Here is a 57,671-nt window from a genome sequence, read left to right as displayed (position 1 = left end):
GGACGTCCGGAAGTTATCGAGACAAGATCTCGCCGGTGTTTCTTATTCGTATCGGTGGCCGTACACCGCGAAACGGCGGCAGACCGCACACCGAGACCACCGGCCCGCGGACCCGCGCACGCTACATTCGGTGATATGCCGACCTCGAACAACCCGCTGCGCCGGATCGCGTGGTTCGTGCTCGGCCTCGTGTGCGTCACCGCGGTGGCGGCGCCGGGCGCGGCGGCGGAGCAGCCCACCCGGATGGACACCTACGTCACCGATTCGGCCGGTGCGCTCGCCGCCGGTGACGCCCAGCGCGTGCGCGCGGCGGTCGATACCCTCTATGCCGATCACAAGGTGCGGCTCTGGGTCGCCTATGTGAACGATTTCGCCGGGGACAGCCCACAGGACTGGGCCACGCAGACCGCGCGGGAATCCGGCTTCGGCAACCGGGACCTGCTGCTGGCGGTGGCCACCCGGGATCGCGCCTACGCCTTCGACGGGGAGCGTCCGGCCGGGGTCAGCGAATCCGAGGTCGACCGGCTGCTCACCGACCGGGTCGAACCCGCGCTGCGCGACAGCCGGTGGGCCGACGCGGGCGTCGCCGCGGCCCAGGGGATCGGCTCGGCAATGAGCGGGGGCGGGGTGAGTACGGGTCCGGTGCTGTTCATCGGCGCGCTCATCGTGCTCGCCCTGGCAGGTCTGCTGCTGTATCAGCGCTACCGGCGCCGGGCCCGGGACCGGGCCGGACTCGAACAGGCCCGGCAGGCCGATCCCACCGACCCCGCCGCCCTCGCGGCGCTACCGCTCGCGGCGCTGCACGCGCGGTCGCGGGAGATCCTCGTCGAACTCGACAACGCCGTACGAACCAGTGCCGAGGAATTGGACTTGGCCGTCGGGGAATTCGGCGAGCCGGCGGTGCTGCCCTTCCGCACCGCGCTGGAGAACGCGCGAGCTGCCACGGCGAAGGCCTTCACAATCCGACAGCGGCTCGACGACGCCGTCCCGGAGACACCGGACGAACAGCGCACACTGCTGATCGATCTGGTCACCACCGCCGGTCACGCCGACCGCGAACTCGACGCTCGCGTCGCCGAGTTCGACGCGATGCGCGATCTGCTCATCGATGCCGGGCCCCGGCTGGACGCGCTGACCCGCGATATCGTCGACCTCACCGGCCGTATCCCGGCAGCGGAAGCCGAACTGGCCCGGCTCGCGGGCGCCCATCCGGCCAGTGTGCTCGCGCCGATCGCCGACAACGTCACCATGGCCCGGGAACGGATCGCCTTCGCCGACGACTGCGTCGACGACGGTCGCCGGGAAATCGCCCGGCCCGTAGGTGAACAGGGCGGGGCGGTCGCCGATATCCGGGCGGCCGAGGGAGCGATCGGTCAGGCCCGCACCCTGCTCGATGCCGTGGACGGCGCGGCGGCCCATATCCAGCAGGCGCGGGCGGGCCTGCCCGCCGTCCTCGACGAGTTGCGCGGCGATCTCGATGCCGCCGCCGACCTCACCGAACACGGCGGCCCGGACCTGGCGGCGGCCGTCGCCGCCGCCCGGACCGTGCTGGCGCGTGCGGACACCGCCGCCGCGGCCGACCCGCTCGGTGTCTACCACGACGCGATCGTCACCGACGGGGACCTGGATCGCGCGCTGGCCGCGGCCGGGAACCGGAAGACGGCCGCCGCGGACCTGGCGCGCCGGCTGGATCAGGCGCTCGGCGACGCGGCCACCCGGGTCCGGATGGCCACCGATTTCATCGCCACCCGCCGGGGCGCGATGGACGCGATGCCGCGCACCCGGCTGTCGGAGGCCCAGCGACACCTCGACGAGGCGCAGCGGTTGCGCACCGCGGACCCGGCCGCCGCGCTCGATCATGCGCGCAGGTCCGCCGATCTCGGCGGTCGCGCACTGCAGGAAGCGCAGGCCGGGGTGCAGACCTGGGAGGTCCGGCGGCCGCCGTCGGGCGGGGCGCAGGCCGGCGCGATCCTGGGCGGCATTCTCATCGACAGCATGCTGCGCGGCGGGATGGGCGGCGGGCACGGTCACCGCGGCGGGTACCGGGCGGGGTCGTTCGGCGGGTCGGGCGGATCGCGGCGGATCAGCCGCGGCGGACGTTTCTGACGCGAGTTCCCGCCCGCGGCCAGGGCGCGGGTGAAGGCGCGCTCGCCGCAGCCCGGGCGGCACTGTCGCGGGTCGGTGTAATCGGTTCGCGCCGATCCGCCGGACTCAGCGCGACACGATGAGCGGTACCAGTTGTTCGTCCGGTGTCCGGGCGCCGTGGTGGCCGGCCATCGCCGACTCCAGCGGTTCGTGCTCCGGTCGCACCAGCACGGTGCGACCCTCCGCGACGGCGAGGAGATCCCCGATCCGGTCGGCGATCACTCGAGTGGGGGGCGTGGGGCCGAACCAGTGCTCGTCCAGCGCCTGCTCACGGGTCACCACCTGGGCGTGTCCGGACAGCTGCGCACGCCAGGTCGCCAGCGCGTCGGCTCGCGCGGCGGCGCGTTCGAGGTAGACGTGGCGGACCCGGGCCTCGCCCGCGATCAGGGCTACGTCGCGGTGCAGCACCTCGGAGGCGTCGAGGTCGACCGCGTGGTCCGCGTGAATCATCCCGTGATCGCCCGTGACCAGCAGGGTGCAGGTGCCGGGCAGTTCGCCGAGCAGTTCGGCCGCGAACGCGTCGATATTCCGCAGGACCGCCAGGGCCTCGGGTGATTCGGGGCCGTGCAGGTGACCGGTCGAGTCGAGGTCGGGGAAGTAGGCGTAGGCGAATCGTGACCCCGTACCCGGATGACGGGCGACCGCCAGGATTCCGGCGCGGACTTCGTCGAGCGTGGTGGCGGGGTGCAGGATTCCCGACGCGCGGAACGAGGCCCGGGTCAGTCCGGAGCGCACCTGATACTCCGGGACCACATAGTGCACCTCCACACCGCGCGCGGCGAGGTCCTGCAGGCGACTCGGGCGCGGTTGCGCCGATTCGGGCGGGTAGGTCTCGCGCGCGTCGTCGCCGGTCGCGGAGTCGAATCGCCAGCGCAGGGGGTTGAACAGCCGTATACCGTCGGCGGCGGGCACCGCGAAGCTGTAGCCGATGATGCCGTGCGTCGCGCAGGGCGCGCCGAGCGCCAGGCTGGTGAGGCTGGTCGCGGTGGTCGCCGGGAAACCGGCGGTGAGCGTGGTGGTCAGGTGCGTCGCCAGCGTGGGGGCGAGGTCACGGTGGCGCGCGAGTAGTTCGGCGCCCAGACCGTCGATCAGCAGCAACACGACGTCCCGGTTGGGGACGAGGCCGAGTGGGCCGGGCGAATCCGGCTCGAACGACGCGGCGATGGAGGGGAGGATATCGGCGAGCGTGTACTGCACAGGTTCCCATGGTGCAGTACCAGGGCGCGCCAGGAGCGAATCCACGGGAAGATCGGCTGTGGCACCGGCGTCCTGCCCCTGCCCCCTGCCGCCGCGCTCGTCGCGATGCGGGTCGATCAGGGTCGACGCGATCGACCGGCGGCGATTCTCATGGTCTGTCGAGCGTGCGGGAAGCCGTGTCTCGGCAGGCCGCCGGGCGGCGTGACTCGGTAGCGGCTTCTGCTCCCCTGCGACCCGGACAGTGCGGAATGTTCACACGGGCGAATTGGTTGGATTGCATCATGCATGTTATGTGTACTATGCACATCGGCTGGACTTTCGCATATCGAGGAGCATGCTCGTGACCAAACCCGAACCCGTCGTCCGCCCCGCGGCGGTACTGGCGGTGCTCGCATACGCCGGGATCGTGGCGTCGTTGACGCAGACCCTGGTGATGCCGTTGCTCGGGCAGCTACCGGAGATCTTGGACACCGAACCCTCGAACGCGACCTGGGTGGTGACCGCGAGCCTGCTGGCCGGCGCGGTGACGACCCCGGTCGCGGGCCGGCTCGGTGATCTGCTCGGTAAGCGGCCCGTGCTGGTGGGATCGGTGGTCCCGCTCGTCATCGGCTCGGTGATCTGTGCCGTGTCCTCTTCGCTGTGGCCGATGCTTATCGGCCGCGGTCTGCAGGGGATGGGCGTGGGCCTGATCCCGGTCGGGATCGCCGCCCTACGTGATCTCCTGCCGCCCGCCAAACTCGGCTCGGGTATCGCGCTGATCAGTTCCTCGCTCGGCGTCGGTGGCGCGCTCGGGCTCCCGCTGGCCGCCGCGGTCGTCGAATACAGCAGCTGGCGGTACCTGTTCTGGGGCGTCGCCGCGCTGGCGGCGGTGGCCGGTGCGCTGATCTTCGCGGTGGTGCCGGCGACGCCGCCGCGGGCCGAACGCGGCCGGTTCGACGGTCTGGGCGCGCTAGGTCTGGGCGCTGCCCTGGTCTGCCTGCTGCTGGCCGTATCGAAGGGCGCGAGCTGGGGCTGGACCAGCATCACGACGATCTCCCTGTTCGCCGCCGCCGTGGTGGTGCTGCTGCTGTGGGGCATGTGGGAGCTGCGCTCGCGTGATCCGCTGGTCGACCTGCGCGTCACCGCCCGCCCCCGGGTACTGCTGACCAACGCCGCCTCGATCGTCATCGGTATGTCGATGTTCGCGCAGGCTCTGATCTTCCCGCAGCTGCTGCAGCTGCCGGAGGCCACCGGCTACGGCCTGGGCCAGTCGATGGTCGCCATGGGCCTGTGGATGGCGCCCGGTGGTCTGATGATGATGCTGTCCTCGCCGCTCAGCGCGAAACTGTCCGCGCTGGCCGGGCCCAAGGTGACGCTGATCCTCGGCGCGATCATCATCGCGGCCGGATACGGCGCCTCGGTGCCCCTCATGGGCGAGCCCTGGGGCCTGATGGTCGGCGCGATCATCATCAGCCTCGGCGTGGGCTTCGCCTACGGCGCCATGCCCGCCCTGATCATGAGCGCGGTGCCGATCACCGAGACCTCGGCCGCCAACAGCTTCAACACCCTCATGCGCTCGATCGGTACCTCGGTGGCGTCGGCGGCCATCGGCGCGGTGCTGGCCGAGATGAGCACCACCTTCGCCGGGGGGATCTCGGTGCCCACCGAGAACGGTTTCAAGGTCGGCATCCTGATCGGGTGCGGTGTCGCCGCGGCGGCCGCGGTCATCGCACTGACCATCCCCACCGCCAAACGCGCCGCGGCGGCTGCGGTCGCGGGTGCACAGCCCGGGACCGAGAAGCCCGAAACCGTGCACGCGATGGCCCAGGCAGTGCCCGCGGCTCCGGCCGGTCTCTCGGTGGAAGCCGAGCGGGTTGTCGACGATGCCGAGGCGGCCCGGCCCGAGGCCAGCGGTTCGGCACCCACCGCGGCCCCGCGGCCTGCGGCTCCCGAACCGGCGCCGGCGGCCTTCGCCACGGCGGAAACCGACGCGAACACCTCGGCCGGAACTGCGCCGCAGCCGAGCGGAAGCGGTTCCATCCTGTTCGGCCGGGTGTACGACGCGCGGGGTGTCGCCGTGATCGGCGCTACTCTGACGCTGATCTCGCCGTCGGGCCGGCAGCTGGGCCGGGCCCTGGCCGGGCAGGACGGTTTCTACGAGATCGCGGCCCCGGCTCCCGGTACGTATGTGCTGATCGCCTCGGCCGAGGGGCGTCGCCCCGACGCGTCCACCGCGATCCTGGGCAGCAACCCGGTCTCCTACGACGTCACCCTCACCACGCTCGCCGGCCTCACCGGCACGGTCGCGCGTACCGGCGACGGCGCCCCGGTGTCCGGCGCCACCGTCACCGCTCTGGACATGCGCGGTGAGGTGCTGGCCGCCGCGGAATCCGACGTCACCGGCGGATTCGACCTCGCGGGCCTGCCCGAAGGCGAGTTCACCGTCGCGGTCAGCGCGTTCGGTTACCACCCGACCGCGGTGTCGGCGCGGGTGAGCAGCCGGGACACCGCACTGCTCGAGGTGCTGCTGCGCCCGGGTGTGCGGGTGGGGGGCGTGGTGCGCGGCGGCGGCCGGCCGCTGGCGCAGGCCCGGGTCACCCTGACCGATTCCCTCGGCAATGTGATCGGGACAGTGGCCACGGACGCGGACGGATCCTATGCGTTCGGGAACCTGGACGAGGGCACCTACACGGTCGTGGCGACCGGGTACGCGCCGTCCACGGCCCAGGTGCACGTCGGCGAGCACGACGTGGACGGCCTCGATATGGACCTGCGGGCGGAGCCGCTCCCCGAGCTGGCCGGATCCGGCGATATGGAATCCGAGCAATTCGGCGAGCTGCCGGAGGTGCACAAGAGTTCCTGGTGAGCTCCGGTACGGAGGCAGAGTGAACCAGGGCCCCGGAGCAGCTGCTCCGGGGCCCTGGTTGCTTCGTCACCACCGGATGAGCTCGGCGAGCTTCCGTAGTTGATCACCGATTGCGGGTGGTTGTACCCGGGACGCGCACCGCCGAACTGCGGCGCGCGTATGCCGAGTCTTTCCCTACCGGTCGCCGCCCTTCCCGTCGAGGGCGACCGTGATCAGGTTCACGATCTGCTGCTGGCCGGCAGTCAGCATGTCGAACTTGCTCCGCATCTCCAGGGTCAACGTGTCGACCCGGCCGTTCAGCTGTCCGAGTTCGCCCCGAATCTCCGTGATATCGCCCCGGATCTCCGTGATGTCGCCCCGGATATCGGCGATATCGGACCTGGTCGCGTTGTGTAGACGCATGTTCTGCTCGCGGAACTCGCGTAACTCGATCCGGAGCTCCGAAGTGTCGCGATCCGCCCCGCCCGCAAGCACCCGAGCCGCAGCCGCATCCTTCTCACTGCGCTGCAATCGGTGCTTGAGATCTCCCACTTCACTCTCGAGGGCCGAGAGCCGGTCCTCGAAGGTCCCCTTCTCCGTCATAACGGCCAGATTACCTGGTCGGGGCATTGTTCCGGGGCCCTGATTTTGTCGTACTCGAGCCAGCTCCTACACTAGAGCGGTTGCCAGGGCACTTCTGTGTCCATGGGCGGCCCCCGCGTGGGCCCCCGGGCGATACGAACTCATCCGGCGGTGACTGCCGTCCGGACCAGCCGAATTGCTGTAGGCCCACGGCCCGCGCCCACTGGCGTGGGTGTTGTATGGGAACCGCAGCGAGAAAGGTGTCGAGGTCGAACCATGACCATGACCGATCCGATCGCAGACTTTCTGACTCGTCTGCGCAACGCCAATTCGGCGTACCACGATCAGGTGAAGGCTCCGCATTCGAAGCTCAAGGCGAATATCGCCGAGATCCTGAAGCGCGAGGGCTATATCGCCGATTACCGCACCGAGGACGCGACCGTGGGCAAGAGCCTCGTCGTCGACCTCAAGTACGGCCCCAGCCGTGAGCGCAGCCTGCAGGGCCTGCGCCGGGTGTCGAAGCCGGGTCTGCGCGTGTACGCGAAATCCACCAACCTGCCCAAGGTCCTGGGCGGCCTCGGCGTGGCGATCATCTCCACGTCGACCGGCCTGCTCACCGACCGCCAGGCGGCCAAGCAGGGAGTGGGCGGGGAAGTCCTCGCCTACGTCTGGTAAGGGGAGGTACGGACAATGTCGCGTATCGGTAAAGATCCCGTCGCGGTTCCCGCGGGCGTGGAAGTGACCATCAACGGCCAGGACGTCGCGGTGAAGGGCCCCAAGGGCCGGCTGTCGCTGACCATCGCCGAGCCGATCAGTGTCGCGCAGGAAGACGGCCGCCTGGTGGTCTCCCGCCCGGACGACGAACGTCGCAGCCGCTCGCTGCACGGCCTGACCCGGACCCTGATCGCCAATATGGTCCTCGGTGTCACCCAGGGCTACGAGAAGAAGATGGAAATCTTCGGCGTCGGCTACCGCGTGCAGCAGAAGGGCAGCAACCTCGAGTTCGCCCTCGGCTACAGCCACCCGGTGCCGATCGAGGCGCCCGAGGGCATCACCTTCGCGGTGGAATCGCCCACCAAGTTCTCCGTATCCGGGATCGACAAGCAGAAGGTCGGCCAGATTTCGGCGGTCATCCACGGACTGCGCAAGCCCGACCCGTACAAGGGCAAGGGCATCCGCTACGCCGGCGAGGTCGTTCGCCGCAAGGTCGGAAAGACGGGTAAGTGATCATGGCGCAAACCGAGAATCAGAAGGCCAAGCGCATTCCGCTGGGCAAGGATGCTTCCACTCGCCGGCGGCTGTCCAAGACGCGTCGCCACTTCCGCCTGCGCAAGAAGATCGAGGGCACCACCGCGCGTCCGCGGCTGATCGTGCATCGCTCCGCGCGGCATCTGCACGTGCAGCTCGTCGACGACTCCGCCGGTCGCACCCTCGCTTCGGCGTCGACCATCGAGGCCGACGTGCGCGCGCTGGAAGGCGATAAGACCGCCAAGGGCAAGAAGGTCGGCGAACTGATCGCCGAGCGTGCCAAGGCCGCCGGTGTGGAGGCCGTGGTGTTCGACCGCGGTGGCCACGACTACCACGGCCGGATCGCGGCGCTCGCCGATGCCGCTAGGGAAGGCGGGTTGAAGTTCTGATGACCAACATGACTGCACATACCTGTGTAAACGGAAGGAACGTCTGATGCCGGGACGTCAGCGGCGTGACGGCGGAAACGGACCCGCCGGACAGAGCTCCAATGCCCCCGACGGGGGTCGCGACAACCGCCGGGGCGGCGACCGCCGTGGTGGTGGCGACCGCCGTAACGACCCCGCCGAGAAGAACCAGCTCGAGCGCGTCGTAGCCATCAACCGTGTCTCCAAGGTGGTCAAGGGTGGTCGGCGCTTCAGCTTCACCGCCCTGGTCATCGTGGGTGACGGCAACGGCCTGGTCGGTGTCGGCTACGGCAAGGCCAAGGAAGTTCCCGCGGCCATCCAGAAGGGTGTCGAGGAAGCGCGCAAGGGCTTCTTCCGCGTCCCGATGATCGGCTCCACCATCACCCACCCGGTGCAGGGCGAAGCGGCGGCCGGTGTGGTCATGCTGCGCCCGGCCTCCCCGGGTACCGGTGTGATCGCCGGTGGCGCCGCGCGTGCCGTGCTGGAATGCGCGGGCATCCACGACATCCTGGCCAAGTCGCTCGGTAGCGACAATGCGATCAACGTCGTGCACGCGACCGTTGCCGCCCTCAAGATGCTGCAGCGTCCCGAAGAGGTCGCGGCCCGTCGTGGTCTGCCGCTCGAGGACGTTGCTCCCGCGGGCATGCTGCGTGCCCGTGCCGGACAAGGAGTCTGACGATGGCAGATCTCAAGGTGACCCAGATCAAGAGTTCGATCGGCGCCAAGCAGAATCAGCGGGACAGCCTGCGCACCCTCGGTCTGCGGGGCATCCGCAAGTCGGTGGTCCGTGAGGACACTGCCCAGAACCGTGGGCTGATCAATGTCGTGCGCCACCTCGTAACAGTTGAGGAGGTCTGACATGACCATCAAATTGCATCACCTGCGTCCCGCTCCGGGCGCGAAGACCGATAAGACCCGCGTGGGTCGCGGTGAGGGTTCCAAGGGTAAGACCGCGGGTCGCGGCACCAAGGGCACCAAGGCGCGTAAGAACGTGCCGGCCGCGTTCGAGGGTGGGCAGATGCCCCTCCACATGCGGCTGCCGAAGCTCAAGGGCTTCACCAACCCGTTCCGGGTCGAATATCAGGTCGTGAACGTGGGCGCCATTGCCGAACTGTTCCCCGAAGGGGGCACCGTCGGTAAGGACGAGCTGGTCGCCAAGGGCGCTGTGCGCAAGAACCAGCTGGTCAAGGTGCTGGGCGAGGGCGATATCTCCGTCGCCGTCCAGGTCAGCGCGGATAAGTTCTCCGGCTCCGCCAAGGAGAAGATCACCGCCGCCGGTGGCACCGCCACCGAACTGGGCTGACGTTCGCCGGTTTCGACGACAGGGCGCCGGACGAGTGCAGGCTCGTCCGGCGTCACTGTTAGAGTTCAAGTGTTGTCTGCCAAGACCCGTCATGGGTTCGGCGATTTCCGACCGGGACACGCTGAAAAATTCCATGGCCTGACCATGTCGTTCGCCAGGAGGATCTGTGCTTTCCGCCTTCGTTACGGCCTTCCGGACTACGGACTTGCGGCGGAAGATTCTCTTCACGCTGGGGCTGGTCGCGTTGTACCGCCTCGGTGCCGCGCTACCGTCGCCCGGGGTCGACTACAGGGCGGTCCAGGAATGTATCGACCTGGTCTCCGGTGGTGACTCGGCCGGCATCTACCAGCTCATCAACCTGTTCTCCGGTGGTGCGCTGCTGCAGCTGTCGGTGTTCGCCATCGGCATCATGCCCTACATCACAGCGAGCATCATCGTTCAGCTGCTGACCGTCGTCATCCCGCGGTTCGAGGAACTGCGCAAGGAAGGCCAAGCCGGCCAGACCAAGATGACGCAGTACACCCGCTACCTGTCGATCGCGCTCGCGATCCTGCAGGCCACCGGCCTGGTGGCGCTGGCCGCGCGCGGCCAGCTGCTGCAGGGCTGCCAGCAGGACATCCTGGCCGACACCAGTATCTTCGGGATGATCACCATCGTCCTGGTGATGACCGCCGGTGCCGCCCTGGTGATGTGGTTCGGTGAGCAGATCACCGAACGCGGCGTCGGCAACGGTATGTCGCTGCTGATCTTCGCCGGTATCGCCGCCCGGATCCCGACCGAGGGCAAATCGATCCTGGACAGCCGCGGCGGCCTCGTCTTCGGCCTCGTCTGTGTAGCCGCGCTGCTCATCATCGTGGCCGTCATCTTCGTCGAACAGGGCCAGCGCCGGATTCCGGTGCAGTACGCCAAACGCGTGGTCGGGCGAAAGATGTACGGCGGTTCGTCGACCTACCTGCCGCTGAAGGTGAACCAGGCCGGCGTCATCCCGGTCATCTTCGCGTCCTCGCTGCTGTACCTGCCGAACCTGATCGCCCAGCTCACCGGGTCCACCTCGGCCACCGATCCCAGCTGGTGGCAGGAGGCGATCCAGAAGTACCTGGTGAACCCCGGCAACCCGGTGTACATCGCGATCTACTTCGGCCTTATCGTCTTCTTCACCTACTTCTACGTCGCCATCACCTTCAACCCGGAGGAACGCGCCGACGAGATGAAGAAGTTCGGCGGCTTCATCCCGGGCTACCGCCCCGGTAAGCCGACGGCCGATCACCTGACCTATGTGCTGAGCCGGATCACCCTGCCCGGCTCTATCTACCTCGGTCTGGTCGCTGTACTGCCGAATCTGTTCCTCGATATCGGCTCGTCCGGTGGGGCACAGAATCTGCCGTTCGGTGGCACCGCCGTGCTCATCATGGTGAGCGTCGGCCTGGACACCGTGAAGCAGATCGAAAGCCAACTCATGAATCGCAATTACGAAGGGTTCCTCAAGTGAGAGTTGTACTACTCGGGCCGCCGGGAGCGGGCAAGGGCACTCAGGCCGTGCTGCTATCGGAAAAGCTGGGGGTACCACACATCTCTACAGGTGACCTCTTCCGCGCGAACATCAGCGAGCAGACGCCGCTCGGTCTCGAAGCGAAGCGCTACATGGACGCGGGCGAACTCGTGCCCAGCGATGTGACCAACCGTATGGTCCGGTCCCGGGTGGCCGAGCCGGACGCCGCGCGCGGATTCGTGCTCGACGGCTATCCCCGCACCGTCGATCAGGCCGATGCGCTCGCCAAGATCCTCGACGATCTGGGCAGCGAACTGGACGCGGTGCTGTGCTTCGTGGTCTCCGAGGACACGGTGGTCGATCGGATGCTGGCCCGGGGCCGCTCGGACGACAACGAGGAAACCATCCGCACCCGGCTGCGGATCTACCGGGACGAGACACAGCCGCTGCTGAACTACTACGACGGCCTGGTCGTCTCGGTGGACGGCGTCGGTGAGGTCGACAAGGTGAACGCGCGGGCCCTGGAGGCACTGGGTCGTAATGCCACGACCGGTTAGGCCGGGCCGCGGGTGCGGCGACAATCCTTCGGCGATGGGGAGCTGACCCGATATGGTCTTCGGTCGAAAGAGCAAGAAGGTCGTTCCATTCCGCTCCGCCGGTGAGCTCGACGCGATGGCGGCGGCGGGCGCCGTCGTGGGTCGCGCGCTCGTCGCGGTACGCGCGGCCGCCGCACCCGGGGTCTCCACGCTCGAACTGGACCGGATCGCCGAACAGGTGATCCGGGACGCCGGCGCGGTGCCGTCGTTCAAGGGCTACCACGGCTTTCCCGCCTCCATCTGCGCCTCGGTGAACGACCGCGTGGTACACGGGATCCCGACCGAGGCCGAGGTGCTCGCCCCCGGCGATCTGGTGTCCATCGACTGTGGCGCGGTGCTGGACGGCTGGCACGGTGACTCCGCGTGGACGTTCGGCGTGGGTGACCTGATCGAGGCCGACCGGCTGCTCAGCGAGGCATGCGAGAAGTCCATGGTGGCCGGTATCGCGGCCATGGTCCCGGACAACCGGCTCACCGATGTCTCGCACGCGATCGAAATCGGCACCCGGGCGGCGGAAACCGAACACGGCCGCTCGTACGGCATCGTCGACGGTTACGGCGGGCACGGGATCGGCCGGGAAATGCATCTCGACCCGTTCCTGCCGAACGAAGGCGAGCCGGGGAAGGGCCCGCGGCTGGTGGTCGGTTCGGTCCTGGCCATCGAACCGATGCTGACCCTGGGTACCCACGACACCAAGGTGCTCGACGACGACTGGACCGTGGTGACCACCGACGGGTCACGCGCGGCGCACTGGGAGCACACCGTCGCGGTGACCGAGGACGGACCGCGGATTCTCACGTTGCGCCCGGAATAGCCGGCGAGCACAAGAGGTCGCCACCGCCGATCACCGCGGAGGACTTCGATAGCGCGGCTGCGCACCGGATCTCTCGATCGTTGCCCGACGGTGTTCTCCGCCGAGATCAGACCTCCAGCATGACCGTTACCGGGCCGTCGTTGGTGAGCTCCACCTCCATATGCGCCCCGAAGCGGCCCCCGGCCACCGTGGCACCGGACTCTCGGAGGGTTTCGGCGAGGAGATGGACCAGTGGTTCGGCGAGCGGACCCGGTGCCGCCGCGGACCACGACGGACGCCGGCCTTTACGGGTGTCGGCGTAGAGCGTGAACTGGCTGACCACCAGGATCGGCGCGCCGAGATCGGCGGCGCTGCGTTCGCCTTCGAGAATGCGCAGGCGCCAGATCTTTTCGGCCAGCGCCCGGGCGGTGGCCTCGTCGTCGGTGTGGGTGACGCCGATCAGCGCGAGCAGGCCGTGGCGGATCCCGGTGGCCGACGGGGCGATCCGGCCGACCACTTCGCCGTCGACGGTCACCTGAGCGGAGGTCACACGCTGTAGCAGGGCTCGCATACCGCTCGATCTTGCCGTCGCACCATGTCGGCGCGGTATTCGGGCCAGGTCTCTTTCCCCGGTCGGGGAAGCCGGAGAGTGCGTATAGCGCGATCTGCCGGAATATTCTCCACGCAGTTCACTGTGCGGGCGACTACGCGGCACCGCTCGATTTCTCTCCGCGACAGGACATCCCTGTTCGCAATCGCTGGAAAAGCCCCTGTTCACGTCCGTGTCATACCGGATTCGCTCCCGGCTGCCATGGTCGAGTCGATGGATTCGGCCGGGGTGGGGGAGGTCCGGCCCGCGGGAGGAGTGGACAGATGGGCGACAGGGTCGATTACAACGATGAAGCCTTTCGCGCGGCCGCCGAGCGCACCGGTGGAGTGCGGGACCGGATCAACGGGGTGATCTCGAGTCTCGAATCCAAGATCAATGGTCGCGGGGAGCCCTGGGGCAGCGATTCGCTCGGTCAGTCCTTCGCCGTCGGCCAGGACGGCAACGGCTATGTGCCGTCGAAGAAGAACCTCCTCGACAGCGCCGGCAATGTGTCCGGCACCATGGGGCAATTCCATGACGGCCAGGTCGAGAGTGCCGACTACCTGCAGGACATGGAAGACGGCAACCGCGACGGCCTACGTTGAGCCGGGCGGTGCCGCGACGATGACCAACGATCAGGCCAAGGCCGAACTGGCCGCGATCATGGACGGCGTGCAGGAGCAGATGCGCACCATCGCGCGCATCCAGCAGCAGCGCGCCGAACTCACCGCGAGCGCCACGGCACGGGGTAAGAAAGTCATCGTCACCGTGAACGCGGACAACACGGTGGTCGATGTGAAATTCTCCGCCGATATCGACGAACTGAGCTATCCGGAGATCGCCAAGGCGGTCGTGGAAGCCACCCAGCGGGCGGTCCGGCAGATCTCGGAGAAGACCACCGATCTGATGTCGCCTCTGGATATCCAGCGATCCCGGATGCCGAAACTTTCCGACCTGGTCGAGGGCCTGGCCGATATCGAGATACCGAACCCGGTCGCCGCGTCCACCGAGCGACCCGCCACCGCGGCGCGCCGGCAAGTTTTCGACGGTAGCGGCCCGCCGCCGGGCGGAGACGAGCCGGACGATACGCGCCGGGGCAAATCGGTCACCGACTCCAGCTGGTGAACCCGGGTAATCGGCCATGATCGAGCTCTGGGGTCCGCTGCAGCATCTCGCCTGGCTCGCGGGCGTGGAATGGCCGCAGGGCAACGAGGACGAGATGTGGGCCCTCGGCGGCGATTGGCGCACGGCCGCCGACGAACTCGACGATATCGTCGCCGACATCATCGAGGCCAAGCGTGCGTCGCTGCACGCCTATCCCGAGGGTGACGGCGTCACCGAGATGATCGCCGCCTTCGACAGCCTCATCTCCGGTGACGGTTCCGACTCCGATCAGTCGGTGCCGAAACTGGCCGGCTACTTCCGCCAACTCGGCACTTCCGCCTACGACACCGGTACCGAGATCGAATACACGAAGCTGATGTACATCTCGTCGCTGGGGCTGCTGGCGGCGGAGATCGCGGCCGCGTGGATCTTCCCGCCCACCGCGCCCGCGGTGCAGGCCGCGGCGGTCGCCATCACCAGGGTCGCGGTCCGCATCCTGGGCCAGCGGGTCATGCAGGCGATCTTCCGGCTGGTATCCAACAAATTCGTCGGCTTCCTGCTCCGGCATGTCGCGATCGACACCGTCCTCGGAACCATTCAGGAAGTCGGCATCCAGGCATACCAGGTCGAGGCGGGGCACCGCCCGGATTTCGATCTCGGGCAGATCGCGGTCACGGTGGTCAGCTCGGCGGCCGGTGGCGCGGCGGCCGGTCCGGTGGGCGACATCATCGGGAACAAACTCCAGAACGAGGCCCGCGGGATGGGCCGCCAGTATCTGAACGGGGCGATCACCGGTACCGCCGCCGGTTTCGTCGGCGGGCTCGCCGGAGCCGCGGCCGCCATTCCGACCCAGTTCGCCGTCATCTGGGCCGACACCGGCAGCTGGGACCAGGCCATGGACCAGACGATGTCGACACTGCCCCAGCAGTTCGGTCCGCTCGCGCTGGTGTCCGGCGCCACCAACGGCCTGGCCACCGGTGTGAACAAGGTCGGTGCCAATCACGCCTTCAGCAGCCTGGAAGTCGGTGTACACAGCGACAGTTACCGCAACACCTGGGGCGACCGGACCTTCATGGATCGGCTCAACGACGCGGTGAGCGGGCCCGGCACCCGCAGCGGTGGCCTGCCCACGGGACCCGGCGGGCCCGCCGGCGCGGACGGCACCGGTGGTTCCGGCGGCGACGGATCCCAGACCAGCAGCCCGGCCCGGACACCGAACGGTGTGGGAGGCAACGGCGAAGGCGACCTGTCTCCGGCCGGAAGCAACGGGGACCACGGTGACTCGCCGGGCGGAGCCGGGGCGGCCGGCGGAAACGACCGCGGCGGGCCTGTCGGCAGCGGTTCGAACGACGGCGCCGGAACCCGTGGCGAGGGTGCGTCCTCGTCGGCGGGCGGCGAGAGCGGGCGGCAGGGCGAATCCGGAGCCGTTGCGGGACAACAGGCCCCGTTCGGCGCCGGCGTGAGTGGCGACGGTGGATCCGTGCAGCACGGGGACAGCGGGTCCGCCGACCGCTCCGACTCCACGTCGGCTCCGGCCGATCGTTCGGATTCCGGTGCGGGTGTGGCCGATCGTTCGGATTCCGGTGCGGGTGTGGCCGATCGTTCGGATTCCGGTGCGGGTGTGGCCGATCGTTCGGATTCCGGTGCCGGCGCGACCGATCGTTCCGACCCGGCCACCGGCGCGGCCGACCGTTCTTATTCCGGCACCGGTGTGGCCGACCGTGCCGAGTCGGCAGGGCTGAGTGACCGTTCCGATTCGGACGGCACTGGTTCCTCCGCAGCCGATTCCGACTCGTCCGCACGGCCGGGCCGGGCGGACGACTCCGGTCTCGCGGACCGGCAGCAGGAAGCCGGCGGGGCGGGGACCTGGCGTAACGCAGGTGACGCGGCGGTCGGACCCGGTGATCCCGCCGGAGACCGCACCCGCGGCGAAACACCGGGTCCGGTCGTGGGCGCTCCGGTCTCCGGACCCATGGGCGCCGCCACACCGCCCGCCACCGCGACGGCTCCGGCCACTCCCGGCGCTCCGGCAGCACCCGGTTCGACTCCTGGCGGATCCAGTCCGGCGGCACCCGGATCTACGAATACACCGGGCGGCGCGAACGATTCGCGCGCGCAGGCGGGTCCCACGGGCGAGTCCAGATCCTCGGGCGCATCGGACGGCCCACGGTCACGTGCCGGGGTCGGTGAACGGTCGCCCTATCCCGGCACGGACGGCAGCGGCGTGCGGGCCGGCCGGACCGGCGCGCCGGTGCCCGACGCGCACAATGCCCGCCATGCGGGGGAACGACAGGATCCGGTCGGTGGCCGGATACCGGGCGACGTCGGCGACGGCCGGATCGGACCCGAGGACGTATTGCCGCTACCCGTACCCGATTCCGCCGCCCGAGACGGCGAAGCGCGCCCCGGGTCGCGGGATCAGGGGTTGCCCGGTGCGCGGCGTGACGGTCGAGGCCGGCCCGGCGGCGACGGCGCTATCCGCGACCGGTCCACCGACGACGCCGGGGAACGAGGCACCCCCGAACCCGGCGAACCACAGGGCATACCCGATCCGCGCAATCGCGGGGAATGCGCCCGGCTCACGCTCGCCCAGCTCGCGGCGGAAACCGGAAGCGACCGGATCACGCCCCCGGAGGAACCGGTGGGTCCGCGCGGTATGGACCGGCGTCAGATGGAGGACGCCCTGGGCGGAAAACTCTACGACTACCCCGACCCCGGACCCGAGCACTCCCGCCACCAGGCCGTCGCCGACGAACTGCTGCGTCAGGCCGCGCGGACGGACCCGCGTCTGGTAGCGGCGGGCCGTGGACCGCGCGCCTTCGTGGTGGACGAATACGCCGGGCCGGTGGACGCACACGGGGTCGGATCGCACGCCTACTCGGTGACGGTGCGGATGGATCCGCTCACCGGCGAATACCGGGTCGTGGTCTCCGATCCGGCTGCGGGGCAACGCCGCGGCTTCCCACCGGACGTCCCGGCCGAACTGCGTCATGTCTCGGCGACCCTGCTCGACGGCGCGGGCCGGATACTCCCGCCGAGCGGCCACGACGGGCGGGTGCGGCCGACGGTGGAACGCTATCAACGGCACAGTCGGTCGGACTACGCGGTCAACCGGCAGCGGCGCGAGACCGATGCGCAGTACGCGGCCCGCCGCGACGCCGAGGACGCCGACCTCCGGTCCCTTCTCGACCGCCGGCGCGCGGAGTACCTGCGCGCGATGGCGGAACAGGTCCAGGGGGACGGGCGCGCCGAACTCGCCGACCGGTTCCGCGCCGGCGCGGCGGAAGCCGACCGTGCGGCCGATCAGCATCGCTCCGCCGCGGACGACCGGTGGGACGAGGCGCGCCGTAAACCCGAGAAACGGATTTCGGACCGGCCACCCGGCGAGGACCGGACACCCTCCCGTGATGACGAGGACGCGGCGGATCGGCGTGATGACGAGGACGCGGCGGATCGGCGTGATGACGAGGACGCGGCGGATCGGCGTGATGACGAGGACGCGGCGGATCGGCGTGATGGCGAGGACGTTGCCGACCGGCGTGCCGGGGAGGATCTGGCGGATCGGCGTGCCGGGGAGGATCTTGCGGATCGGCGCGACGAGGACTCCGCCGGGCGGCGTGATGACCAGAACGCGGCGGATCGGCGTGATGGCGAGGACGTTGCCGACCAGCGCGACGATGAGGATCCGACCGACCGGCGTGACGGCGAGGATTCCGCCGGGCGGCGTGATGACCAGGACGTTGCCGACCGGCGTGACGGCGAGGATCCCCCCGGGCCGGTCCGCGATGAGCCGGAGTCGGGAACCGATGCCGGTCGCTACCGTTACGACGCGCAACCGGATGAGCCGCAGCCGTACCGGCCCACCGATCCCGGCTTCGCCGAGGCGCTGGCCGCGACAGCGGCGCTGCGGGAGGCCGAACAGACCCAACGTGACAGCGTCGTCGCGGCGTTGCGGACGCTCGCCGTGGACCTGGGGTTGGTCGAGCCGGGGAGCCGGCCGGATCTGCGGCAGTTGCGGCCGAGCCGGATCGGCCCGCGGATCGACGCCCGGCAGCAGCGGGTACGCGAAGACGGCACGCTCAGCGAGTACGAACGGGCCCGGCAGCTGGCCGATCTGGATACGTTGCGCGCCCATTCGGAGCGCTATCACCGGATTGTGGGCCGGATGTCCGAGACGTCCCAGCTGCTGGGCGAACTGGGTGGTCTCGCTTTCGCACTGGACGCGGAACTGCATCCGGGCGCGATCCAGCTGACCCCGTACGAGGGCGCCAGTACCGCCAAACTCGTGGTGGATATCGCGGTGCTGGTGCCGGGGACCGACACCGGTGCCCCGAAACTCTTGATCGTCGAGGCCAAGGGCGCCGATTCGCCGCTCGGTGGTTCGCGGCGTGCCGACGCCCAGCAGGGTGCACCGGAGTACCTGCGCGACACGCTCGCGATCGACAGGAACCTCGCGACCGTGCTCACCGAGACACCTGGTCAGATGCGGGCGCGCGGGATCGATCCGGACGGAGTGGCCGGTCGAGAGCTCGTGCGCGCGCGGGAGGAACTGCTCGCCGCTCATCGCGACGGCACCCTGGTGGTCGAATACCACCAGGTGCGTACGGCGGCGACCGGCGAGATCACCGTGCGGCGGTTCAATCTCGAACGCGACGGGGATCAGGTCCGCGTCGATGTCATCGGTGGGATCGGCCGAACCGCGCCGGAGGCGTCCGGATCGGCCGACCGCGGGCGGCCCCCGGGTGAGGGTGATGCGCGGCGGAATCCGGAAGTTGGGGATACCCGGGTGATTCCGGAAGTTGGGGATACCCGGGTGATTCCGGAATTTGGGGATACCCGGCCGATTCCGGAAGTCGTGGACACCCGGCCGATTCCGGAAGTCGGTAATACGCGGCCGATTCCGATGGTCGGTGATACGCGGCCGATTCCGGAAGGCGCTGACGCCCGGCCGAATGCGAAGGCCGGTGACACTCGGCCGATTTCGGTGGTCGACGACTCGCGGCCGACTCCGAGAGTCGATGGCACGCAGCCGATCGCGAAGGTCGACGACAGCCGACCTGCTCCGGCGGTGGACGATACGCAGTCCGTCCCGATCGCCGGTACCGAGCGACCCTCCGACGCCCAACTGCTGGGTGCCCCGAAGGACGACTCCTGGTCGGGGCTGGACTCCGCGCAGGTCGGTGCGCGATTGCGGGATGAAGTTCGGGACCTCATCGGCAACCCGCGATTCGAGGTCATCGGTTTCGACCGCCCCGAGGTGCATCCGGAGGTGGCCCGCGAATACGCCCGGGCGCTGGTCGATATGTTCCGGGCCCATCCGTCCGCCCGTCTCGGCGCGGTGGTGTTCCGCGACCTGGGCCCCGATGTGTTCGGGCGGACGCACTGGTCGCTCGACCACGGGGTGCCCCGCGCCGATTCGATCGAGTTCAACACATCCGTGGCCACCGATCCGGCGGCCGTGCGCCGGGAGACCGAGCACAACGTCGATACCGGCTGGTTTCCGGAGGTGGCGCGGGACCGGCCGGCCTACGCGCGGGCCGTCCACGAGTTCGGGCATGTGCTGGACGGCGCGGGTGGGCACCGGGCCCGCCGGGACCTGGCCGGCCACCTGATGCGGCACTTCTTCGACCGCCATCCCGAGGCCACCAGCGTCGACGACTACTTCGCGTGGTTGCGCGAATCGCTGAGCGGGTACAGCTTCCACCCCGGCACCCCGCATCCGAAGCCGGCGGAGACGCTGGCCGAGGCATTCCTCGCGACCGAGATGCGCCGCGCCGGGGGGGCCGAGCCGGGCCCGGCAGCACGCGACCGCGGCGACGATCCCGTGCGGCTCATCCACGACCTGCTGGTGGAGTCGGTCCGGGAGGCACCCCGGCCCGGCTTCGGCTGGTTCACCGAGGAGTCCGCCGCACCGCGGCCCGCGGGTGGTCCGGCCGGACCACGGACCGAGGGTTCGGACGCCGGCGCACCACCCGGTGCCGATCCGGGTGGCGGCGAGGGATCCGACGGCGGGCCCGCCGATCCGGCTGCTGCCGACGCCGTGGCAGCCGACCGGCAGGCCGAGCGCGAACGTCTCGATCTGGTCCGATCCGGCGACGATCACCTCGACGACTGGCGGTACGCACCGGTGGACCAGGCGGTACAGGTGCGGGATGTGCTGGCACAGACCGCGACCGGGCGGGCCGCGCTCGCGCTGCTGCGGGACGCGGGGGTGACCGTCCGGTTCGCCGAACCCGGTGACGGTCCGGTCCCCGCCGACGACTTCAACGGTCGCACGATGGCGGCGATGATCGCGGCGGGCGATCGCGATCAGGTCGCCCGGGCGGCGGCGGTCGTTCGTGTCGCCGCCCTCGCCGAATCGGTGCTGCGCGGCCGGGTGGAGGTGACACCGGCCCGGATCCGCGCGCTGGACCGGGCCGATCACGTCGCGGCCCGGATGCGGGCGGAAGCCGACGCGCTCGGCCGGCAGGCGGAGTTCCGGCGGGAGCTGGGCCGGGCCGGATACGACACCGACAACGCGCTGGCGACCGATCCCGTCGACCTGGCGCAACGGCGGATCCTCGACATGGCCTACCTGGAGGCCTACGACGCCGCGATCCGGCAGGCCGGGGAACCACCGGGTTCCGGTGCGCGGACACGAATGGAAACAGACGCCGCCCGGGCCGCCGAGCTCGCCCGTCTGGTGGCGGTCCGCGACGAGATCGCGGCGAGCCGGGATCGGGCGGTTGCCGCCCGGGATGTGCTGCTGGATCGGCTGGGGGTCCGGCCTGAAGAGGTGGCCACCCGGGCGCTACTGGAGGAAACCGTCGAGCGGTTGTACGGCCGGAGTGTCCGCGTCGACCGGATGAGCGAATACGGCGACCGCGTGGAGGCCATGCGTGAGGCGGCGACGCAGGTCTTGCGCCGGCAGCGCGAACTCGAGCCGGCCGAGGCGGATATCGCGGATGCCGCCGGCCTGCGCGATTCGGCCGAACCGGTCGCGGCGACCGATACCGACCGGCTGCACCGGGTCGGAGCGGCCGCGGGTATCGCGCGACTGCTGGCGCACCGGGCGTTCGACTCCACGGAAGTGGATACCGGCCGGAGCGGTCGTGCCGCGGCGGAAGCGGAGTGGGATGCCGCGCGGGCAGTCCGGCCGCCCGCGGGCATGGCCGAGTACATCCCGTCCGCGCAGGCGGCGGCCCGTGACGTCGAGGCGTTGGTGCGGGCGGACGCCGCCGCGGCCGCGCGGCTGCGCCGGATCGAGGCGGCCTGGGACCGGGCCGCCGACCGGCTGCGGGAGGCGCTCGGTATGCGAAACAATCCGCCTACCGGGTCCCGTCGCGAGATCCTCGATCATCTCGCCCGGCGCGCGCGGGAGCGGTCGGATTCGCTGCCCGGTCTGGAGGCCCGGCTGCTGGGTGCGCTCACCGACGAGCACGCCCGGCTGAGCGCCGAACGCACCCGGGTGCGCGCGGAGCTCACCGAGGTGGTCACCCGCGATCTCGCGGGCACGGCCGCATCGGATCCGATCCGCGTTCATCTGGACGATGCCGGGGCAGTGACGGTACAGCGGGAAACCGGACCGGGGCCCGCCGAACAGCCGGGGTCCCCGGATTCGCCCGTACCGCACGGCGACCGGACGGATCGCGCCGAGTTGGCGCGATCCGCCGCCGATCTCCGGGACAAGGCGTTCCGCGAGCTGAGCGCGCTCGGCACCCGCGCCGGGGCCTGGGGAACCGCGAGCTGGGTGCGGCGCACGCTCGACGAACACGGAGTCGAGATCAGGTTCGGTACCGAGCCGGAGGCGACAGCGACCCGCACCCCGAATACCCGGCGGCGGCTGGGCGTGGACGCCGGCTACGACCCGGTCACGCGGACGCTCACGCTGCATCCGGGCGATACGCCTGCCCAGCATGTGCGTGAGCTGGTGGTCGCCGCGCGGCTGGCGGAGCAGTTCGCGGGTATCGACGTGGCGGCCGAACGGATGACGCTGCCGCGCGACGAATACTGCGCTCTCATGTTGGACCGGGTCGCCGAGGCCTATGCGCTCTCCTTCCGGGACACGGTGGATCTCCAGGTGCGCGTTGTCCGGCCGGCGCTTACCGACCCGCTGGCCCGCAGCTACGCCGAAGCTTTCGTGGAAGGATTCCGGACCGCCGAATCCGCCTACGGTTCCCGTAAGAATCTGGGCGGTGAATCCGGCTGGTTCTACTCCGCCGGGCACAAGGCCGGATTCCGCGCGGTGCGAGCCCAATTGGACAGCCAGGGTCCGCTGGTCGGCGGGGTCGCCTCGAGCGAGCATTTCGCCGGGATATGGGATCGTGCCCACGGGATCTCGCCGGCCGGCGGTACCGAACCGCCGACGCCGCGCCGGATCCCGGCGGACACCCCGGAGGACCGGCTGCGCCAGGCGCGCAGCCTGGCCGACGAGATCGAAGGTCTGCAGATCCTGCGCGACCTCGGACAGTACGTACCGGTGGGGCCGGCCGAGCAGGTCTACCGAGCCGCGCACGACCGGGACCTCGGTCGCGCCCGGCGGCGCGCCGGCGGCGCGGAGACCCCGGCGCAGTCGGCACGGCGGGCCGGAACCGAAGCCCTGAGCCGCTACCTGCGCCGGACCGGGCTCGCCGACGCCGAGGTCGCCATGGACGTGGTGCGGTCCATCGTGGATGGCGGCGGCTCGCCGTGGGGCCATCCGAAAGAACAGTCCGAACGCCGCGGCGGGGCGAGCACGGTACGGCCGGAAAGGACGGCGTCGGAGGCGGATTCCGATACGGCGCGGCGTGTTGTCGACGCGGAACTGGAACGATTCCGGCAGCCCGAGCGGTTGGGGGATCGCCCGGAACGGCTGTCCGATCGCGTCCTCCGTTACCTCGACCCGCAGCCACGCCTGGTGGTCACGGCCCGGCCGGGCGAACATGTGGACGCGCTGCGGGAACTGGCGCTCGCCCACCCCGAATACGGCGATGTGCTGTGGGATCACTCCCACGGCCTGGACTATCGGCAGGTGACGGTCGGACCGGACGGGGAACCGGTGGTCACACCGGTCAACCGGGCGACAGCCGAGGGACCCTACGGCAGGCGTGATCTGCTGGGTGAGCGCGACCAGATGCTCGCCCACTATCTCCGGTTCCGCGCCGCGGGCCGGACCGACCTGGGCTTCACCGACTGGCTGAAGCAGCTCGGCCCGGACGCCTTCTACACGAAAGCCGATCGGGGCAGCACCCACCGGCCCGGGACGGTCGGTCACCTGCGCGACGATTTCGTCACCCGAGGCCACCAGCGGGTCCGCGCCGCCGACCGGCCGCTCGACCCGACGCATCCGGCTCAGGTCGCCCACAATCTGCACACCCGGCAGGTCCCGATCGCCGCGGGCGGTAGTGCGCGGCCCGGCCATCACCGGCTGGAGGTCTTCGCCTATGGCGTCGGGTATCTCTCGGTCTTCGTGGAACCCGACGGGTACGGCGGCTGGCGGGTGCCCGCGCCGGTCGGCCTGGAAGGCAGCCAGAACACGCTGTCCCGGTACTTCCAGGGCATGGCCGGCGATACCCGTGAGGGACTGGTCGAGCGGATCGCGAGGATCCTCGACGACCCCGCCGCGCCACTCACCCCCGAGAGCCGACCCCGCGGACGTATCGGCAGGCTGCTCGGCCGCTTGCCCTTCGGCTCGGACCGGCCGGGCGGGAACCCGCTCCGCGCAGGGGACCCCGACGGAACACCTCCGCCGGACGGGCCGGAGTTCATGGGCGGTGACGACACCCGGCCGCACGGGAACCGGACCGGCCAGCCGGGCCCGGACACGCCGGCGAACCCGCCCGACCCGGGCGCGGACGCCACACTGCTGCACGCGCCCACCGACGAATGGTCGGCGCTCGAGCCGGTCGAAGTCGGCCTGCGGCTGCGCGAGGTGATGCGGGAGCTGACCGGGGATCCCGATTTCGAGGTGTACGGATTCGGTCTGCCGGACCTGAACCCGACCGTGGTCCAGGAGTTCGCGCGGTCCCTCACCGACATGTACCGGCGCTATCCGCAGGTCGATCTGCGCAGTGCCGGTATCGGCCATCTGGACGACGCCATCGCCCTGAACAAACCGGTGACCGATCGCGAAACCGGTATCGCGCGCGCCGATTCGATCGCGCTCGACTACACCCACGCGCGCAGCGCCGAACGAATCCTGGACCGAATCCGGCAGTCGGTGGACGAAGGCAGGCTGAACCCGAACGCGCTACACCGGCCCGTGTACGCGGTCGGCGTGCACGAGTTCGGCCACGGAGTCGACTACGCGGGCGGCCGGCACGCACGGCGCGAGCTGGAAACGACGTTGCGCGAATACCATCGCGATATCGTCGGCGGAGATACCGCGGACTTCGCCGGCTGGTTGCGCCGGGAACTGGTCGGGTACAGCTTCCGTCCCGACGGCCGGCTCCACGAAGCCGAAGCCCTCGCCGAAGCTTTCGCCGAGGTCGAACTGGCCCGGCAACTTCCGGAGGGCCGGCGGCCCGAGGTGGGCGAGGTGCGCCGCAGGATCCACGACCTGCTGGTCGGATACGCAGACGCTGATCCCGGAGTGCCCGCGCAGCGGATCGGGCCGCTGCACGACGGACCGGAACACATCGGGTCCGACGACAGCGGGCCGCCGCGTCCGGTTCCGCCGCCGGAAGAACCCGACGGCAGCCGGCCGAACCAGGAGCCCGGCGGGGACGAGGCACCCATCGACCCGGACGCGATCATCGAGCCGCTGGTGCTCGAGGTCGACGGCGAGCGGATCGCCTTCGATCTGGTGCCGGACGGCCCGGACCGCTGGCGGCTGGTGCCGCAGGGCGATCTTCCCTCGGCGACTCCCGAGCGGCCGGCCGCGCTGCGCCGCGAGATAGCGGCGATCCGGCGGATGTGGCCGGGCCGCGCGCCGCAGGTCAAATACCCGTCCGGATCCGGGTGGGACAGCCGTGGTCAGGCGGCGATCGCCGACGGTGTCGCCGGTATCCCCGATCTGGTGAACCCGATTCCGCCGCAACCGCCGGCCACCCCGGCGCCCACTCCGGACCATCCGGTGATCGGTCCGGCGCCGGAATCCGGTCCGGCCGACCCGACCCTGCTGCGGATCGGGCAGCAGCTGCCGGTGTGGATCGGCAACCGTGAGCACATTCCGATCTTCGGACGGCTGTCCGCCCGAATGCGCGACGACGCGGGCGAATTCGTGCCGATGCATCCGGGCGACGACGCGGAGTACCAGCCGTGGCTCACCGACGGAACCCTGGACGCGGCCCGCGACCAGTTGCTCGCCGACATGGATTCTCGTCGCATATCGCCGGCACAGGCCCTGCGGGATCTGCTGGCCGTGGCCGCCCGGCCCGATGCCACGCCCGAGCAGCAGCGGCAGATCCTCGATGCCCTGCGCGCTCGCGGGCTCGTCTCCGGCGACGAGGCCGCGGCACTCGCCGATGGGCTGGCCGAGGAGAGCGAAGCACGGGGTTCGGAGCTGCCCGTCGGGCCGGCGCCCGAGGGGGAGAGCTTGACCGACGCGGCTCGGCGGCTGCTCGATATCGACCTGCTCGACGACAGTCCCGAAACCCTGGCCCGGGTCATCGACGAACAGCAGTACCGGGTGGCCCGGGCGACCGGGGCCATCGAAGGGCTGGCCGCCGCGGTGCGGCGCTACCGGATCGAGCAGACCCTGCCCTACACCATGCGGGACGCGCCCCCGGCGGCCGATACCGAGCGCGGGCTGCCCCGGGCCGGCGAACCGGCCGCACCGGACGATCCGGGCGGGCGTCGCACCGAGGACGATCCCGACGACGGCTTCGACGACGACCTCTTCGAGGACGAGTCGGACGCGCCCGCGCCGCGGCGGCCCGGACGCTACGCCGCACCGGACCCGGAAGGCCGGCCGGTGCCGTTCCGCGACGAGATCAGCTTCATCGATCAGAACCCCATGGGGCGGTTCCTCATCGAGATACTGGCCGCCTTCGGGCACGAGCCGGGCCTGCTCGACACGCCGCCGGTGGAGAACGGCGCCGACCAGCTGCCGATGTGGGGTGACGTATATGAACTCGGCCGCGACCAGGGCCTGCGCCGATTTTTCGAGAACGCCTTGCGCCGGGACCAGATCCGCGACGAACTCGCGAGCTGGGCGGCGATGCGCGACCTGTCGCTCGAGGACCTGCTCGCCGATCCGGAAGGCGTGCTGGATCGGTTGCGGGCCGAGAACATGGCCCGCTCGGAACGAGTCGCCGAATTCGTCGACGCCGCTCGCGCCGCATTGCCGGAAACCGGGCTCACCGATCCGGTCGGGGACTTGCTCGGACGGCAGCTGGTGCGCCTGCCCGGCGGGGCGGGGCAACCGGACCGGCTGGTGATCGTCGACGGTCCGCGCGACCGTGAGCAGGTACTGGCCGACGCGCTGGCCGCCGACCCCGACCTGCGTCATCTGCTCGACCGAGGCGATCTCGTCCTGGACTACCGCGCCGTGCAGCGGGACTGGACCGGCCAGACGGTACTCGTGCCCGCGCCGATCCCGCCGCTGCGCTATCTCCACGAGAACATCCTGGGACGCGACCTCGAAGTACTGCTGGTCCGCGACAGCGACGGCACCTGGCATCAGGTGACCGGGTCCGCGGCGGATCACCGGGCGGCTCTCGGCGAGCCGCTGCCCCGCTCGGCACCGGAGATCGTGGCCGAGATCGCCGGCATGCTGCACGAGCTCGGTATCGGCCCGGACGCGGTGGCGCCGGACGCGCCGGCCGGGACCGTGGGTGATCTGCTGCTGGACAACGCGGTGCGAGCGGTGCAGCTGGAGGCGCTGGCCGATTTCATCCGCTCCGCCACCGATATCGAGATCTTCAACGAGCTGACCGACGCGCGAAGTCGACTCGCGCGCCGGCTGGGACTGAACCTGATCCCGGACCCCGGCGCACCGGAACGGACTTTCACGGCGGAGTCGCCGGCCGACCGCCTGAGCGATACCGGGCAGCGCCGGGCCCTGCGCGCCCAGCAGTTCGGCGATCTCGCCGAATACGCGAAAAGCCTGCGCGAGGTGGATCCGGACGCGGTCGCCGCCGCCCGCGACCGGCTGGCGCGGCGGCTGGTGTCGGAGGAACTCGCCCGCAAGATGTCGACGCGGCGAGCCGCCGACCGCGCGGGCGTCGACCGGCGGATAGCGGCCCTGCTCCCGCCGGGCTATGTCGACGGCCCGGACGGCACCCGCGTATTCGCGGTGGACCCCGCGGGCCTGGATCCGAAGAAGTTGTTCCAGGTGATCCGGCGGCTGGAACGCGACGGTCAGGGCGAGCTGGTACGCGAGGCACTGGCCGAGTACGCGAACGCCCTCTTCGATATGGACCCCTACACCGATGTCCCCCGCGGCGATCGCGCCGCCGACCCCCGGATCGCCGACGGCCGCTTCCCGATGCACGACCGAGAGGCCATGGGCGGGCTGCGCGACCTCATCGCCGAAGCGGTCCGTGCGGTGGGCGCCGACGATTTCGCCCGGGCGGTGGCCCAAGCCGCGAACCGGCCCGCGAGCCATCGGATCCCCGACGACGACCCGGATCAGCGTCCCAACGCCGACCGGGACTGGGCCCGGCTGGTCGGGGTCGATCTCACCGGTGCCGACGACGCGACCTTCGTCCGGATCTACGAGGCCTACCGGGACGGCCGGATCGAGAACCACGAGGGCCTCGGCCCTGAGGACCTGGCCGCCGAACTCGGCCATCTGCGGCGCGAAGTCCGGGACCGGGCCCGGCGGATCGCCGCACTGGGCCGGCTGCTCGACGAATACGCGCGCAGCCGGCGGCCGGACCTGGCCGCGGCGGCCGGTGATCCACCACCACCCGTACCTGAGCCCGGTGACTCCGGCGACGGCAGCGGGAAGCCGCCGGACACGCCTCCCGCGGTCCCAGGAGATGCCGGTGAGGGCCCGGACGACTCCGGCCCCGGAGCGGTGCCCGGACCGGGCGAGTCCCCCGCGCTACCCGACTCCTATACGGAACTGATGGATTGGGTGGAGCTGCGCCGGGCCGAGATCGCGGTCGACGCGGCCGCCGACGAAGCGGCCTGGGCCCGCCGGCAGGCCGCCGACCGGCCCGGCGACGAACTGTTGCGATTCCGCGCCGAACAAGCGGATCGGATGCTCGGCTACGCCCGCGAACGGGTCGACCGGATCCGGCTGGCCCAGGTGGACCGAGCGGCTTGGAATGCCCGTATGGACGCCGGCCGGGCGCGCTTCCTCGCCGATATGGACCCGGGCAATTGGCTCGCCGGCCAGCGGGCGGAGCTGGCCGAATGGGTCGCCCGCATGGCCGAGGAGCGGGCGCGCTGGTGGCAGGACATGCTGGGAGGTCCAGGTGGGGACACCCCGCCGGGGACGCCGCCGGGCGGGCCGGGACCCGACTCCGATTCCGGGCCCGCCGGGCAGAAACCGGATTCGGGGTCCATCCCCGAGGGCGCGCCGGAGCCGGGCGATGCCAGTGGCCCGCGGGTACGGGAGGAGGACGGCGGCGCAACCGGTCCCCGGCCGCACGACCTGCTCGCCGATGCCCTGGTCGACGCCGTCGCACGGTGTGACGAACTGACCGCGCGGATCGCCGAACGCGGGTTTGGTCTGCGCACCGATGTGGACCCGGGCGCTTTCGACACCGCGCGGATGGCCGAGACATTGGGTGAGCTGCGCGGTCGCGATCTGGATGCCGAGGACAGGGTCCGCGTCGAGGAGATCGGCCATCTCATGACCCGTCTGCTGCACGCGGAGCAGGAAGTGCGCCGGATCACCGGGCGGATCGAATACGACCGGCTGGTGGGGGAGCGGCACGGGGTCACTCGGGAGCGCGCATTCCTGCGGGCCAAGATCACCGACCGGGCCCGCAATCTGGGCCTGCAGAACCCCGGCGGCTGGGCCGATCTGGGGCCGGAGGCCCGCGAGCGAATCGTGCTGCGTCTCGACGAGGAGACCGGATACGACGCGGTGGACGTTGCCGGTGGGATCGATGAGGTGCCGCGGCACGACCGCAGCGCGGTGGGCGACCAGGAGCGGCAGCATCGCCGGGACCTGATCCGCAAGCTGATCGCCCGGACGGCCGATTTCGACGAACTCGGCACCCGCCTGCGGGAACTGGACCGGCAGATCGCCGGAATGGAACAGGGCCAGGAGTTTCTCGACCGGCCCCGGCCCGAGGAAGTGACCGCCGAACTGGAACGGCTCGCCCGCGAGCGCGCGGCCGAACTGCACCGCATCAAACCGCGCCGGACCATGCGCGACGATCTCGCCCGGCGGCTCGGCGTGGACGAGAACGACGACCCGGCCGCGGGCCTCCTCGAACCCGGCGCGCTGGACGCGACGCTGCGGGACCTGCGTGCGGGCGCGTACCGGGATTTCGTCGCGGGCGTCCTGCGGCCCTCGCAGTACCAGCGGCGGCTGCTGCGGATCGATGCGCTGGCGGATGCGGCCCGGGACGTGAACGAGGCCCATCACCGGATCGGCCGGCTCCAGGACGAAATGGCGCGGGTGGCGGGTGTCTGGCGTGCTCTGGTGGAAGCCGAGGGCGGCCGCATGGTGACCGATCGGGTCGGTGTGGTGGACGGCGACGCACCGCGGATCATCGTGTTCGGGCCGCGTCCGGACCCGGCGAATCCGCGCGCCGATCACGATGCCGCCCTCGACCACGCCCTGCGCAACAGTCTCGCCGCCGCGCAGGCCGTGGTGCGCCCGGAGACCACGGTGGAGTACCGGCGCGTGCTCGCCGACCGGGCGGACAACTGGCGGGTCGAGGATCTGGATCCACCCGAGGTCGAGCGGATGAGCACCGGGTGGGTCGCCGGTCGCCGCCTCGATACGACGCGGTGGCGGGACGCCGCGGGCGACTGGCATCCGGTCGACCCCACCCGCCCCGGTTGGCAGACCAACCGTGACGCCCCCGACCTGCCGAAGAAGTTCGGACAGAAAGATCTGCCCGACGGTGTGAGCGGCTGGGCCGGCGAGGATGTCGTCAACGACATTGTGCTGCCCCTCGAGGACGTACCGGCGGGCAAGATCCCGGAGAGCACCCTGCCGGTCAACGCACCGATGGCGCCGGCGCAGTACAACACCTCGGGTATCGACCCGAAGGACCTGTTCGGCCAGCACTGGGGCGCGGACGCCTACAACGTGATGCGGTTGCTGCTGATGGCCGCGCTGGTGCCGAAACATCCGGCGGTCAAGGCGTGGATCCAGCGGCATCCGGAAATCGGTCGCTGGGTGCAGGCGCGACCGTGGTTGCAGAGACTGCCGCCGTTCGGGACGGTGTTCCGCGGTTACGAATGGTTCGCGCAGCCCGGAACCGATGTGCAGCCCATGCACCGCCGCTGGCAGGAAAGCGACCACCTGCCGCCGGCCGTGATGAACGAGATCCCCGAGGGACTGCGCCGGGAGTGGGAGCGCGAGGCCGAGCAGTGGGCCGAAGTGCAGCGCTGGGCCGACGAAGAATACGACCGTTTCCTCGGTGACGATACCGATATCGATCGGATCGCCGACGGTATCGAACGGTACCGGGCGGACCGGCAGCGGGCGGCGGCACGGGAATTCGTCGAGCTGGTGCGGACCCGGACGGTCGGCGAACTCGGTGGTCTCGATCCGCTGGGGAATATTCCGGCGCAGCTCGCGCGGATCGAGGCCGCGATCGATCGGGTGGCCGAGGAGGCCGGTGACCGGTTCGCCGTCGACGATCCCGAGCTGGTGCGCAACACAGTCGAGCAGGTCCGCGAGATGCTACTGGGCGTGGTCGATCCGGCCGAGATCGTGCCCGAAGCCGATCCCGACGAGATCGTGCGGGCCGTCGACCCGGACGATATCGCCGAACAGCCGGCCGGGCGGATGCGCGACGATGTACCGCGCTTCACCCGGGCCGAACTCGAACAGATCAAGAACCACCTGATGGTCGACGAGCACCGGGTGCGCGACGCCGACGACCCCGACGGCGAACTGGTCCGGCGCCCGATGGACCGCCTCGCCGATATCGCCGAAGCCTGGCACCGGTTGCGGGCGGGCGAGCCGTTGCCCGCGGACCTGGTTCTGCTGCAGGACGCCCTCGCCGAGGCGCAGTACCTGGCCGACCACCCGCAGGCCACCTGGCAGGCGGCAAATACATACGCCATCGGTCTCGGCCACCATTGGGATTCGCAGCGTCCCCCACTCACCGAGTGGCGGGAAGGCCGCCCCTACGCGCTACCCCCGCTGCAACCGGACCCGGCGTACCTGCCGCCGGGCGGTTCGGAGACCCGCCAGCGGCCGCCCCCACCGGAGAGCACCGCGCCGGCGGCTCCCGGCGGGTCCGTACCGGATGATCCCGACAACCCGGACGGACCTCCTCCGGACGAGCCCGGCGGCACCACGCCCGCGAACGGCCCGGGTGGCGGTAAGCCTCCGTCCCACCCACCGTCATCAGCCCACAGCACCCCGGAACCGGCGCGGGGCAGCCGACCGCCGCAGGGCAGCGGACCTCCACCGCCCCTGAACGACCCCGGCGGCTCGAACGATCCCGGCGGCCCCGGCGGCCCCGGCGGCCCGAGTAATCCCGGGACCCCGCCGGCCGGTGACTCCGGCGCGCCGCGGCACGGCGATCCGCTCCGTGATCTCGTGTCCTTCCTCCGGGATATGGCGGCCCGGCCCGTGCAGCGCACGACCGCGCCGCTCACCGGCGCCGCCGCCGAGCACGCCCGCCGGCTGGCCGAACACCTCGGGCGCACCGGTGTTTTCGGCGAGTTGCGCGATCCGCTCGCCGCGCTGGCCGAACTCGCCGAGATCGCCCGCGCCCGCGGCTTCCTCGACGATCTCGTCAACGGGCCGCGGATGCGGTACCCCGCCGATTTCACCGAACTGTCCGCTGCGGAACGCTACGGCGACGAACAGTACTGGCGGCACGAGGCGGATCCCGAACTCGCCGCCGCGATGCGGGAGGAACTGCTGCGCGCGGGCCTTTCGGTGGAGGACCCGCAGCTTCCCCCCGGGCAACCGCACGGCGAATTGCCGGCCGTTCGGCCGGAGGGCGCGGCGGATCCCGGCCGGGACTCCGCTACCGGGCCCGCGCCACGATTGGAAAGCGTCGCCGAAACCCGTGACGCGCTGGCGCGTCGGCTCGGTATCGACGACGAGGCGCTCGGCCCGGACCGTCTCGGCCCCACGGTGTCCGACCACCGATACCGGATCCTGTTGCGCGCCGGCGCGGTGGAAGCCCTGGCGGCCGCGCAGGCCCGCGTGGACGCGGCGACCGACCCTGCCGCGCGCGCGGCTCGGCGCGACAGCCGCGATATGTGGGCCCGGCTGCTGGGAATCGACCCGGAGCAGTTGAACCGCGATCCGGCGGCCGTCCTCGATCGGGAACGCGCCGGTGTCGTCCGCGCCGCCGACGAACTGGCGGCACTCGCCGACGGTGCGGTGGCGGCCCGGCAGCAGGCGGATTCCCGTTCACCCGAGCCGGGCGATACCCGCCGCGGCAATGTGGTGGTCGAGGGCGAGCGGGTGCCGGTGCGCCTGGTCGCCGACGACGGTGACCGCTGGCGGGTGGCGGAAACCGGCCGCGCGGCCCCGCCCGACGTGCCGCCGGTGCCCGCGGATCCACCGCGCCGCACACCGTTGCTGCGCCGGATCTGGGAGTGGTTGCGCGATACCGGGTACACCAACGAGACCCCGAAGTACCCCTCCGGTTCCGGGATCGACAGCGCCGGGCAGTCGCTGCTCGGCGACGAGGCCGGGCTGCCGTTGCGCAAAGCCGAGGACCCGACGCCGGGTGTCCCGGGCGACGAGTACGAGGTGCTGTCGACCAAGTTCAATCCTGTCCGCATCCTCAAAGAGGGCGTCACCCTGTGGAAGAAGCGGGAACTGCTGCCGTTCCTGCGGCGGTTCACGTCCCGGGTGGCACCGACCAGCGCCGATACCACACCGCTGCTGGACGAGGCCGGTAACGAATACCGCTACTGGTTGGACGAAGCCGACCCCGAGCTGGTGCGCCGGGAACTGGGGGTCGAACTCGACGACCTGAAACGCGCGGCGGAACAGGAGAATCCGGCGCTACCGGCGGCGCCGGAAACCCGGCATCCGGCGCCGGGACCGGCCCTCACCGAACCCGACGGTGCGGAGGTGCCGCGCAGTGCCGGTGAGATCGCCGGGTGGGCGGACGAACTGGCGGACGCCGCGGCCCGGCGCGACGAGCAGGCGGCGGCGCTGGCCACGGCCGCCCGCGCTTTCGGTATCGATCCGGGCGAGCCGACTGCCGAGAACGTCCGCCGGGTGCGGGACCTGATCGAATATCAGCAGGCACGGCGGATCGGCGCACTGACCGGGCTGGCCGACGCCGCTCGGCGGTACAACGCCGAACACGCCGATATCCCGTACAGCGACGAGGCGACCTTCTTCGACGCCAACCCGCTCGCGCGTTTCCTGCGTGAGGTGGTGGCCGCTTACCACGAACCGCACCGGGCGCCGGAGTGGCTGCCGGAATCGGTGCGGCGCCGCCGGCCCGGCCCGGCCGATCTCCTGAACTGGGAGGGTGTGAACAACGGCGGCGAGCCCACCCGTGACTGGGGTGATCTCTTCGACAGCGACCAACCCGGCCGGGACGACGGCCGCCGGGTCTATCTCGAACGGGCGCTGCGCCGCGACCAGATCCGCGACGAACGGGCGGTGTGGGCGCAGATCCTCGGCGATATCGACCTGGCCACGCTGGATGCCGACCGGCTCGCCGATACCCTCGCCGAGCAGCTGTCCCGCATCCAGGACGCCGCGTTGCGGGTAGAGGATCTCGCGCGGCAGGCCGACGAGTTCCTGCGTCGCGACGCCGAGGTCGACGAACTCGCCGGCCTGATCGGCGATATGGCGGCCCAGGAATGGGTCCACGCACAGGGCGGGGTCATGTTCGGCGACCCGGCGGGTCTCGGTCTGCTGCCCGGCGCGCCGATGCGGCTGGTCGTCATCGACGGCCGGCTCGACCACGACCGGGTGCTGGCCGACGCGCTCGCGCGCTATCCGGACCTCGCCGCGGCCGTGAACGACGGCACGCTGGACGTACGGTACGCGCTCACCCGGGTGGAGCCGGGGCGGCCGCTGCCCGGCGGCGGGTACGGGCCGGAGCGGATCACCGTGGCCGACGCGGGCGCACCGCGGGTCCGGCACCTCGTCGCGGAGGTCGCGGGGCGGCACGTCGATCTCACCCTCGTCGACGACGGCGACGGCTGGCGGGTGGTGCCCGACGACCCGGCCGACCCGGACCCCGGCCACCGCCTCGACGCGATGTCGCGCGCCGAAATCGACACCACAGTGGACGAACTCGCCCGGCGGCTGGGTATCACCGACGAGGATCTGGCCGACCCGCACCGGCTCGCCGCGGAACTGTCGGCGCTGCGTGATCAGAACGAGATCCGGGCCGCCCAGCTCGAGGCGATCATGGATCATGCGCGCACCGCCTGGGATATCGACACCTATCACGCGGTCACCCGAGCCCGGAACATCCTGGCGCACCGCCTCGACCCCGCGGATACCGCCCCGCTCGGCCCGCCACGGGCCGCGCAGATCGTCGCCGACCCCGCCACCCCCGGGGCCCGGCGGATCCAGCAGATCACCGGAATGCTCTCCTACGCCGACGAGCTGGCGGCGCTGGATCCCGCCGCGGTCGACGCGGCCACCGCGCGGCTGCGGCAGCGCCTGGATGCCCTCGACGAAGCCGTCCGGGTGGTCGGTACCGGAGCTATCGAGGAAGCGATCCGATCCCTCGTGCACCGGCCGCATACCCGGCCCGACCTGGTCGCCGCACTCACCGACTTCCTGACCGAACTCGGGCAGATCGATGTCTTCGACCCCGCGACCCACGGCGACCGGGCCGTGGACCCGCGGGTGGGTCGCGCCGAGATCCCGGTGCACGAGAGAGCGGTCCGGCACCTGGTCGATCTGATCGAGGATCTGCGTCATCTCGCCGACGCTCCGCATCGGATGGACCTGCTGGACGCCGAATCCGATCTGCTGCCCGCCACCGGACTCGGCATCGGCCACGATTTCGCCCGGACGGTCGGCGTCGATGTGCCCCCCGCGGACCTCGCCCGGTGGGACGAGGTGCTGGAGCGGCACCGCCGCGGCGAGATCGGCGACGACCATCCCGAATTCGCCCGGGTACGCGCGGAACTCGCCCGCTGGAACGAGGTCTACGAGAAGTACCGCGACGGCCGGCTGGACCGGCACGAACGCCTGACACCCACCGAACTCGCCGAGGTCCAGGCCGAATTGCGCGCCGAGGTCCGGCAGCGGGCCCGCGATATCGCGGCCCTTGCCGAACTCGCCGACCACGCCGCCCGGCTCGACGAGGCCCGATTGCGCGACGAGCGGGAGCGAGCGGTGGCCCGGGTGGAACGTGCGCGAGCCGTCCTGCCCCCGCCCCGTCCGGAGCTACCGGTGGCCGAGGCCGATCTGGCCTCGCATACGGCACTGGACCGCCGGATCGAGGCGTTGCGGGGCCGGACGACCCGAATCGATGAACAGCGGGAATATCAGCGGCGCGTCTCCGAGTACGAGGACGCCGCCCGCCGGGTGATCGACGCCGAGGCCGAGCTCGCCCGGCTCGACAACGAACTCGAACAGGGCCCGATACGCCGGGACGACCGGGCAGCAGACCCGGCCGGACCTCTCGCCCCGGGCGAAGGTACCGGCGACCGGGGGGCCGCGCGGACTACCGGCGATTCCCCGGACGCAGGCCCCGCCGGACCGCGCGGTGAGGCGGACGACGCCGGTGGACACGGCGGACGAACCGAGCCCGCCTCGGGTAGCGGTTCGCGCGCACATCGTGGCGCGCCGGGAGACGCGGATCCACCGGGTGGCAACGGTTCCACCGGACGCCGCCGGATACCGATGCCGCGCGGATCTTCGCTGCGTCCCCATATTCCGCATCCGCCGCGCGATCGCGAGATCGATTTCCCGCCACCGTTCGAGAACGAGCGCGAGCCGTGGCCGGTGGACCTCGCCGATCTCCCCGTGCAGCCCCGGCCACCGGAACCGTCCGACCCCCCGCGGCCTCCCGCACCGCCGCCGCCGCCGACCACACCGAAACCTCCGGTACCACCGACGCCTCCGATCCCGCCTGCACCACCGGATCCGCCCGCGCCGCCCGAACCCCCGACACCGCCGGTACTGCCGCAGCCGCCGACTCCTCCAGCGCCGCCGGGTCGGCCGCATCTGCCGGGTCGGCCGCATCTGCCGGGTCGGCCGCACTCGCCTGGCCAACCGCACCTGCCCGGTGAACCGCATCCGCCGGGTCAACCGCATCCGCCTGGCCGGCCGCACCCGTCCGAACCGCCGCAGCTCCCGATGCCTCCCGGCCTGCCGATCACACCCGGACGGCCGACGCCACCCGTCCAGCCGCCGTGGCCCCCCGTGGTCCCGGAACCGCCGCAGCCGCCCGGTCCGCCGCTGCCCGGGCAACCGGCGGTTCCCGCGCCGCCCCCGGTTCCGGGCCCGTGGCCACCGGACGCGCAACCGCCGTTCGATCCCTATCCCACCGCACCCGGCCCGGCTCGTCCACCGGAGCCGGGCAACCTTCCGGGCAGCGGCCTCCCGCCGGGATCTGCCGGGGGCACCGGCCCGACGAACCCGAGTTCGCCGGGTGGTTCGGCACCCGGAGGTATGCCGTATCCGCCGATGCTGCCGCCGCCCGGCAGCGGGTCGCAGGGTGGTTCGCGCGAACGCTTCCGCCGCCAAGGTGCGCCGGCCGACGGTCCGCCGCCGGCCCGCGGCGACGGGGAGACCGATGCGGCGGCCCCGCTGGTCGTACGCCCGTTCGCGGGGTTCGGCGTGCCCTCGGAGTTCAACCCGCGGACCGGCACGTTGCAGGCGGCACCGGCCGCGCCGGGCCGGGTCGGCGGTCTCTACGGCGAGATCGCCGGGGTGCCGGTGGTGCTGTACCGGCAGCACGGCCGGCTGGAGTTGCGCATCGGTGAGTCGACCATCGACCTGGACGGCCCGGTTATCGTCGAGTTGGCGACCGTCGCCTACCGGACCACGCGGTTCGCGCTGGTCCAGGGCGGACACCGGCTCGGCGAGCTGACCTACCGGTCGCTGCCGGAGGAGTTGGATTTCGGCGCGTATCTGCGGGATGTACTCGCCGATCCGCAATGGCGCGCGCAGGTGTTCGCCACGTGACGCGCGGGATGGTGGGCCGGGCGGATATCCACGAACCAGTGAGGAGTAGCTATGCGTATCGGAGATCCGAGCGACGACGAGTTGCGCGAGAACTTCGCCGAAATGCTCGAATCGGTCCGCAACGGCGGCGGCCTGCGCACCGAGACCGGTCTGGACATGGAGACCGAGGACGCGCTGTGGGCGATCGCCCGCGCCTATCCCGAGGTTTCCGACGAGTTGGTGGAGGGGGCCCGCACGACCTTCGCGGGGCAGCTCGACGGCACCAACGCCCGGGCCCGCCGCGTGGAACTGGAGCGGCAATTCGAGGAGTTGCGGCACACCCGCGACGCGCACTGACCGGCCGGGCCGGACACGGATCGGCGTGGGCGGATCCGGCCGTCCGGTGATTCTGGTTCGGGAGCGCGGCGATCGTTTCCGAGTTTCGTACGAGGGGAAGGTGGGCGAAGTGACACGGTCGGACGAACAAGCCGGGGAAGCGCCGGTTCATGACGATCCGGTGCCCCCGCGGCCGGCCGCACCGGGCGCCGAGCAGGCCGGCGCAGCGGTCGCCGGCCCGCAAGACCCGGATACTCCGCAGGACGGGGACCCCGATGTCGGTTTCACCCTGTCACCGCCCGCGCCCGATCCCGCCGCGGCCGCTCGTGCGATCGTGCACGACGTCGCCCGGCGACTGGCCGCGGTCGCGCCCGAGGGCTGGCATCGGGTGGACGCGGTGTTCGCTTCGACGGTGACCGCCGATGTCGGTTTCGCGGTCTTCTCCGACGAACGGCAGCACGCGGTGCGGTGGAGTCCCGGTCCTGAGGTACTCGCGCTGGTGCGCGAACACCGGACGTTGTCCGCCGCGCTGGGGGACGGGCCGTGGTGGCGCCTGCTGCTGAGTCTCACCCACGCCGGACAGCTCGAGGTCGACTACGACTACGGTGACGAGCCGTTCCCCGACGATCAGTTGTTCGCGCCCGAGATCTACCGCGCCGACCTGGAAGCGTTCCCCCGCAGATCGCTCCCGGTGTGGTTGGCGGCGTATCTGCGGCACGGGGACCGCCAGCAGCGCTCCCCCGGCGTGGCCGCCGCACAGGCACGTGCGGACCGGCAAGCCGGGGTTTCCGGTCGCCCGGTCGGCGATCTCCCTCCTTTCCCGCTGATGGCGGCGCGCTGGGCGGTGCTGTCTGCGGCGTTCACCGCCGCGCGCTCCGAGTGGGGTCCCCGGCTGCGGCCGGGACTGCGCTGGTTCGAGGGAGCCACCCGCAGTGGGTCGTCCCTGCACGCGCTGCCCGCCGGTCGCGCGGTGCTGTCCGGCGGTGTGTGGAACGCACCGGAACTCGATCGGGCCTACAACAGTGCGGAGGAGCTGCCGCAGCTGTTCCGGGGCGCACCGGACTGGGTCGCCGATCAGGTCCTGAACCACCGGGCGGGCGCCGGGATGCTCACCTTCTGCTACTGGTGGGACGGGCAGGGCTGGTACCGCGGGGAGTCGCCGGACCCCGCGGTGATCACCGACGCGATTCCGGGGGTGCGTGAGGCGGATACGGTCGCGCGGATCGTGACCGGTCTGCTCGGCCCCGAGCCGTCCGGCGAGCAGCGGACTGCCGCCACGGACCTGGTATCGGCGGCCGAAGCGGGTCTTCTCACCCGGGCCGCACTCGCCCGTGTCTTCCCCGAGGCCGGCGACTTCGATCTCGACGCCGCCTTCTATCAGCTGGTGATGGGCGGAGTGACCGCGCCGGAACCCCTCGCGGCCGAAGCGGCGCTCGACCGGGTCGGCAGGTACCTGACCGACAGCGGCGCGGACACTTCCGGTTATTCCGTGGCGGAACTACGCGCGGAACGGGTGCGTACCGGGTGGATGGTGTACGTCCCGGTGCCGCCCGGGGAGATCGCGGTCGGCCGGGCGATCTTCTACCTGGCCGATGACGGGGTGCTGGAGCGTTCCTCGTCGTCGGTGGCGCCCTCGCGCTATCTGCCCGAATTCGAACAGCGGTTCCGCGAACGTCACCGCACACTGCTGTAGCGCGCGGACCGGCTGCGCGTCAATACAGTTCGTGATGTGTTCACGCACCGGACGGCAGCGCACCGAAACTTCGATGGCCGTTCAGCGCGTGGTGGGCCGAGGGTAAGACTCGGCTGCGATCTTCGGTTGTGACCCGTGCTGTCGCCGGGCGTCGGTGAGGAGAGCGTGAGCGAATGGACTGCCCGGCGCCGATGCTCGACCGGAGTGGTGATGATTGTGGGATCACCACCACCCCGTCGTACGGCCGGAATGCGATCCGGCCGGATGTTCAGTTGTGTGGTCCGGGGGTGGGAGTCCCGGGATCGGACGCCGGAATCGTATCCCTCTGGTGCCCAGCCGATCTCGAGTCGCTGTTCCCAATATTGACGAGTGGCAGTACGCGGAACTTCGACGTGGCGGGAGTGTGAGGTATGGCCGGCGACGACCCGTGGGGTGCTTTCCGGGACCGGGCCGCGAGCGGCGGCGTGGCGTTCGAGGAAACTGTCGCGCGGGACGCGGCGCAGTTCTGTGCCGATCTGATCAGCATTTTCGATGTCGTCGACGGGGTCGCGCCGCTGCTGGTGCCGCTGACCGCGCTCGGACCCGAATCGTTCTCCGGTCCGGAGCGGCTGCGCGCGAAGTACGACGAGGTCGCCGGTGAGTTCGCCGACGACATCATGTCCGGGCATCGCCGGCGCGTCACCGATCTGGGCGAGGCCTTCGTCCTGGCCGGAAAGCTCTATCAGGAAACCGACGCGGACGCGGCCGGGACGTTCGCGCGGATGGTGGACGACAGTATGGCGGGCTCGCTGGTCGAGCACGCGTTCTCGCATTACGACGAGACCGACGGCTGGGTCGACGAGACCTACACCCTCGTTCCCGATCTCGGCAATTACGCCGACAAGAACAACAAGTTCACGCTGCCGAGCGGACTGTCGGGGTTGCCCGGTAGCGCGGGTGCGGAGGGGTTCGCGGCGGAGGCGCCGCCGGCCGGTGGACTGAACTTCAACCAGTTCTGGTGGCTGGGCCAGGAGATCAACGGCGCTGCCCAGTTCATCGCGGACAAGGCCACCTATTGGATCCGGATGAAGATCCAGCTGGACACCGGCTTCACCGATTTCGACCAGGGGATGCAGGGCCTGCTGGAGTCCGACCGCTGGGAAGGTCAGGGCGTCGAGGGCGCGACCACGGCGGTCCGGGCCTATCTCGGCAGCGGCAAGTATCTGATCTCGGCCATGCAGCAGCTCGGCGACAACCTGCTGAACGCGTCCCAGTGGATCCAGAACACCGCGCTGGGCATGCCGGACAAATCGTGGGCCTACACCCGTCAGGAGGGTGGCGACGCCGCCGTCCACCAGCAGGAGACCTTCGCGCGACAGGTCTACGCGAACTGGTACGAACCGGGTGTCGAGCTGTCCTCCGGCGCGATCCCCAAACTTGTGAAGCCCGCCGAGACCACCGGACCGCCGCCGAACAACGGCGAACGCACCGGTGAGAACGGCGGCGGCGGTGGAGGTGGCGGCGCGAACGGTGGCGGTGGTGGCGGCGCCGGCGGCGGCCAGAACGGACGGTACGAGCAGCAACAGGCGGCGCTGCAGGAGATCGATCAGCAACGTGCGGAATTGCTGGCCGCGCAGCAGGATCTCGAGGAGCAGGCCCAGGCGCAGCAGGCCGCGCTGCAGCAGCAACAGCAGGCTCTCGAAAAGCAGCCGGAGGCGCAGCCGCTGTTGCAGGCGGCGCAACAGGGGCTGCAGCAACTCGGCCAGATGGGACAGCAGTTGTCCACCGCCGCGCAGCAGGCGCTGCAGCAGGCCGGTATCACCGGGCTGCCGGGGATGCCCGCGTTGCAGGACGCGGTGAAGAACTACCAGTCGGCGTTGCAGAAGGCGGGGAAGTTGCCCGCCGGTCTGGGTGGTGGCGGTGGCGCGAGTGGCGGTGCCGGTGGCGGGCCGGGCGCGGCCGGCCCGAAGTCCCCGCAGGTGCCGAACGTGGAGAAGGCCGCCAAACTGTTTCCCCGCGCTTCCCTCGCCACAACGGTCGGCGCCGCCCAGTCCGCCGGTATCGCCGCGTCCTCGATGGGGCAGGGCGCGCCCATGGGCGGTATGCCGATGGGCGGGGGTGGCGCGGGCGGCGCCGCCCAGGGTGGCCAGCAGAAGGACCACAAACGCGCCGACTACCTCGATTCCACCGAATGGCTGGAAGAGGGTATCGGTGAGCCGTCGGTCGTGGCGAAACCCGTGGTGGATCAGTGATCGCCGGAGCCGGACCGCGGCTGTGGCGGTTCACCGATATCGAGTTCTACGCCCTGTGGACGGCGGCGACCGGGGAACTGGGGCTGCCCTTTCCCTTCCATTTCACCGCACGCACCCTCGACCCACAGATGTTCCGGTTCGACCAGCGGCAGGCGCGCGCGGAGTTGCGTGAACGGCTGGGGCAGACATTCGATCCGGTGCTCGATGTCCTCGCCCACCCCGATATCCGGGTGGTACTCAGCGGCAGCGACCACCGCGAGGGCGACGAGCCGCGCAGTGTCGTGCGGCTGTTCGGCGCGCGCCGGGACTCGGCCGGCTATGTCGTCTCCTCGCGTCCCGGTGAGAGTTTCTGGCACAGCGGCGGTTTCACCGTGACCGGATGCGACGCGGTGCGGCTGGCGGACGAACTGGTGGCGGAGCTGCCCGATGTGCCCGCCGGGAACCGCGGCGAGACGGTGCTGCCGCGCCGCGCCGGGGCCGCGGACCGGGAGGAGGCGCGACCCCGGAGGGCTCCTACTGTGCGCGATTCGTTCGCCGCGTCGGAGTTCGAACGCGGGTCGGCGTTCCTCGCCGCGCCCGTGAGCTGTGTGGGAACGATCGGTGTGGAGCAGGGTTCGTCGATCTACGGCCCGCGCGGTATCGCCCGGTACCGGATGGACTGGCGGGACCTGGTCGACGACGGCAGGTATCTGGTCCGCGGGGCCGACACACCGATCGCCGCACCCGCCGACACCGAGTTGCTGAAGGGCGCGATCAATTCGATGGTGGCCCAGGTGGTCCGGGTCATCAAGGATGAGCGCCGCAAGGTTTGACCGGCCTCACCGCCGACGGCCGTGCTCGTCCCATTCCCGGATCGCTTCCAGTTCGCCGTGCTCTCCGAACAGGCTCTCCGCGGCGAGGCGACCGTTGGGATGCCACCGCCGGAATACCCCGCGCGGCTGCCCGCGATAGCTCTCCCCCTCCGATTTCAGCCGTCCGTCGGGCCACCACTCCCGGGAGCTGCCGTGGCGCAATCCGTCGAGGTAGAACTCCTGGGACAGCAACTGGCCGGGCACCAGCTCTTCGACCACCTCGCCGGTGAACGGCTGCCCCGCGTACTCCAGTCGTAGGTCGGCGCTCACCGAGGTCGGGTCCTCGTTCAGGTCGATTCGCCTCATCGCGGATCTCCTGTGGGTCCGTGCACTGGGACAGAATATCGACGCGCTGGGCAAAAACGGTGCGTATGCGGCGAATTCGCGGCGTCAACTCGTCTCCGGCGCCGACCGATCGGACCGGCGCGCCGCTCGACGGAATGCCGGTGGCGGGCTCGGCCGGCAGCGCGAGTGTGGTTGCCGACCCACCGGAGCCGGGACATCTCACGGGCCGCTGTGGGTCGTCGTGAATTCCGGTAGCGAACCGGTCCCTTTCGGAATCGGGATCTATCGGTTCGGTGACGCGAATAATGAGCCGTTACATAGCGGTCGATAAATCATCGAATTGTGTTCCGGGAACCACGGTCCGGTATCGAGCGGCCTCGGCGCAGGCCCGACCGGGTAATGCCCGCGGTGTGCCTCTGTCCATCTCGGGTGATCAGGAACGCATTCCGCGCCTGACCCGAAAATCGCGTCCGGCTATCCGCGGTGCGGCCATCACCGGCCGATAACCGTCAGTTCATCTCGACGATCGATACTCGAATGGAGAAATGGTCCGGATCATGAAGGTGGGCGTGCGCGGTGAAATATATGCGAGGGCCTCGCCATCGGGTCGTTGGAATTTGGAGGAGGCCGCACCATGAGCGATTCCGACCAGGGCGGAGCCGAATTTCCCACCGAGTTCAGCGCGCATTCGCTGACGGGGACAATTCGCGTCCGGACGACGGAAATGGGTTTGCCCGTGGCGATCTCCGTGGAACCAGGACAGCTGCGCCGCGATCCGGGCGCGCTCGCCGGGGAGATACTGCGGCTGTGTAAACAGTCGGCCGCGCGGGCGGGTCTGGAGCGGAGGAAGCAGCTGCAAGAGGCAGGTTTCACCGCCGAGATGCTGCGGTCGACCGGCCTGCCCACCGACGCCGAGGTGGCGCGGCAGGAGATCGTCGACGAGCAGGACTACGACACCGAACCCGAGAGCTGGCTGCGCTCGGTCTAGACGCCGCGGAACCGGCGCTCCGGAATCCGGGCGCGAGAAAAGAATGCCGACAACAGGTCTCGATTCATTCGGAGGTGGACGTGGTCGAAACAATGGATGAACTCATCGCCAGAGTGCAGCAGCAGGTTTACCGGCTCACCGATCTACGTGACGCGATGACCGGCATCCTGATCACCGAGACGTCATCCGACGGCACGGTAACCGTGGAAGTGGACGGCAATGCGGCGCTGACCGGACTGAGTTTCACCGGCGGGATCAGCAAACTCACTCCGCAGCAGTTCGAGAAAACGCTGGTCGATACCGCACGGGCGGCAGCGCACCGGGCCGTGACCGAACTCGGTGAGTTGATAAACGACTTCAATGCGGAGAGCACTAGGTAGTCACCGAGTGTTCACCGCGCCGCGATCGCGGCCGAAGGTATCGAATGGGTAGCGTTTACGACGAAACATTGTGGGATGTTTCGGGATTGGACGAAGAGATGAACAGCATTCACGTTGTCCCGGACGCGGTTCGCCGGTACGGCAGCGAATCCGCGGCCATGGCGGCCGGGGTGGCCGCGGCCGGCGCGGTCGATCAGACGGCGACGGTCGCCTTCGCGGCTCCGGTGTTCGGGCTGATCGGTCAGGAATTCCTGGCCGCGTTCGCCTATGCGCAGGCCAATCACCTGTCCTCGGTGGCCGAACTTGCCGCCGTGCACGCCGGCACCGCGCTCACCGCGCATCAGGCCGCGGCGAGCTACGAGATCGCCGACGCCGGTAACGCTACGAACATCGGCGCGGTGTTCCCGGGTTCATGAGCAGCCCAGGAGCAGGCGCGGCCCCGCCTCCCGGCGCGGAAACCCTCGACCCGACAGTGCTGGACCTGTTACGCGGCAGTGCGCTGGCGCCGATGCTGGACAGGCCGGTGAACGACATCCTGCACAGCATGGGATTGCCGCACCTGCCGGAACTGCCGGCGTTCGGCGAACTCCCGGATATGCCGCCGCTGCCGACGATCGATCTGAGCGCGCTGATGCGCCCGCTCACCGATCTCGCCTCGGCCTTCGGCACCGGCCGATTCGGTGCCCCGGCTGCTCCGGCGGATGGCGCTGCCGCCCCGCATGACGCGGCGGCCGCGGCACCCCCGGTGGATCCCACCCAGGCGTTGTCGCAGATATCGACCGTGATGCAGACGCTGCTGCAGGTCGCACCGTCGGCCCTGCAGGCGGTCATGGGCCTGTGGCAGGGGATGGGTGCCACCGAGGCAGCGGAGAAGGCCGGGGCGGCGCAGGCGGACGCGGCCGCGCTGGAGGCGCAGAGCACCGGCGAGAAAGCCCACCTGGCCAAGGGCGCGACCAGCGTGGCGATCGGCGGCGCGGAGATGGCCGCGGTCATCGCCGCGTTCTCGGCGAAGCTGGCGCTGGCCCCGCTCTATGCGACGTCCGCGGGCGGCGCGGCGTACCTGGTGGCCTCGGCGGTCGAGGCGGGCGTCGAGGGGCTGGCCATCACGGCCAAGACCAAGACCGAACTCGGTATCGAGGCAGTGGGTATGACGCAGACCGGTGCGAAGGTGCCCATCACCAACGCACCCACCGGTGTGAACCCGGCCGATCAGATGAACCAGCTGATGCAGCTCGTGGGTATGGTCACGCCGCTCATCGGAACCGTGGGGCAGGCCGCCCGGTCGCTGGGGCAACTGGCCGCCGCGAACCCGGCACTGTCCGCGCCGAAACCCATCGACGCGCCGGGCGCCACCGACGGCTCCGAACACCACGAGCCGGCCGCAGCGCGGACCGGGAGTTTCGGCGGCGGTCTCGGTGGGGCAGCGGTGGCGACGGGGGCGGTCGCCGCGCCGCTGAGCCCCTTTCCCGGGACCAGGACCGCGGCACCCGGCCCACTCGGTGCGGTCGGCGCGCCGGGTGGACTCGGCGGCATGTCGTCGGGGTCGGCCACGGGCGCGGCCGCCGCGGCGCACAACGGGACCGCGAATTCCACCGCGGCCGGCAGCGGCCCCGGTGTGATGCCGATGGGCGCGGGGATGGGTGCCGCCGCGGGAATGGCCCGCGACGGCGAGTCGGTGACCGACGGTTCGGCGCGCGGCATGGTCTCGGCCGAACACGGCGACGAAGTGGTCGGGTCGCTCGAAGGTATCGCGGTGCCGGTCGTCGGCGCGGCGGAAACAGCATCGGAACCACCGCCGGACAAAGAACTCACGCTCTGAGAGCACCGGCGAACAGCACACAGGAGGGTCTCATGAACAACGAGATGGGTGAGGTCTACGACGGCGTCCGGTTCGACCCGGCCGCCGCGGGCAAGGCCTCGTCGGGGCTGGACACGCTGGCCGACCGGCTGGCCGCCGATCTCGACGCGGCCGCGCAGGCGCTGACCGTGGTGCCGGCGGGGATCGACGAGGTGTCGGGGCGGGCATCGCAGACCCACAACGATGTCGCCACCTCGTACCTGACCAGCGCGCAGGCCAGTGTGCAGGAGATGCGCAAACTGGCCGCCACACTGCGGCTGAGTACGACGCAGTTCGACGGTATGGAAACCGACAATGTCTCGAACCTCGGCGGCCCGAAGACCTGACCACGGCTCGTATCGGCGACGATCGAAGGGTATTGCGCAGCGATGATCGAACCACCGCAGCCCGGTTTCACCGGTGTCGTGTGGCCCGCGCGCCCGGCCGACCGGCTGGCCCGCGACCTCACCGCCGGCCCGGGTGCCGTGCCGATGGCCGAGGCCGTCCAGGCGTGGGCCCGGCTGGCCGCGTCCTTCGGCGCGGCGGTGGTGGAGTACGAACGAATGGTCCTGGAGATGCGCGGCGCCTGGGGTTCCGGACGCAGCAGCGAAGTGCTACAGCGTGTCTCGGCCTTGCGCGACTGGCTGGTCGATGCGGCGGCGGCCGCGACGGCCAATGCCGCGCGCTTCCAGGCGCAGGTCGCGGCCTACGAGATCGCCCGGCTGGCGATGCCGCATACCGCCGATATCGAACAGATCCAGCAGATCCAGCGGATGCTGGAATCGGTCGGCGGCATGCTGGGGGCCCCGATCAGGGCGATTGCGGCCGAAACCGACAAGGACGCGGATATGGCCAAGGCCGTGGCCTCCCGGGTCATGGAGAACTACGAGAAAGCCACCGAACCGCTCGCGTCGTCGTGGCAGCATCCCACGCCACCGGTGATCGCGCCCGATACCGCGTTGGCTGCCGAACATGCGGCCGCCGCGCCGGGCGCGACCGCACCGCCGCCGGCGGTGCGTGGCGGTATGCCCATGGGCGCGCTGGGGATACCGGTGGGCGCGATTCCGACTCCGGCGGCGATGCCGCGGGTCCCGGTCGCTTACACCGCGCCGGTCTACACGCAGTCCGCGACGGTACCGGAGGTCCTACCGCAGAACGCGTCGGTCGCCGCCGGTGGTTCTTCCCAGGCGGCGCCGCTCGCGCCGGGCGCGATGGGTGCCGCGAACGCCGCGGCCGGCGGGCAGGAGGCGGCACGGTTCCCGCGGGCGGGCCTGTCCGGTGACGAGGACGATCATTTCGCCGGCGAGGGCGAACTGCGGGCCGCGCCGGCGGTGCTCGGCGCGGTGGAGGCGCCGGCGGCGCGGGCGCACGCCGGAGGTACGCCGTGCGGACTTTGAGCAACGACGGCCTGCTCGCGGTCGCCGAGCGACTCGGTGTGCAGACCTTGCCTCTGGTGCTCGCCGCCGGGCCGCGGCAGGACTCCTACGACGAATGGCGGGCGGCGCGGGAGCGAGCCGTCGCGGAACTGATCACCGCGGAGGTGTTCGACGCCGCGGGCGATGTGGACACCGACCTGGCCGACGCGTTGTATGTACTCGCGCAACCGGATCACGAGCTGGTGGCTCGCGGTTACGGGCCGGAGCACACGCTGCGCGGATGCGTCGCCGGCCGCGCGCAGCGGTACGCGGTGGCGATCCGGACCGGGGACAGTTTCGATATCGGGACCATCTGGTGCGACGGTTCGCCCGCCGCGCTGGTGCGCCCGCTGCTGGATGCGCTCGGGCCGGGTGAGCCCGCCGCGGTCGGCGGATTCAGTGCGCCGGCCGACGAACTCGCCGACCGCCTGAACGCCGCCGAGACCACCGGCGACTACGCGGACGCCCTCTACGCGCTGGGGGTACCCGACCGCGACGCCACCGTGCTCGGCTCGGCCTTCGGCAGTTGCCACGCCTACACCGAGATCGTGGCCTACAGCCACGAGGACGGCCTGACCACCCGCGCCCCCGGCGCCGTCGCGGTGTACGACACCGAACGTGGGCGGATCGCTGCCGCCCCCATGGTTTCGCCGGACCGGCAGGTCTGGTCGACGGTCACGACGGGCACCGACCATCGGGTTGCGCAGGCGGTCGCCGCGCTGCTCGAGGGCCTGCCCGGGGGGAGGTGGCCGACACCGTAGTTCTCCCGGTGCTAACCCACCGTCTCTTCATCTCGAGATCGTCGGATCTCGGTACGAAAACGAACTCACGAAAGGAACCCCACAATGGCTACACAGGGTGTTGATCTCGATCTCGAGCTGGTCAAGAAGGCGACCGGCGAGATGTACCAGGCCATCGAAAATCTGCGGCTGTCGGTGAAGGCCGTGGATTCGGCCAGCGATGCCGCGCGCGCGGGGTGGAAGGGCGATGCCAACGCGTCGTTCGTCACCACCTCGCAGGCCTGGAGCGACGAGTCCGACCGGCTGAACCAGAAGCTCGACGAGCTGACCAAGGCCACCGAAGACGCCACCCAGACCATTCTGGGCATGGACGAGGACGCCTTCATCCCCGGCGGCGGCTACACCAGCCTCTGACTCCGTAGCACGGCACTTCCACCTATCCACTGCACCGAGAAGGAATTGGGATCATGAGCGATATCTTGTACGACAAGCCCACTATGGAGGCTTTGTTCGACTCGCTGAAGACCGAGGGCAGCAAGATCCAGGGTGAGATCGGGGCCCTGGCCACCGCGAAGGACAACTTCCTCAACGCCATGGCCAGCCAGGGCGCCCAGGAAGGGTTCCAGACCGCCCACGGCGCGGTGAACACCGAGCTCGAGGACACTCTCACCAAGCTGGACCAGCTCGCCGCGGCAGTGGAGAACGCGCTGCACCGCGCGCTCGAGACCGATAAGAAGATCGGCGACGGCTTCGCCGCTTTCGGCTGATCACGCCGCATCGGAAGTCGAACGGCCGGCTGGATCGGATGAGGATCCAGCCGGCCGTTCTCGGGTGTGCGGTTTCTCAGCGCGCGGCGAGGGATTCGCCGATGTAGTGCATCTCCTCCTGGGTCGTCACCATGTTCACCGTCGTCGTCACGGCGGGGGTGCGGACGGTGACCCGGTTGGGGGCGTCCGGATCCTGGATGAGCGAGACGTCCGCGTCGATCGACCCCGGCGGGTCGTGCGGCTGCCGGACGTGCACGATGGTGGCCCCGCCCGCGTGGGAGACCGGGTCGACACCGTCGAACACCAGCACCGTGGTGCTCGGATAGGGCGCGGTGGGCAGCGGCGGCGGACCGGGTGGGTGGTAGCTGGCACCCGCCGCGCGGGGCGCGATGGTGAGGATCTGCGGGGCGTCCAGATTGCGGACCAGGGTCTGCCAGGCCTCGGGCCGGGAGGTGTGCACGATGGCGTGCGCGCCGAGCCCGGTGGCGCGCAGGATGACCTGCTGCGCGAGATCCAGCGTTCCGATCACCTCGAGCTGGCGGGTGCCCTCGCCGATGAGCGGTACCGCGATACCCTGGCCGCGGTCGTCGGCACCGATGAGCTGGCCGCAACCGGCGGTCGGCACGGTGAACTCGGCGAGCGCGGTGAGCGTGCCGCGGTAGGCGACGTCTCGTCCCCAGCGGCCGGTGTAACCGACCGGCAACGTATCGAGCAGGATGCGCAGCTGGTTCCCGTAGAGCTGCCGCAGCCCCGGCAGCGGTGGCTGCTCGGGTGGTTCGACCGTGTCGAAGCGGACCACGGCGTTGAGGACCACGGTTTCGGCCAGTTCGGTGTGCGGGTCGTCGCGGCCGATACCGGGCCGCAGCCGCAGCGTGACCGTGGTGGACAGGCTGGGCACCGCCCAGATGTCGGCCAGTCCGCGCGGGCCCACCAGATCGGCGCCGATCTGGTATTGGGCAAGGTATCGGCCCTGGGATTCCAGCCATTTCGGGGATTCGGTCAGCTGGTCCACCGCGAAGCCGTGGGTGAGTTCACGGACCGCGGTGTTCATTTCGGTCGCGGTGAGCACTGATGCCGCGATATCGTGCCCGGCCAGCCGATTCGCCACCCGCCGGGTGGCGATGATGGCGGCGCGCAGTGCTCCGGTGCCGCCGCCGCCGCGATTGTCCACCGCCTCGGCATTGGCCAGCGGGTCCAGCCGCAACACCAGCCAGCAGGTGCGATGGGCGATGGCCGGTAGCGGACCGAGGATCCGGTCGTAGAGGTGCGCGGCGATACCGGTGCCGGCGGTCCGGGCGCCCGTGCTCACCACATCGATACCGGCCAGGGTCAAATCGAATTGGTCGAGACAGCGAGCGATCTCCGGCAGCGGCAACAGCTGTTCGGTACTGAGCGAACCGGGCTGCAACAGGGTGAGCGTGTCCGGTGGCGGGTCGATGCGCAGCATGGTGAGCAGCAGATCCCCGTCCCAGCGCACCCCGTAACCGCCGCCTTCGGGCAGCGGTACATCGAAGGCCGCCGCCTCGTCCAGCCGCTCCGCGGAGATCCGCCCGCGCCGGGCGAGCAGACCGGCGATTCGCGCCACCAGGGTGCGGCCGCCGACCGGCGTCAGCCCGGTAACGCCCACTCCGGCACCGGCGCCGAGCGAGTACCACACCGAATCGGTGCACGCGAGGACCACCCACGCGGTGAACGCGGCGACGAGAATACCGGGAACGACGATCCGGAGCGGAAAAATACGGAACAACCAGAATTCCGGATCGCGCAATGTGTCATAGGCGGATATGCGAATATTCGTCGAATTCTGGGCGACTCCCGATTCCGGGATTTCGGTGTCTCGAGGTTCGGAGTTCATCGTGTCGTTCACAGCTGTTAATTCCTGCCTGGGAGGCACGCACGTTCCGATGGGTCGCAGCGCTTTTCACCGAATCGAGCCGACGTGATCATCGAAATTTACGGTACCGTGTCGAATGAGATCGCGGTCGATAGCTCGATGGAGTTCGCAGTGCCAGCACAGCTGACTACCCGTGCCCAGGTGAACGGGTACCGATTCCTGTTGCGCCGTCTCGACCACGCATTGGTGCGCCGCGATGTGCGTATGTTGCACGATCCGATGCGTTCCCAAACCCGCTCGCTACTGGTCGGATTGGTACTCGGCATTCTCGTGGTCGCCGGTGCCGTCATCCTGGCGTTCCTGCGTCCACAGGGCGCGATCGGGGACGCGCTCATCGTCTCCGGCAAATCCAGCGGTGCACTGTATGTAGTGGTGAGCAAGGAGGACGGCAGCCGGACGTTGCACCCGGTTCTCAATCTGGCCTCCGCGCGACTGATCACCGGCAGCAATGCCGAACCGCACGCGGTGGAGGACGACAAGCTCGGTTCCCTGCCGCGCGGTCCGCTACTGGGTATCCCGGGGGCGCCGTCCGCGCTTCCGGGTTCGGCGCAGGGCGGTGACTCGCACTGGTCGCTGTGTGAGTCCATCGAATTGTCCGCCGGCGGTAGCGCGGCTTCGGCCGCGGGGGCGACGACAACCGTGGTGGCGGGCCGGCCCGAACCGAGCGACCGGATGCGGGCCGCCGCCCCGTCCGACGCACTGCTGGTTTCCCGCGACGACAAGACCTATCTCGTCTACGACGGCAAACGCGCCGAGGTGGATCCCGCGAATTCGGTACTCGCCCGCGCGCTCGACCTGCCGGGCCATCGGCCGCGGCCGGTCGGTACCGGCTTCCTCGGCGCCACCACCCAGGTCCCGGCACTCACCGCGCCGGCCATCGATCGAGCGGGCGAGCCGGGCCCGGGGCCGCTGGCGAATGTCCCGATCGGTGGCATCATCTCGGTGGCCGGGCTGGGCAACGCCGCGGGGCCCGAGATGTTCGTCGTGCTCGCCGACGGCGTGCAGCCGGTATCGCCGTTTGCCGCCGAGGTGATCCGTTACGCCGACTCGCAGGGGATGAGCGAGGTGGAGGTGATGCCGCCCGATGCGCTCGACGATGTTCCGGTGGTGCGTCACCTGCCGATCGCGGACTTCCCGCGGGAGATCCCGCGCATCGTGGACGCCGAGGACGGACCGGTCGCCTGTATCGCCTGGTCCAAATCCCCGGGCACCACTCCGGCGGAGAAGGGCGCCGGGGAAGGGCCGCAGGAACGCGCCACCGTCGGCCTGCTGATCGGCACCCGGCTGCCCCTGCCGGACTCCGCCGAACCGGTACGGCTGGCGACCGCGGACAGCAGCGGTGATCGGGTGGACGAGGTGTATCTGGCGCCCACGCACGGCGAGTACGTCCAGATAACCGGCTTGGATCCGGGCAGTCCGCGTCGCGGCAGCCTGTTCTATGTCGGTGACAACGGGATCCGCTATGGCGTACCGGATCCGGCCACTGCCGTGGTGCTGGGCCTGGGCTCCACACCGCATCTGGCACCGTGGGCGATCGTCGGCCAGCTCGTTCCGGGACCTACGCTCGAGCCCCGGGCCGCCCTGATGAGCCACGACTCGCTGTCCGAGGGCTGATTCCGGCGTCCGCGGCCGTCCGGCCGATACCGGACCGGCCGAGCCGGGTGCCGGCACCGGTGATCAGGCCGGGTCGGTCCAGGCGATATTCAGCGAATCCAGGATGGTGGCCAGCGCGAGTCGCATATCCGGTTCCTCGATACGCCGCAGTACGGTCTCGTCGATATCGGTGAGGTCCAGTGATTCGTCGTTGGCCAGCCGGAACTCGCGTTCCTCCTCGGCCGCCTCGATCACATTGCGGATGAAACGGCCGTTGCCGGCCACATCCACGCCGCGCCGGGGTTGCCCGCTCTGGTCGGTGCTCTCCATGGCGTACAGGTGGTCGCAGGCCCGGATCAGCACTTTCAGCGCTTCCTCGGACAGATCCGAGTCGCGCTTCTTCGCGATGACCTCACCGATCTGCCCCAGCTCGGTGGCGTTGTAGGACGGGAACTGCAGGCGTTTGGCGAACCGTGAGGCCAACCCGTCGTTGGCGGCGAGCAGCCGGTCGATCTCACCGTCGTATCCGGCGATGATGACCACCAGGCGGTCGCGGTCGTTCTCCATCCGGGCCAGTAGCGTATCGACGGCTTCGCGGCCGAACGCGTCACCGCCCGACAGGCCGGCCTGGATCAGGGTGTAGGCCTCGTCGATGAAGAGCACGCCGTCCATGGCGCCGTCGATCAGCTTGTTGGTCTTGATGGCGGTGCTGCCGAGATGTTCTCCGACGAAATCGACGCGTTTGGCCTCGATCATCTTCTCGGTCTCCAGCAGGCCCAGACCGCAGTAGATCTTGGCGACCACCCGGGCGATGGTGGTCTTACCGGTACCGGGCGGGCCGGTGAACGCCAGATGCTGCCCGCGCGGCACACTGGCCATCCCCTTCTCCGCTCGGATCTTGGCCAGCTGCGCGGTCGACTGCAGCTTGGCGACCTGGGTTTTCACCGAGGCCAACCCGATCTGGGAATCCAGTTCGGCACGTGCCTCCGCCAGCGTCTCCTTCGCCCGGTCCTGGACCTCGGCGCGGTTCATCTGCTCCATCGTCGGCGAGGAGGCCGGATCCCATTTGTCGGTCCGCGCCTCGATCACCTCGCGGTTGGTGATCGTGATCCGGTAGGTGCGGTCGCGCATGGCCGAGGCGTTCGCCTCGAAGTCCGGTGCCTGCGAATAGACCTTCTCGAACAGTGCCTGCGCCTGTTCCTCGTTGCCGGTTTCGCGCAGGCACAGACCGCGGCAGAACATGGCGGTGGAGCGGGCGGCGGGAATCGGCCCCTGCTCGGCGGCCGACATCCGGCGGATGGATTCGGCGAACAGTCCGAGCTGGGCGCAGGCCGTGCCGACCATGACGTGCGCGCCGGCCGCCAGGTACGGATCGTCCCATTCGGCCGAAGCGGCCAGCACGGTCATCACATCGGGCCAGCGCTGCGTGGTGTAGTGCAATACGCCCCGGACGTACGCCGCGATCCGGTGGTCTGCCGCACGTTCGGGGTCGCCGGCCTGCTGGCCGCGCCGGTACTCGTCGAGCTCGTTCAGTGCGCGCTCGGCCTCGTCGAAGTCCTTGTCGGCGATCAACTGTGCCGCCCACGCCAGCGCGATCTCGGTCCGGCTCGACAGCGGGTAGTCGATGTAGAGACCCGGCTGAAAGCGGGCCGCGAGTTCCCGGGGCCGCAGACCGACCCGGCGTTGTTCTCGATAGAGCGTCGCGTCGCAGGTGCGGTACAGATTGAACAGTACTTCTTTGGTGAGTTCGCCGGCGGCGGCCCGGCCCAGCCAGGCATCGCACATGCCCGGGTCCCATTCGGTGGCTCGCTGGAATGCCAGTGCGGCATATTCGAGGTCGCGCGCCGATTCCTGTCCTTCGATGGATAATCCGAGCGACAGGACTCCGGCATCGAATGCGCGTTGTGCTTGGCGGTTGCCGGTCATTGCGGTCGCTCCCCGAATTCTTTGGATCGTCTTGAAGAGAACGTTATCTGGATACCAGACTACCGATCGCGCGCACTTCGACGCTCGGTTACATTGGGTGCAGTTGCCGATGATCTGCAACGCCGAGTAAGCCGAGCGAAAGTTCACCGACAGTGCCGAATTTGTTAACCCGGAGAGTCTTTCGAGATTCACTGTCCAGTGGGAAATGAATTGTGGATGGCGTGCAGATGAATAGTCGTCCACCGGGGTTCGAGATACCGAACGAAATATGGGTGGGGAGATGAGCGCACCAGCCGAATCGCCGAGCACACACCGAGCGCACGAACCGGAATTGAGCAGAGTATCGGTGATCGGTGGCAACACCCAGGTCGATGTGGGATTACCCGCGACCGTGCCCATCGCCGGTTTCATCGGCGACCTGGTCGCGTTGATCGAATCGCGCAGTCCGGATCTGCCCGAGACGGAGGAGGAGACGGGTCCGCTCACGGCACAGCACTGGACACTGGCCCGGCTGGGCCGGGAAGCGATCGCGCCGAGCCGCACGCTCACCGAGGCGGAGGTCTACGACGGCGAACTTCTGGTGCTGCGTTCGGTATCGGCCAAAGAAGCACCCGCGTTGTTCGACGATGTCATCGATGCCGTGTCCCGGCTCACCGCCGAGGAGTTCACCGGGTGGTCCGGGGTCGCCGCGCGCTGGATGGGGTTGGTGGCCTCGGCGCTGACCGTGCTCGTCACCCTGGCGGTCCTGATGGTCTCGCGCGGTGCCGGCGATCCGCTCGCACCGCCGCTGGCGCTGTTGGGTTCGGGGCTGGCCGCATTGGTCGCGGCCGGGATCACCGCGCGTAAGTACCGCGACGAGCTCACCGCCTCCTGGCTTTCGGCCGATGGGTTGATGCTGCTGTTCGGCGGCGCGGCTTTGCTCGTCCCGGGCACGCTGGGCAGTTCGCATCTGCTGCTGGGCAGTTCGGTGCTGCTGGTGGCCGCCGTACTCGGCTACCGTCTCACCGGAGTGGGTGCGACCCTCTTCTCCTTCGCCGCCGCGGCCGCGGTCATCGCACTGGTCACCGCCGTGATCTATCTGATCTGGCATCCCGGGCTGCCGAAGGTTGGTGGCGGTTTGCTGGTGGCCGGGATCATGACCCTGTCGATGGTGCCGCGGCTGGCAGCGCTGCTGGCCCGTCTTCCCATCCCGCCGGTGCCGACCGCCGGCGCCGCCATCGACCCGGCCGACCACGAACCCCGCCCGACCATCGAGGGCATCGGCGCCATCGGGGCGACCGCACTGCCCTCGGCCGCCGGTCTCGGGGAACGGGCCCGGGCGGCCAACCGCTTCCAGACCGGCCTGATCGCCGCCTGCACCGCAAGTACGGTCATCGGCGCGTTCGGGGTCGCCGACCCGCTGGGCGCCTACCGTTGGCAGGGCATCACCCTGGCGGTGATCACCGCGATCATCCTGTCGCTGCGCGGTCGCTCGTTCGCCGATATCACCCAGGCCGCGACCCTGATCGGCGGTGCCTGTGTGACCTTCGTATCGCTGACCGTCGGATTGTCCTTCGGCGACAACGATCTCGTACTCGTCTGTGCCGCGATCCTGCTCGCCTTCACCCTCGGGGTGATCGGCTTCGGCGTGATCGGTCCGCATATCGAGGTCACCCCGGTGGTCCGGCGGGCGATCGAGCTCTTCGAATACGGGCTGATCATGGCTGTGATCCCGCTCGTGCTCTGGGTGATGGGTATCTACGGTACGGCCCGGAACCTGAGCATATGAGGGCTCGACCGCCGCGCCGCGGCCTGCTGCGGATGATCTGCGCGGCCGGTGTACTGGGTGCCGCGGTGTTGCTGCCCGGCCCCTTCGCCGGGGCGGTACCGCAGCCCGCCATCGATCCCGGTGCGCTGGGCGCGGCCCAGGCAATCAGCGGCCGGCCCGCCCCCCTCGAACCCACCGAGCAGCGTGCGGTATGCGCCGAACCGCTGCTCACCGGCGCGCCTCCGAGCGAACCGCCGATGGCACAGCAGGTGCTCGATCTGCCCGCCGCTTGGCAGTTCAGCCGCGGCGCCGGCCAGAAGGTCGCGGTGATCGATACCGGCGTGAACCGGCATCCGCGGCTACCCCGGCTACAGCCGGGCGGGGACTATGTCTCCGATACCGACGGCACGGTCGACTGCGACGGGCACGGCACCCTGGTCGCCGGGATCATCGGTGCGCAGCCCGTCCCGGGCGACGCCTTCGCCGGAGTCGCGCCCGACGCGGAGATCTTGGCGATCCGCCAGCTGAGCCTGGCCTACGAGAAGAAGGACAACAACAACCGCGACGCACCCGGCAAGATCGGCACCGAGGGATACGGCAGTGTGCTGACCCTCGCGGGCGCGGTGGTCCGGGCCGTGGACATGGGCGCCACCGTCATCAACATCTCCGAGGTGGCCTGCACCCGGGCCGGACTCGATACCGCCGACAGCGCACTCGGCGCTGCCGTCAAACACGCCTACGACCGCAATGTGGTGGTGGTGGCCGCGGCCGGCAACCTGCAGAGCGACGGCGCCTGCGACACCCAGAACTCGGGTGCGGGCTGGGGTTCGGTCGCGACGGTGGCCAGCCCGGCCTGGTTCTCGCCGTATGTGCTGGCGGTGGGGTCGGTGGACGCCGGCGGGCAGGTCTCCGAACTCTCCCTGAACGGGCCGTGGGTGCAGGTGGCCGCCATCGGCCGCAATATCGTCTCGCTGGACAGCAAACCCGGCGGTACCGGACTGGTCGACGGGGTACAGACCACCGAGGGCATCCGCTCGGTGGAGGGCACCAGCTTCGCCGCGCCGTATGTGGCCGGCCTGGCCGCGCTGGTGCGATCCCGTTTCCCCGAACTCACCGCCCCGCAGGTGATGGACCGGATCACCCGGACCGCGCACGGCCCGGGCACCGGCCGCGACGACAGGATCGGGCACGGTCTCATCGATCCGCTGGCCGCGCTGACCGCCGAACTGCCGGTGGAACCGGTGAGTGCGGGCGCGGCCGTCGCCGCACCCATCGCGGCACCCGTACATCCACCCGGGCCCGATGTGCGCCAGCGCTGGATCGCGATCACCGGGTCGGCGATCTGCCTGACCGGTCTCGCGATCGGCGCCGCCGTGGCGTACCCGTTCCGCCGGCCCCGGCGTGAGCCGGACCTGGAATCGGGCCTGGAACCGGACCCCTGACGCGGCACCCCGCTCACACGTTCGTCGCCGATCGAAGAAGGAACCATGGCTACCGAAGGTTTCGTGCGCCGTCCCCGCATCGCCCCGCCCCGGGCTCCCGGCGGTGAGGTCGCGCTGACCGCACCCCCGGAGGTTCCGCGTGCCATCCCGGCGCCGCTGATG

General features: G+C 70.3%; 37 protein-coding genes and 1 pseudogene (1 of these 38 running past the window's edge). 32 read left to right on the top strand and 6 right to left on the bottom strand.

Going from position 1 to position 57,671, the window contains the following annotated elements; genetic code table 11:
• Positions 1-135 precede the first annotated feature (135 nt).
• Positions 136-2,106 (top strand): TPM domain-containing protein, encoded by a 1,971-nt coding sequence (locus AB0H42_RS04735; RefSeq protein ID WP_357049841.1) that lies wholly within the window; start codon positions 136-138, stop codon positions 2,104-2,106.
• A gap of 105 nt (positions 2,107-2,211) precedes the next feature.
• Here AB0H42_RS04735 and AB0H42_RS04730 read toward each other — a convergent pair whose 3' ends face one another.
• A complete protein-coding gene (locus AB0H42_RS04730; protein WP_357049838.1) occupies positions 2,212-3,342 on the bottom strand; it encodes an alkaline phosphatase family protein in 1,131 nt (376 codons plus the stop codon).
• Between the two features lie 340 nt (positions 3,343-3,682).
• Here AB0H42_RS04730 and AB0H42_RS04725 point away from each other — a divergent pair.
• Positions 3,683-5,068, top strand: a pseudogene (locus tag AB0H42_RS04725) (MFS transporter); the annotation flags it as partial.
• Positions 5,069-5,140: 72 nt separating this feature from the next.
• Positions 5,141-6,187: a carboxypeptidase regulatory-like domain-containing protein gene (locus AB0H42_RS04720; protein ID WP_357050213.1), complete on the top strand. Its 1,047-nt coding sequence runs from the start codon at positions 5,141-5,143 to the stop codon at positions 6,185-6,187.
• A gap of 174 nt (positions 6,188-6,361) precedes the next feature.
• Here the strand turns inward: AB0H42_RS04720 and AB0H42_RS04715 are convergent, their stop codons facing one another.
• On the bottom strand, positions 6,362-6,769 hold the full coding sequence (locus AB0H42_RS04715; RefSeq protein WP_357049835.1) for a hypothetical protein: 408 nt from the start codon (positions 6,767-6,769) through the stop codon (positions 6,362-6,364).
• A 255-nt stretch (positions 6,770-7,024) separates the two neighbouring features.
• Here AB0H42_RS04715 and rpsH point away from each other — a divergent pair, with 255 nt between their 5' ends.
• The 9 genes from rpsH to map all read left to right on the top strand — a co-directional run bounded on the left by rpsH (position 7,025) and on the right by map (position 12,605).
• Complete coding sequence (rpsH, locus tag AB0H42_RS04710) at positions 7,025-7,423, top strand: 30S ribosomal protein S8 (RefSeq protein ID WP_014981717.1); 399 nt, start codon at positions 7,025-7,027, stop codon at positions 7,421-7,423.
• Positions 7,424-7,438: 15 nt separating this feature from the next.
• The gene (gene rplF, locus AB0H42_RS04705; protein ID WP_357049832.1) at positions 7,439-7,975 is read left to right on the top strand and encodes a 50S ribosomal protein L6; all 537 of its coding nucleotides are present in this window, start codon (positions 7,439-7,441) and stop codon (positions 7,973-7,975) included.
• A gap of 2 nt (positions 7,976-7,977) precedes the next feature.
• Positions 7,978-8,385, top strand: coding sequence for a 50S ribosomal protein L18 (rplR, locus tag AB0H42_RS04700; protein WP_357049829.1), 408 nt, complete (start codon positions 7,978-7,980; stop codon positions 8,383-8,385).
• 46 nt (positions 8,386-8,431) lie between these two features.
• On the top strand, positions 8,432-9,079 hold the full coding sequence (rpsE, locus tag AB0H42_RS04695; protein ID WP_357049826.1) for a 30S ribosomal protein S5: 648 nt from the start codon (positions 8,432-8,434) through the stop codon (positions 9,077-9,079).
• A 2-nt stretch (positions 9,080-9,081) separates the two neighbouring features.
• The gene (gene rpmD / locus AB0H42_RS04690) at positions 9,082-9,261 is read left to right on the top strand and encodes a 50S ribosomal protein L30 (protein ID WP_265802553.1); all 180 of its coding nucleotides are present in this window, start codon (positions 9,082-9,084) and stop codon (positions 9,259-9,261) included.
• 1 nt (position 9,262) lies between these two features.
• Entirely contained in the window at positions 9,263-9,706 is a 444-nt protein-coding gene (gene rplO, locus AB0H42_RS04685; RefSeq protein ID WP_357049823.1) for a 50S ribosomal protein L15, read from the top strand.
• A 166-nt stretch (positions 9,707-9,872) separates the two neighbouring features.
• Positions 9,873-11,195, top strand: coding sequence for a preprotein translocase subunit SecY (gene secY, locus AB0H42_RS04680; protein WP_357049820.1), 1,323 nt, complete (start codon positions 9,873-9,875; stop codon positions 11,193-11,195).
• Positions 11,192-11,752, top strand: a complete 561-nt coding sequence (locus AB0H42_RS04675; protein ID WP_357049817.1) for an adenylate kinase — start codon at positions 11,192-11,194, stop codon at positions 11,750-11,752. Before secY ends, AB0H42_RS04675 begins: the two co-directional genes overlap by 4 nt.
• A 52-nt stretch (positions 11,753-11,804) precedes the next feature.
• The gene (map, locus tag AB0H42_RS04670; protein ID WP_357049814.1) at positions 11,805-12,605 is read left to right on the top strand and encodes a type I methionyl aminopeptidase; all 801 of its coding nucleotides are present in this window, start codon (positions 11,805-11,807) and stop codon (positions 12,603-12,605) included.
• A 106-nt stretch (positions 12,606-12,711) separates the two neighbouring features.
• On the opposite strand, the gene dtd is transcribed toward map, so the two are convergent.
• On the bottom strand, positions 12,712-13,155 hold the full coding sequence (gene dtd / locus AB0H42_RS04665) for a D-aminoacyl-tRNA deacylase (RefSeq protein WP_357049811.1): 444 nt from the start codon (positions 13,153-13,155) through the stop codon (positions 12,712-12,714).
• 302 nt (positions 13,156-13,457) lie between these two features.
• Here dtd and AB0H42_RS04660 point away from each other — a divergent pair, with 302 nt between their 5' ends.
• The 7 genes from AB0H42_RS04660 to AB0H42_RS04630 all read left to right on the top strand — a co-directional run bounded on the left by AB0H42_RS04660 (position 13,458) and on the right by AB0H42_RS04630 (position 42,456).
• The gene (locus AB0H42_RS04660) at positions 13,458-13,778 is read left to right on the top strand and encodes a hypothetical protein (RefSeq protein ID WP_357049808.1); all 321 of its coding nucleotides are present in this window, start codon (positions 13,458-13,460) and stop codon (positions 13,776-13,778) included.
• A 19-nt stretch (positions 13,779-13,797) separates the two neighbouring features.
• Positions 13,798-14,298, top strand: coding sequence for a YbaB/EbfC family nucleoid-associated protein (locus tag AB0H42_RS04655; RefSeq protein WP_357049805.1), 501 nt, complete (start codon positions 13,798-13,800; stop codon positions 14,296-14,298).
• A gap of 16 nt (positions 14,299-14,314) precedes the next feature.
• On the top strand, positions 14,315-37,405 hold the full coding sequence (locus AB0H42_RS04650; RefSeq protein ID WP_357049803.1) for a hypothetical protein: 23,091 nt from the start codon (positions 14,315-14,317) through the stop codon (positions 37,403-37,405).
• A 51-nt stretch (positions 37,406-37,456) separates the two neighbouring features.
• Positions 37,457-37,741: a hypothetical protein gene (locus AB0H42_RS04645; protein WP_357049800.1), complete on the top strand. Its 285-nt coding sequence runs from the start codon at positions 37,457-37,459 to the stop codon at positions 37,739-37,741.
• Positions 37,742-37,850: 109 nt separating this feature from the next.
• Complete coding sequence (locus AB0H42_RS04640; RefSeq protein WP_357049797.1) at positions 37,851-39,413, top strand: hypothetical protein; 1,563 nt, start codon at positions 37,851-37,853, stop codon at positions 39,411-39,413.
• A 410-nt stretch (positions 39,414-39,823) separates the two neighbouring features.
• Positions 39,824-41,644, top strand: a complete 1,821-nt coding sequence (locus AB0H42_RS04635) for a hypothetical protein (protein WP_357049794.1) — start codon at positions 39,824-39,826, stop codon at positions 41,642-41,644.
• Positions 41,641-42,456, top strand: coding sequence for an ESX secretion-associated protein EspG (locus AB0H42_RS04630; protein WP_357049791.1), 816 nt, complete (start codon positions 41,641-41,643; stop codon positions 42,454-42,456). The genes AB0H42_RS04635 and AB0H42_RS04630 overlap by 4 nt, the downstream gene beginning before the upstream one ends.
• A gap of 6 nt (positions 42,457-42,462) precedes the next feature.
• On the opposite strand, the gene AB0H42_RS04625 is transcribed toward AB0H42_RS04630, so the two are convergent.
• Positions 42,463-42,801: a hypothetical protein gene (locus AB0H42_RS04625; protein WP_357049789.1), complete on the bottom strand. Its 339-nt coding sequence runs from the start codon at positions 42,799-42,801 to the stop codon at positions 42,463-42,465.
• Between the two features lie 613 nt (positions 42,802-43,414).
• Between AB0H42_RS04625 and AB0H42_RS04620 the strand changes: the two genes are divergently transcribed.
• From AB0H42_RS04620 to AB0H42_RS04580, 9 genes are all read left to right on the top strand, one after another.
• The gene (locus tag AB0H42_RS04620; protein ID WP_357049786.1) at positions 43,415-43,768 is read left to right on the top strand and encodes a hypothetical protein; all 354 of its coding nucleotides are present in this window, start codon (positions 43,415-43,417) and stop codon (positions 43,766-43,768) included.
• A gap of 80 nt (positions 43,769-43,848) precedes the next feature.
• Positions 43,849-44,148, top strand: coding sequence for a YbaB/EbfC family DNA-binding protein (locus tag AB0H42_RS04615; RefSeq protein ID WP_357049783.1), 300 nt, complete (start codon positions 43,849-43,851; stop codon positions 44,146-44,148).
• Between the two features lie 44 nt (positions 44,149-44,192).
• A complete protein-coding gene (locus AB0H42_RS04610; RefSeq protein WP_357049780.1) occupies positions 44,193-44,564 on the top strand; it encodes a type VII secretion target in 372 nt (123 codons plus the stop codon).
• Complete coding sequence (locus tag AB0H42_RS04605) at positions 44,561-45,967, top strand: hypothetical protein (protein WP_357049777.1); 1,407 nt, start codon at positions 44,561-44,563, stop codon at positions 45,965-45,967. Before AB0H42_RS04610 ends, AB0H42_RS04605 begins: the two co-directional genes overlap by 4 nt.
• A 32-nt stretch (positions 45,968-45,999) precedes the next feature.
• Positions 46,000-46,332: a PE family protein gene (locus AB0H42_RS04600; RefSeq protein WP_357049774.1), complete on the top strand. Its 333-nt coding sequence runs from the start codon at positions 46,000-46,002 to the stop codon at positions 46,330-46,332.
• A gap of 42 nt (positions 46,333-46,374) precedes the next feature.
• Positions 46,375-47,382: a PPE domain-containing protein gene (locus AB0H42_RS04595; protein ID WP_357049771.1), complete on the top strand. Its 1,008-nt coding sequence runs from the start codon at positions 46,375-46,377 to the stop codon at positions 47,380-47,382.
• Complete coding sequence (locus AB0H42_RS04590) at positions 47,370-48,161, top strand: ESX secretion-associated protein EspG (protein ID WP_357049768.1); 792 nt, start codon at positions 47,370-47,372, stop codon at positions 48,159-48,161. Before AB0H42_RS04595 ends, AB0H42_RS04590 begins: the two co-directional genes overlap by 13 nt.
• A gap of 84 nt (positions 48,162-48,245) precedes the next feature.
• Positions 48,246-48,554 carry a WXG100 family type VII secretion target gene (locus AB0H42_RS04585; RefSeq protein WP_051714729.1) on the top strand — a complete coding sequence of 103 codons (309 nt, stop codon included), beginning with the start codon at positions 48,246-48,248 and terminating at the stop codon, positions 48,552-48,554.
• Between the two features lie 53 nt (positions 48,555-48,607).
• Positions 48,608-48,907 carry a type VII secretion protein EsxR gene (locus tag AB0H42_RS04580; RefSeq protein ID WP_357049765.1) on the top strand — a complete coding sequence of 100 codons (300 nt, stop codon included), beginning with the start codon at positions 48,608-48,610 and terminating at the stop codon, positions 48,905-48,907.
• Positions 48,908-48,983: 76 nt separating this feature from the next.
• On the opposite strand, the gene eccE is transcribed toward AB0H42_RS04580, so the two are convergent.
• Positions 48,984-50,774, bottom strand: coding sequence for a type VII secretion protein EccE (gene eccE / locus AB0H42_RS04575; RefSeq protein ID WP_357049763.1), 1,791 nt, complete (start codon positions 50,772-50,774; stop codon positions 48,984-48,986).
• 138 nt (positions 50,775-50,912) lie between these two features.
• On the opposite strand from eccE, the gene eccB reads away from it, so the two are divergent.
• Complete coding sequence (eccB, locus tag AB0H42_RS04570) at positions 50,913-52,415, top strand: type VII secretion protein EccB (protein ID WP_357049761.1); 1,503 nt, start codon at positions 50,913-50,915, stop codon at positions 52,413-52,415.
• Between the two features lie 63 nt (positions 52,416-52,478).
• Here the strand turns inward: eccB and eccA are convergent, their stop codons facing one another.
• Positions 52,479-54,320 carry a type VII secretion AAA-ATPase EccA gene (eccA, locus tag AB0H42_RS04565; protein WP_357049758.1) on the bottom strand — a complete coding sequence of 614 codons (1,842 nt, stop codon included), beginning with the start codon at positions 54,318-54,320 and terminating at the stop codon, positions 52,479-52,481.
• A 331-nt stretch (positions 54,321-54,651) separates the two neighbouring features.
• Between eccA and eccD the strand changes: the two genes are divergently transcribed.
• The 3 genes in view from eccD to eccCa are tightly spaced (at most 45 nt apart) and all read left to right on the top strand, a layout consistent with a single transcriptional unit that may run on beyond the window.
• Positions 54,652-56,088, top strand: a complete 1,437-nt coding sequence (gene eccD / locus AB0H42_RS04560) for a type VII secretion integral membrane protein EccD (protein WP_357049755.1) — start codon at positions 54,652-54,654, stop codon at positions 56,086-56,088.
• Positions 56,085-57,509, top strand: a complete 1,425-nt coding sequence (gene mycP / locus AB0H42_RS04555) for a type VII secretion-associated serine protease mycosin (protein WP_357049752.1) — start codon at positions 56,085-56,087, stop codon at positions 57,507-57,509. Before eccD ends, mycP begins: the two co-directional genes overlap by 4 nt.
• Before the next feature lie 45 nt (positions 57,510-57,554).
• On the top strand, positions 57,555-57,671 hold the 5' end (the start) of the coding sequence (eccCa, locus tag AB0H42_RS04550) for a type VII secretion protein EccCa (RefSeq protein WP_357049749.1). It continues 3,939 nt past the right edge of the window; only the first 117 of its 4,056 coding nucleotides appear in the window; it begins with the start codon at positions 57,555-57,557; its stop codon lies off the right edge, out of view.

Origin of the sequence: Nocardia sp. NPDC050799 (assembly GCF_040654015.1) — a bacterium.
Taxonomy (GTDB): domain Bacteria; phylum Actinomycetota; class Actinomycetes; order Mycobacteriales; family Mycobacteriaceae; genus Nocardia.
This window is presented reverse-complemented; position numbering and strand designations above follow the sequence as displayed.

Coding starts and splice junctions, on each gene's coding strand:
- map (WP_357049814.1), top strand. CDS start 11,805: ATGGTCTTCGGTCGAAAGAGCAAGAAGGTCGTTCCATTCCGCTCCGCC.
- AB0H42_RS04585 (WP_051714729.1), top strand. CDS start 48,246: ATGGCTACACAGGGTGTTGATCTCGATCTCGAGCTGGTCAAGAAGGCG.
- AB0H42_RS04655 (WP_357049805.1), top strand. CDS start 13,798: ATGACCAACGATCAGGCCAAGGCCGAACTGGCCGCGATCATGGACGGC.
- rpsE (WP_357049826.1), top strand. CDS start 8,432: ATGCCGGGACGTCAGCGGCGTGACGGCGGAAACGGACCCGCCGGACAG.
- AB0H42_RS04650 (WP_357049803.1), top strand. CDS start 14,315: ATGATCGAGCTCTGGGGTCCGCTGCAGCATCTCGCCTGGCTCGCGGGC.
- AB0H42_RS04660 (WP_357049808.1), top strand. CDS start 13,458: ATGGGCGACAGGGTCGATTACAACGATGAAGCCTTTCGCGCGGCCGCC.
- rpsH (WP_014981717.1), top strand. CDS start 7,025: ATGACCATGACCGATCCGATCGCAGACTTTCTGACTCGTCTGCGCAAC.
- mycP (WP_357049752.1), top strand. CDS start 56,085: ATGAGGGCTCGACCGCCGCGCCGCGGCCTGCTGCGGATGATCTGCGCG.
- AB0H42_RS04600 (WP_357049774.1), top strand. CDS start 46,000: ATGAACAACGAGATGGGTGAGGTCTACGACGGCGTCCGGTTCGACCCG.
- AB0H42_RS04625 (WP_357049789.1), bottom strand. CDS start 42,801: ATGAGGCGAATCGACCTGAACGAGGACCCGACCTCGGTGAGCGCCGAC.
- AB0H42_RS04645 (WP_357049800.1), top strand. CDS start 37,457: ATGCGTATCGGAGATCCGAGCGACGACGAGTTGCGCGAGAACTTCGCC.
- eccA (WP_357049758.1), bottom strand. CDS start 54,320: ATGACCGGCAACCGCCAAGCACAACGCGCATTCGATGCCGGAGTCCTG.
- AB0H42_RS04580 (WP_357049765.1), top strand. CDS start 48,608: ATGAGCGATATCTTGTACGACAAGCCCACTATGGAGGCTTTGTTCGAC.
- AB0H42_RS04735 (WP_357049841.1), top strand. CDS start 136: ATGCCGACCTCGAACAACCCGCTGCGCCGGATCGCGTGGTTCGTGCTC.
- rplR (WP_357049829.1), top strand. CDS start 7,978: ATGGCGCAAACCGAGAATCAGAAGGCCAAGCGCATTCCGCTGGGCAAG.
- AB0H42_RS04610 (WP_357049780.1), top strand. CDS start 44,193: ATGGGTAGCGTTTACGACGAAACATTGTGGGATGTTTCGGGATTGGAC.
- AB0H42_RS04715 (WP_357049835.1), bottom strand. CDS start 6,769: ATGACGGAGAAGGGGACCTTCGAGGACCGGCTCTCGGCCCTCGAGAGT.
- AB0H42_RS04605 (WP_357049777.1), top strand. CDS start 44,561: ATGAGCAGCCCAGGAGCAGGCGCGGCCCCGCCTCCCGGCGCGGAAACC.
- AB0H42_RS04720 (WP_357050213.1), top strand. CDS start 5,141: ATGGCCCAGGCAGTGCCCGCGGCTCCGGCCGGTCTCTCGGTGGAAGCC.
- rplO (WP_357049823.1), top strand. CDS start 9,263: ATGACCATCAAATTGCATCACCTGCGTCCCGCTCCGGGCGCGAAGACC.
- AB0H42_RS04595 (WP_357049771.1), top strand. CDS start 46,375: ATGATCGAACCACCGCAGCCCGGTTTCACCGGTGTCGTGTGGCCCGCG.
- rplF (WP_357049832.1), top strand. CDS start 7,439: ATGTCGCGTATCGGTAAAGATCCCGTCGCGGTTCCCGCGGGCGTGGAA.
- dtd (WP_357049811.1), bottom strand. CDS start 13,155: ATGCGAGCCCTGCTACAGCGTGTGACCTCCGCTCAGGTGACCGTCGAC.
- AB0H42_RS04635 (WP_357049794.1), top strand. CDS start 39,824: ATGGCCGGCGACGACCCGTGGGGTGCTTTCCGGGACCGGGCCGCGAGC.
- rpmD (WP_265802553.1), top strand. CDS start 9,082: ATGGCAGATCTCAAGGTGACCCAGATCAAGAGTTCGATCGGCGCCAAG.
- AB0H42_RS04620 (WP_357049786.1), top strand. CDS start 43,415: ATGAGCGATTCCGACCAGGGCGGAGCCGAATTTCCCACCGAGTTCAGC.